This window comes from Sphingomonas abaci (genome assembly GCF_014199625.1).
In the GTDB taxonomy this organism is placed as follows: Bacteria; Pseudomonadota; Alphaproteobacteria; order Sphingomonadales; family Sphingomonadaceae; genus Sphingomonas; species Sphingomonas abaci.
Genome location: NZ_JACHNY010000009.1, coordinates 57672 through 114179 on the forward strand (window position 1 = coordinate 57672; position 56508 = coordinate 114179).

The following is a 56508-nucleotide window of genomic DNA, read 5'->3' on the forward strand; positions in this document are numbered from 1 at the left end:
CGCTGCGAACAGGTGCGCCGTCGCCCGACCGATCCCCGATGCGCCACCGGTGATGAAGATCGCCTTCATTCGCCTCTCCCTCTCTTTCCAGGGAGATTGAACCGGAACGCGGCGCAGGTCCATCACCATCCGCCACCCTCGCCACTGTCCTCAAGCCTGCTCGGCCGGGGGATCCGCGGCGGACAAAGAAAAAGGGAGGCCGGTTTGCACCGACCTCCCCAATTCCGTTCCCGCTAGGGGAAAATCGCTTACTGACCCGAACCAGCGCCCGGACCGTAGGTGATTTCCACGCGGCGGTTCTGCACTTCGCGGACGCCGTCGGCAGTCTGCACGCGCAGGTTGGTCTCGCCGAATGCCTCCGTCGAGATGACGCCATCGGGGATCGACCGCGACACCATATACGCCTTCACCGAGTCGGCGCGACGCTGAGACAGGCCGACATTGTACTTGGGCGAACCCGAGGTGTCGGTGTAGCCGGCCAGCATGACCTGCGCATTGCCGCAGGACTGATACTGGGTGACCGCGTTGTCGAGGATCGACGCCGCTTCCGGGGTGATGTCCGACTTGTTCCACTCGAAGAACACGATGAACGGACCCGGCTGGCACTGCACCACGGGAGCGGGCTCCGGCGGCGGCGGCGGCGGGGGAGGCGGCGGGGGCGGCGGCGGCGGCGGCGGCGGCGGCGGCGTCGGCGACCCGAAGTTGTAGGTCACGCCGCCCAGGATGCTGTGCGACCGGAAGCGACCGTCGAACGTGCGGTTCGAGACGTCGACCAGCTTGACGTTGTCGGCGTTGAAGAAGCGATACTTCAGCGTCGCGTCGAGATGGTCGGTCAGCGGCGCGCGGATACCGGCCAGGCCCTGCCACGCGAACACGGTGTCCGAGTCGTCGAGGAAGTTGCCGTTGTTGTTCAGCGCGTAGTTCGCCTTGACGCGCGCCACGCCGACACCGCCGCCGACGAAGCCCTGGATGCCGTCATCGTCACCGAAGTCGAGCAGGCCGTTCAGCATGAAGCTGAGCGCCGAGCTGGCGCCGCCGGCATAGTCATAAGTGCCCGCAGCGGCATTGCCACGTGCACCGGCACCGGTGAAGAAGGGCGTGGTGGTCGACGACTGGAAGCCGTCAACGGTGGCGCGGCGATAACCGACTTCGGTTTCCAGACGGAAACCGCCGAAGTCGTAACCGACCACGCCGTCCACGTCATAACCATAGTCGTGATCGACCGAAGCCGCATTGTTGAGGTTGGCGACATCGTAATCGATATCTTCAACGATCATCGCGCCGCCCTCGATGCCCACGTACCACGACTTGTCGCGGGCGAGGGCGGGAGTGGCGAGTGCGGTGGAGGCGAGTGCCAGTACGACGGCAATCTTCCGCATCATAGTCCCCTTTCCTGATTGTCACTACGGACGACGCAAACCCACTAACCGGGGGTTGGTTTCCACGCAAGCGGACAAACTTTCGGGACTGTTGCCCAATCGCCACAACTTGCCAGTGCCGTCCTCGCGGCGCGGCTCGCCGCTGGTGCTGGTCAATTCAACGCAAAAACCGTGGATTTTCAGCTATCCTGACTTTGTCGTCCGGTGTTCCAGGCGGAGTTGGCGTCACCGCGCCAGCCGCATGTGCCCCTGTCTGGGCGTTTATCGCCAGAGGGTTGGACCGACCGGCCATCCGCCGCCTCGCGAGCACCGCCGGAATGGCGCGCCGACCGGCCACCATGTCGGCGGATGGTCGTTTCGCGGATAATCCATATTGGCCCTCCGCATCTTTCCCATAGTCAAACGCGGGTTAACCGCGCGGATCGAACAATATCGTCGGAAAGGGCGGATCGCCGGGCGACGCCTGGTCGGAACGGGGCGACCGGGCCGTCATGCGATCACGCCCTGCGCCCGCAACGCCGCCAGCAGATCCGCCAGCGCCGACCGCGCCTCCGCATCGATCGTCGCGCCACCGCTGGGCGATGCCACCGCCGCCGCGGCGCGCCATCGCCCGTCGGCATAGCGGACCAGCGTCCGCGTCCCCCGGTCCCATGTCGCCATCCCCTCGACCGGCGTCACGAAGCGCCAGCCGCCATCCGTCCAGCCCGCCAGGGCGCCCGCCTGCCCCTGCCAGGCACCGGTCGGGCGGGCGCCGACGACCCAGCAGGCGCCGGTAACCGGCGCACCCGGCGGCGCATCGAGCCCGACCGCGAGCACCTCCGCCTGCACCGCCAGGTCGATCAGCGCCAGCGCCTCGTTATGCCAAATCTCTTTTTGCGCCTGCCCGGCCTCCAGCAGCGGCAGGCCCAGTCGAGTCGTCGTCGCCATCATGCCTCTCCCATCGTCAGTACCGCCGGCAGCGACTCGGTCCAGGTGCCGCGCTGCCGAACCTCCACCCGATCCCCCTCCGCCAGGTCCACCGCCACGCTGTTCGTCCCGCTGCTCAGGTCGCGCCGGTCACCATTCGCCCGGATGATCGTCACCCGCCATTCCTCGCGTTCCTCGGCCAATGGCGCATCGACCCGATCCGACCACGTCCAGCCCAGCCGGCTCCGTCGGACCCATCGCAGCACGCCCTGCCGCCAGCCCAGCCCCACCGGCGCGGGCGGACGGACCGACAGGCCGTTAATCGTCGTGCGCGCCTCCACCGGTTCCGGGTCCGCCACGCCGCTCGCCATCACCCGCACCGCCCCGCCGAGCGCCGTCATCGGCAGGTCGATCGCAACCGCCCGCTCCGGGTCGAGCATCACGAAGGCTGCGCCCGTCGTCGCCACACCCGACTCGGTACCCCGCCGGCCACGCAGCAGCCGCTCCAGCCGCCATCGCCCCGCGCCCAGCGACACCGCCCGGCCGAACTGGATCAGCTCGCCCCCGGCCCAGGCCAGGTTCGCGCCCCGGTCGAGCGCCGCGTCGTCCGCCTCGGCCAGCACCATGCCGGTACGCGCCAGCCGTACGATCATCACGCCCGCCCGGTCGATCAGGGTAGCCGGCGCCGCGAGCGGTGCGCGCTCGATCGTGCCGATCACACCCGCCGCGCCGCTGTCGCCTGCCGGCGTCCAACTCGCGCCGTCGTCGGCGCTCCACAGCAGCGCCGCCCGACGCCAGCCGGCCCCGGTGCCGCACGCCACCACCGTCACCCGCGGCCGGTCGAGCCGTCGCTCCTCCAGCGACGGCAGTTCGACGACGTGCAGCAGCGTCGCGCCGACCGCGTCGTCGGCCGCCATCGCGGCCCGGCCACTGCTCGCCGTCAGCACCTGCGGCACGAACGCGACCGGCGCCAGCGTCAGTCGCACCGCCATTCCCTCGACCAGCACGCTCAGCACCTGCCAGCGCCCCGCTTCGCCGCCCAGCGTCACCGTCATGCCCGGCCTCACCGCCAGCCCGGCGAACCCCAGCGTGACGCTGCGCCGCACGCGCTCCACGCCGGCGCGCGCGACCATCGCACCGGCCAGCGTCTTCGCCGCACCGGCGGACAGCGCCGCCGGCAACTCGACCACCTCGGCCGATGCGCCCGGCCCGCCGGCCCGCTGGACCCCCGCCTGGTAATCGCGCGCCGGGTCATAATGACGCACCGCCACCGCCAGCGCCGCCCGCCCCGGCGCGGCGATCTGCCGCCCCCGCGCCATGCCTGCCGGCCCACCCGCCGCCGTCGCCCCGGCATCGTCGAGCGCCAGCGGCGTCGCGTCCCCGCGCAGCCGCATCACCGCGCCGTCCGACGTCCATCGTCCCCCGGCGACCTGCGCCAGCACCGCCAGCACGCCCGCCACGCTGCCGCTGGCGGCGAAGCCGTCCACGGTCGACCCGTCCGCCTCCGCCCCGAACGCTCCCGCGATAGCTCGCATCGCCACCGCCCCGGCATCGGCGATCACCTCCACGCTCAGCGACGGCACCCGGTTGCCGAACTCGCCCAGCGGCAGATCCTCGAACACCAGATAGGCGCAGCCGCGATAGGCCGGCGTCGCGCCTTCCGCGCTGGCGATCAGCGGGTCCACCGCCTGATCCTCTCCCCCCAGATGCACCCGCAGGCCCGCCTTGACCTTCAGGTCGCCCGCGGCTCCGCGCACCAGCCGCCCGTCCGCCCAGATCCGGCCGATCGCCTGGATCGGCCGCCCCGACAGCAGCACCGCGAAAGAGGCGGCATAGCTGTACCGCGTCGCCGCAGGCTGGCCCTTGCCGCCGCCGGAGCGGCCCTGCGTCTCGATCAGGTCGGTCGACCAGATCACCGTCCCCGCCACCCGCATGCGCCCGAACAGCCAGGGGATGGCGCTGCCATAGGAGGAGGTCTGGACCGCCAGTTCGGTCAGTCGGGGGCCGTCGCGCCCTTTGGGAGCGAAGAGCTCGTGATCGATCCGCTGCCCGACCAGCGCCCCGATCGCGCCGCCGATCGGTCCGCCCAGCGCGGTTCCAGCCACCGTCAGCACCATCGTCGCCATCGTCCGATCCTTTCCTTATCGTCGCCAGCACCCCAGTAGCGGCCAGGGCGGCGCGCCCGGCCGCTCGACCACCCGACGCAGCCCGGCATCGGCATGGATCAGCCCCGCCCCGGTCCACACGCCCAGATGCAATTGCCCCGGCCCGGTCCGCATCAGCAGCAGATCGCCCGCCGCGGCCGCCCCCTCGACCCGGCGCAGCACCGCATCCAGGCGCGCCCGCACCGCCGCCGCATCGCCGCCGCGCAGCGGATAGCCACTCGGCGCCGCCAGCCGCAGCGCGTGCGCCGCCAGCCCCACGCAATCCAGGCCCGCGCCATCGCGTCCATGCAGCCGGAACGGCACGCCCAGCACCGCCCGCGCACGCGCCACCACCGCCTCGCCCGGCACGGCTCAGCCCCCCGGCCAGCGCGTGATCAGGTCCAGCCCCGGCAGATGCGGCTCGCCCCGGAAGTTCGCGGCATTGCCGAACCGGTCGCGACAGGTGGCGAAGCTCTTGTCGCACCCCTCGACCAGCTCGACCAACGTGTCGGCCACCACGGCGAAGGCCGGCGGCGCGATCAGGACCAGCCGCCGCCCCGCCGATTGCGCCACCGCCGTCTCCAGCCCGCCATTCGCGCCACCGAACCAGCGGACCATGCCGTTGCCGAACGCGTCCGCCACCGGCTCGTCGACATCGCTCAGCAAGGTCCGCTCGTCGATCGCCCGCACCCGCGCCCAGTGGCGCCGCAGCGCCGCGCGGCACCGCCGGTCGCCCAGCGCCGCGCGGCATTCGGGCGCGGTGGCCTCCACCGCCGGCCGGTCGAGCGCCGCCGCCGCGCCCAGCAGTTCGGCGGTGAAGCCATGATCGCCCAGCTCGACCGCGCCGATCGTCCCCTCGCCCAGCGGCACCGGCGCGCCCGCCCCGGTCCAGTCGGCGGCGAAGATCGTCACCCGTGCGCCATCCCACCGCCCAGCCAGCAGGTCGCGCGGGCTGAAGGCGTCGCCGGTCAGCGCACCCGACACGTCCATCGTGTCCGCCTCCAGCCCCACCGACCGCGTGATCGCCGATGGCACCATGCCCGGCGCGGCGCGATGGACCAGCCCGTCGATCTCCAGGTCCCGGTCATGCGCGGTCAGCCCGATCGTCACCCCGTCGCGCCGCTCGACCCGCCAGCACAAGGCGATCGTCGTCACCGCCGCGTCCAGCCAGCCCGCCGCGCTCATGGCGCCACCTCGCGCAGCTCGACCAGCGGCACCGATGCGGCGACCCCGGCCAGATAGGTGGCCCGACTGACGCTTAGCCGATCCTGGGCGAAGCGCACCGGCACGTCGAAGTCGAACGAGGCGGTCACCGCCGCCCCCGCCGCCGGCGCGGCGTCCAGCACCACCCAGCCGCCGTCGTTCAACCGGAACCCCGCCGTGCGGCCGGCCACCGCGACGCGCACGCTGTCCGCCACCGGCCGCGTGATCCGCCGCTCGGCCGCGTCGTACCGCCGCACCAGCGCGAAGCGGCGGTTCACCCCGTCCCCCGTCCCGATCGCCTCGCCCCGCCCCTGCCAGTCGAACGGATCGCGCAACCGGAACCCCCGCGCCGGCCCCAGCCGCGCACGGAAGAACGCCAGCAGCGCCGCGATATCCGCCTCGGACCGCAGGCCCGGCCCAACGTCATACTGACTGAGCGCCTCCGCCCATCCGGCGATGCGCTGCTCCGCGCCGCCCGCCGCCGTCACGATCTGGGTCGAGAAATGCGGGGTCACCTCCACGTCGCGGCCCAGGGCCAGCGGAAAGCCGACATCGTCGAACGCCTGCATCGCATCCTCCTCCAGATCGAAATGGACGAAGCCGTCGCGCATCACCTGCGGCAGCGCCCAGACGAAGGTCTCCGCCACCCCGCGCGCCCGCGCCGTCGCCGCCGCGCGCGCGATCGCCCGCCACTGCCCGCGATCCCGCGCCCGCAACACGAAGCCGGCGAGATAATGCTGCGCCCCCACCGGATAGCCCAGCCGCTCGGCCGCCGCCGCGACGCCCTGCGCGCTGGACACCGCATCGCCGGTCGCCGCCCAGTCATAATCCTCCAGCTGCAACACGTCGAAGGCGGGCCAGGCCCAGCCGACCGGCATGTTCGCGCGCTTCGCCTCGGGCGCCAGCGGATCGAGCACCGTCGGCAGATAGGTCAGCAGATGCGTGATGCACCGGCCCCCCGCCGCACCCCGCGCCGCCGCCGCCAGCGCGACGGTCGAGGCCGCCAGGCATGCCCCGGCCCGGTCCAGCGTCGCGCGCTGCGCTGCGGTCGTGATGTCGCGGATGCTCGCGATCGGCGCGGGCGCGAAGGCCGCCACCGCCGCCGCATCGTACAGGCACGGCGCGTGGCCGTCCGGCTGCACCCACCACCAGGGCTCGCCGACCTGGAAACGCGCCGGCATCCCCGCCGCCGCCGCCAGCCGCATGAACGCCGCCGCCACCTGCGCCAGCCAGTCCATCGCCCCCGCATGGGCCGGGCTCAGCAAGGTCGAGGGCGGCGACCATCCGGTCAGCGCCGGCGATCCGTCGAGGGCGCGCTGCTTCCAGTCCCCCCAGCAATGCGCGTCGAACAGCTCGTAGGACAGCGACCAGATCACCGTATAACCCAGCCGCAGGGCTGCGTCCGCCAGGGCGCGATGCCAGGCCGCGCACGCCACGTTCAGCACCCCGCCGCGGGCGCTGACGTAGAAACCGCCACTCGCGGCCTCGAGCCGGAAATAATGGCTCATGCCGACATAATGGACGATCGGCCCGCGATAGCCCAGGTGCAGCGCGTTGCGCAGCAGCCGGGCCGGGGTCAGGTGATAGCTGTCGTCATAGCCGCTCGCCAGCCGCAAGCCGTGCTCCGGCACCACCGCCGCGCCCAGCGCCAGCACTGCCCCCGGCCCCTCGCAGGCGATGTCGGTCAGCGCGACCCAGCCCTCCGCCGGCGCGGCCAGCGCCGCATCCGCGCCATCGTAGCCGGGCGGCGCCAGCGACACGAACATCCGATCGACATCCCCGGCCCAGACCGGCACCGCCTCGTCCGGCAGCAGGAACCCGCCCTCCACGCTCGCGAAATTGATCGCCACCGTCGCATCCTGGGGCGACCCGCTGGCATAGTTCCACAGCCGCACATACCAGCTTCGCGCCGCGCCCCCCGCATCGCGCCCCTCGATCGTCAGCACCGGCCCCTGCACCGCGTCCAGCGCCCTGATCCCGGCCGAGCGCCAGCGGAACCGCAACCGGCACTGGCGGAAATCCCGCGCCGTCTCGTAGCGCAGCAGCGGGTGATCGTGCCGGTCCTCCGCCTCCCAGATCAACCCGGCGAGATCGTCCCGCTTGTAGAAGACGCAGTCGACGCGCAACGCATCCGGTCTCGTCGTCGTCACCGCCGCCATCATCGGCCGCGGGAAATTGACTGTCCAGAAGCGCGGATCGAACCGCTGCATCACCTCCTCGCGCTGACCGTCCCGCGCACGCGCCAACCAATGCCCCATCGCCCCCTCCTCAGTTCGGCCCGTCCTCAGTTCAGCGCCGCCCGCACCGCCTGCGCCACCTGCCGGCTCGACTGGCGCAGCGCCGCCGCCGGCTCGCTCCGCCCCGCATGGATCGTGATCGACACCCGCACCTCGCGCGCCGCGGCGGGGGCGAGCGTCTCGATCCGCCCGGTCGCGGCCGGCACGAACAGCTCCGGTCCGCGCTCGCCCACCAGATAGCCGCGCCCCGGTGCCACCGGCCCGCCCGTCGCCCGCCCCGGCTGGCCGCCGCCCGCCGACGCCACCCCAAGGCCCGCCCCCAATCCCGTCGGCGCCAGCGTCGATGCGACGTCGCCAATCAGGCTGCGCACCGCATTTCGCAGCGCCGCCGCCGCGATCTGGTCCATCACCCTGAGCGCCGTCGCCTTTAGATCCTCGAAGCTCAGCTTGCCGGTCCGCGCCGCCTTCAGCAGCGCCTGCTCGACCAGTCCCCCGGCCCGCGCCGCGCTACCGCCCAGCCCGCTTTCCAGCGCGTCCCGCATCGACGCCACATCGCTCAGGAAGCCACGCGTGTCGGCGCGCACCGACACCATCGCCAGGTCCACCTCATCCATCTGGAAACGCCTTTCGCAACGTCGCGATCGCCGCCGCGTCAGGCGGTACCTGCCCGCCGTCCGCGCCGCGCATCGCCGCCACCACCACCGCCAGCTCGGCCGGCGTCGCCCGCCAGAAGCGGTCGGGCGACCAGCCCAGCACCGCGCCCGCGAACCCCGCCGCCCGCGCCGCCGCGCCCGCGAAGCGCGCGCTCACCGCCCCGCCAGGATCTGCCCCAGCAGTACGCGCAGCACCGGCGTCGCCGCCGCCAGACCCAGCATCGCTACCGCCTCGCCCAGCGCCATCCGATCCAGCCCCTCGGGCGGATCGCGCAGGCAGTGCCAGAACAGCGCGACCATCTCCGACAGGCACAGCTTGCCGTCCGCCGCCCGCTCGACCAGCGCGAACAGCGGCCCCAGCTCCGCTTCGGCCGCGACCAGCGCCGCGAAGCTCGGCCGCAGCACCAGCGTCGCGCCATCCACCGCCAGCGCCGCCTCGCCGCGCACGGGATTGGCCGGGCCGCTCACGACGCCACCACCGCGCCGGAGCTCTCCAGGCTCAGCGTATAGGATCGCTCGCCATTGAAATCGCCGGCATAATCGAGCCGCGTCACCAGGAAGCGGCCAGTCATGCTGTCGCCGCTCTCGAAGCTCAGCCGGTAATCGTCGATCGTGCCCGCCAGCGCGCTCGCCTTGATCCGCGCCTCCGCCGCCGATCCGGTGAACACGCCCGCGCCTGACACGCTGACGCTGCGGATGCCGGCTCCCGACAGCAACTGCCGCCACCCGCCCGAATCCTTGTTGGTCACCACCACCGCCTCGCCGTTGATCGCGAACTGCGTCGTGCGCAGCCCCGCCACCGTCGCGAAGGCGGGCGTCGCCGCCCCGTCTCCCACCTTCAACAGGAACGCGCTTCCCCGCTCGATCATGCCACCCTCCTCAATCCTGTCGCCACATCCGCGCCGCGAACTCCACCGAGCCCTGCCAGCGCCCCTCCGACCGGCCGGCCCGCGCCAGCCGACTGCGCGTCAGCCGTATCGTCACCAGCCGCCAGCCGCCGCCGATCGCCGTGCCCGCCAGCCCGGGCAGCCCCGCCTCGACCGCCGCCAGCAGCGCGCGCAGCCGCACCGGCCGCTCGCCCGCATCCTCCAGCATCACGGTCAGCCGCGCCTCGCGCCCGCTGCACCCGGCGGCGGACGCGTCCGCCAGGACCGGCTCCTCGACCACCGCATGGGGCAGGCCGCCACGCACCGGCGGCGCGTCGAACACCGCCACCCCCGCCAGTCCCGCCAACGCCTTCAGCCGCGCGACCACCGCCGCGACCAGCAGCACGCGGGCGTCGCTCCCGATCGCGCTCACAGGCCCAGCCGCCGCCACGGCCGCCACAAGGCCGCGACCGCGATCGGCACGCCGATCTCGGCATGGCGGTTCTCGAACAGGTGCACCGCCATCAGCACCAGCCCGTGCGCGATCGGCGGCGGCAGGTCGGACCAGCTCTCCGCCAGTCCGTCCGCATCCGCCCGCCGTAGCAGCCGTTGTCCACAAAATGCCTCCGCCAGCCCCAGCGCGGTCATCGCCAGCCGCAGCAGCAGCGCATCCTCGTCGTTTCCCGCCAGCCGCAGCATCTCGCGCGCCGCCGCCGCCACCGGCGCGACCAGCGCCGATGCCTCCTGTCCGTTCATCATCGCCTGTCTCCCGTCCCTCAGCTCGCCGCGATCTTCAGCAGCTTGATCGCGTTCGAATCCGCCACGCAGCCGCCGACCCGCTTGGTCGCGTAGAAGCTGACGAACGGCTTGTTCGAATAGGGATCGCGCAGGATCGCGGTCTCGTGGCGCTCGGCGATCAGATAGCCGCGCTTGAAGTTGCCGAAGGCCAGCGCCATCGCGTCCGCGCCCACGTCCGGCATGTCCTCGGCCTCGACCACTGGATAGCCGAGCAGCAGCGACGCCTGGTCCGCAGCCAGTCCCGGCTGCCACAGGAACGCGCCATTGCCGTCCTTCAGCTTGCGGATCAGCGCCAGCGTCGCCGCATTGGCGACGAAGCACGCCCCCTGGCGATAGGGTGCCTTCAGCATCTGCACCAGTTCGACCAGTCGGTCCGCCGCACCGTTGCCCAGACCGCTCGCCGATCCGGTCGCCAGATATTGCAGCGTGCCGAATGCGCGCCTGGCGTCGCCGTCGGTGCTGCTCGGTTGCGCCAGGAACCCCTTGGGCCGGTTGATGCCGCTGCCGGAGACGAAGGCGCTGCCCTCGGCGCGCGCGAACTCGGTCGCGATCTCGCTGGCCAGCCATTCCTCCACATCGAACGCGGCATCGTCGAGCATCGCCTGGCTGACGCTGGGATTGGCATAAAGTTCGCCGCTCGGCGGCACGATCTCGCGGAACACCGGCGTCGCGGTGGTCGGCCGTGCCTCGGTCTCCGCCGCCCAGCCGCTGGGCGTGCCGCCGCTCGTCACCAGCTTGCGATACCCGGCCGATCCCACCGTCACGACATGGGCGATGCCGCGGATCGGCGACAGGCCGGTCAGCACGCGGCCGATCTCCGCATCGATCTCACGCGGCACCGCATAGCCGCCCGAATCGCCGCTCACGCCCGTGAACGCCTTCATTTCCAGCGTCGCGCCCGTCCGCACGAAGCCGGCAAAGCCCGCATCGCCCTGCTGCTGCCGCGCGCCGTCCAGCGCCGGTCGAACCGTCACGTCCATGTCTATCTCCATTTCGCTTGTGGATAAATCGGGGGATTGTCCGTGCGCTTGCCCGGCAAAACCCTGTGGATAAGTTCAGTCGACGCGGTCGATCCGGGCCAGCGGCTGCATCGGCACCGGCACCAGGCTGACCTCGACCAGCCTGACGCGCAGCAATTCGCGCCATGCCCCCTGCCGCGCCACCAGCGGCCGATATCCGATCGACAGGCCGGCCAGATCGCCCCGCCGCACCGCCGCCGCCAGCGCCGCGTCCGTCACCCGCCCCGCGACGCGCAAGCCCCGCGCCTCCACCGCCAGCGTCTCGATCACGCCGACCGGATCGCCGCGATGCGCGAACAGCAGCGGCACCGGCGCCACCACCCCGAACGCCCCCGCGCGCAGCACGTCGCCGGCCCGGTCGACCCGGTCGAACAGGGCGGCATAGCCCGCGAAGGGCAGGTCCGCGCTCAGCACAGGCCGAGAAGCGCGCGCTTCTCCTCCCCGGTCAGGAACTCCGCCGCCGACACCGACGCCCATAGCCGCTCGCGCTCCTCGGCCAGCGCCGGCACCGCGTTCAGGTCGACCGTCAGCCGCGCGTCGGGAAACCAGCCGCTCAACCCTTGCGCCAGCGCGGTCAGGATCGTCTCCGCCAGCGGCACCACCGTGGAGCGCCACAGCGCGCGATTGGCTTCGCGGTAATTGGCATGGGTCGAATCGCCCGGCAGCCCGAGCAGCATCGGCGGCACCCCGAACGCCAGCGCGATCTCGCGCGCCGCCGCCGCCTTGGTGCCGGAAAAGTCCAGCTCGGCCGGCGACAGGCTCAGCGCCTGCCATTTCAGCCCGCCTTCCAGCAGCATCGGCCGCCCGGCATTGGGCGCGCCGATGAAGGCGTCCAGCTCGGCCTTCAGCCGCGCATGCTGATCGCCCGACAACGCCGATCCGTCGCCCGGCTCATAGACCAGCGCGCCCGATGGCCGCGCCGCATTGTCCAGCAGCCCCTTGCCCCAGCGGGTGGCGGCATTGTGGATCGCCACCGCCCCCGCCGCCGCGCCCAGGCAGCCCAGGCCGTAATGATCGTCCAACGGGTGGAAGGCGCGGATATGGACCAGCGCCGGCCGCACAGGATCGGCATCCAGCCGCGTCGCCACCGATCCCACCCGGTAGCGATAGGCGACCGGCCAGCCGCCCGCATCCGTCTCCACCGCCACCCGTTCGGGCCGGAGCGCATAGAGCGCCGCCACCCCGCCCGCCGGATCGCGCAGCAGCTGGACATAGGCGTTGCCATGCAGCAGCATCTGCGCCGCCACCGTCGGCAGCAGCGCCTGCCCGCCCGACCGCGCGCCGACCAGCGCCGCGATCGCCGGATCCGAGGCCGAGAGCGGCGCCGCGCCCAGCGTCTCCGCCACCAATTTCACCGCGCGCTGCGCCACCGCATTGCCCAGATAGGCGTCGCGCGCCTGCGCCTCATAGTGCCGCGGCCATTCGCCCAGGATCGGCACCCCCGACCGTGCGAAGCCGCCCGACAGCGCCGGACGCGTTTCGTCGCGCCCGGCCTTGCGACCGAACCATTTCATCGTCCGTCTCCCGCTAGATTTGCCGGACCGCGCCGGCAGAAGCTCAGATCCGCCGCACCCCCACGTGCCGCTCAGGCGCGATCATCAGCGCCCACAGGGCCCAGACCAGCGCATCGGCGCGGTCGGGCGAGCGGCCCGGCCCGTGATAGCCGTCCAGCGTCAGTCCGCAGAGCTCGTCCTCCAGGCGGGCGAACGCTCCGACATGCCAGACCCGCCCCTTCGCATAGAGGAGCGACACCGGTTCGGCTCGCGCGCCCTTGCCCTTGCTGGCATGGGCGCCGTGCAGCGGCAGCGACGCGTCGTGCAGCCGCAGCACCGTCTCCACCATGTCGCCGCCCTGGTTGCGCTCCACCACCACCCGGTCGGCGCCGTAGCGCGCGACCAGCGCCGCCACCCGCGCCGCCCAGCCGTCGGGCGACAGCCCCGCCGCGCTCGCATCTTCCAGCACCCAGGCATGACCCTCGGTGCAGCGCCCCGCCACCACCATGCCGCAGGCATCGCCCGTCCGGCTCGCCGGCGGGTCGACCCCGACCACGATCCGCACCAGCGCCGGCGCCGCCCGCACCCGCTGCTGGTCGAGCAGTGCGCGGGTCCACAGCGCGCCCTCGACATCCTCCAGCCACTCGCCGTCCAGTTCCTGCCGGCCCAGCCGCGTGCCCGCATATTGCGACTCGATATAGGTCCGGAAATCGGCCGGCAGATGCACATTGTCGCGCGTGCCGCCCCGCGATTCGATCAGGCCGGGCAGCGCCATCACCCGCCGCATCAGCCCGGTCGGGCGCGGCGTCGTCGTCACCAGCACCTGCGACCGCGCACCCAGCCGCAGGCCCATCATCAGATTGTCCCAGCATGGCTCCCCCTGCCGCCACTTGGCCAGTTCGTCGCACCAGGCGACATGATGTTCCGGCCCGCGCAACTTGTCCGGCCGCTCGCTCGAATAGACGAAGGCGCGCGCGCCGGACGCGAAGGTCAGCTCGCCCAGCGTCGAGCGCCAGACCATCGGCTCGTCCTGCCGCGCCACCGCCAGCAACCCGCTCTGCCCCTCGACCATCACCTTATGGACATCGTCCAGCGTCGCGCCGACCAGCGCGATCCGCGCATCCGGCCGGGCCCGCGCCACCGCGCTCACCCATTCGGCGCCCGCCCGCGTCTTGCCGAAGCCCCGCCCCGCCCGGATCAGCCAGACGCGCCAGTCGTCCGTCGCCGGCAACTGCCCGTCATGCGCCCAGACCGGCCATTGCTCCAGCAGCGTGCGCTGGTGCGCGACCGGCAGATCCTCCAGCAGCCGCGACCGGTCCGCCGCCGTCATCGCCGCCAGCTGCGCCACCAGCCCGCGCAGCCCCGCCACCACCGTCGTGCTCATGGCGCCGGCCTAGCGAGCGCCGCGATCCGGCGCAGCAATTCGGCCTGCACCTCGGCCGGCGACACCGTCTCGCCCGGTCCGCGACGAGCACCGTCCTTGCTCCGCGCATCCTGTCGTCGGATCAGCGCCAGCGCGATCGCCGGATCGAAACCATCCTCCGTCGCAGTGCCGCGCGCCGCCGCCAGCAGCCGCAGCTCCAGATCCTCATATCCGCCCAGGATGGCGTCCTGCCAGGCACGTCCGAACGCCGCATCGCGGTCGCGCAGGCCATAGGCCGCCTGGGGCGACGTTCCCGCCTCCGCCGCCGCCAGCCGCACGTCGCTGGTCCGGCGCAGCGCCTCCAGAAAGGCCTTGCGCCGCGTCTCGCTCATCCCCTCGCGCCGCGCCCGCCGCGCCGCCGCGCCGCGCCCCTCACCCTGTCTTCTCGAATGCATCGCGCCCCTCCGGTCCGCCTGCGCCGGACATGCGAAGGGCCGGCGCGGCCCCGGGCATCCTCTCCGATCCCCGGGGCCGCCCGGCCCGTTCACAATTCCTCAGCGTTCCCGTTATGTACCTTCGGAGCGTGACGCTGTCAACTTCAAAGTACCAGATCGGTTCGCGACTACCCGTAACTATACTAGGTTACGTAGACAAAAGAACCGATTTGCAGTGCTTTAAACCATGTACAAAGACCCCATCCCATGTCACCTGTCGCGCCAAGACAAACCAATGGAAGGCAGGGGGCAGCATGAGCATCAGCTATTACAGCCCGCCTGCACGCCCGGCCGACGAATCGGCGCGTGAAGCCGCGGTGCGACGGTCGGGCGCGATTGGTCTGCCTAACCATCCCCTGTTGCGCGCCATCGTCGAGCAGGTCTGCCGGCAATTCCACGCCAGCACATGCGCGGTGACGATCGTCTATGAAGACTGGCAATATGTGATCGTCGGCCACGGCATCGACATCGGCCCGTACAGCCGCCGCACGTCCTTCTGCGGCCATGCGATCCTGGAGCCGACCGAGGTCTTCTGCATCGCCGATGCCAGTCATGATCCGCGCTTTGCCGGCAATCCCCTGACCGACACGGATGGCGGCATCCAATTCTATGCCGGGGCGCCGATCCTCTATGACGGCCAGCCGATCGGCGTCTTGTGCGTCACCGACGAGGCTGCCCGCCCCGCCCTGACCCCGGACGAGCGCCGCCATCTCGATCGCTGCGCCCGCGCGGTCGGCGCCGCCATCGACCAGGCCGGCACGGCCCAGCCGGACCCGCTCTTCTCCTGATCGTCATTCGCGTCTAGCCTCCGGGTCATGAAGCGACTCCTGCTCCTCCCCGCCCTGCTGCTCGCCACCGCCCAGACGGCTCTACCGCCGCCGGCCCCGACGCCATCCACCGCGCCGGCTGACACCGTCGACGTCACCATCACCACCACCGCCGGCCCGATCACCGTCGCGCTCGATCGCGGCCACGCGCCGATCTCGACTGCCAATTTCCTCCGCTATGTCGATGGCAAGCGGTTCGATGGCATCGCCTTCTACCGGTCGATGAAGCTGCCCTGGAACGCCGGGCTGATCCAGGCCGGACAGCGCGACGGCAAGAAGATCTTCCCGCCGATCCGCCACGAGCCGACCACCACCACCGGCCTGTCGCATGTCGAGGGCACCATCTCCATGGCGCGGCGCGAGCCCGGCTCGGCGCAGGGCGAATGGACGATCATGATCGGCGACATGACCGGGCTGGATGCCAAGCCCGGTCCCAATCCCCCCGCCGATCCGGGCTATGCCGCCTTCGGCAAGGTCGTCGGCGGCATGGACGTGGTGAAGGCGATCTGGGCCGCCCCCACCGATCCCCAAAAGGGCGAGGGTGCGATGAAGGGCCAGTTGCTCACCGCGCCGGTCCGCATCCTTACCGTCCGCCGCGCCACGCCCTGATCGCGCCTCGTCGCACAATCGCATCGGTTTGCGTGGCATCGCGACCCGCGTTCCTCTGTACTCGATATAAGTCGTAGTCGGGACGAAGGAATATCGGGGTCGACGTGATGGACAGCGCCATTCTGATCGCCGGCCATCGCGCCATCATCGACGCGGCACGGGCGATGCTGGCGACGCTCGCCGCCGCACCGGTCGACATGGCCATGCTGGCGCGCCATCGCATGACCCTGTCACTCCGGGTCCGCGACCAGTTGCGCCACGAGGATCGCATGATCATGCCGCGGCTTAACGCGGAAAGGGCTGCGCTGCCCCCGGCGGTTCGCGACCTCCTCGATCGCCGCACCCTGATGATGCGACGCTATTCCGAACATGTCGGCCAATGGAACCTCCAGGCGGTATCGGCCGACCTTCCGACCTTCCACGCCGAAACCGCCGCGCTCGTCGCCGATGTCGTCGCGCTTCTGGCGGCGAAGGAGCGGACGCTCTTCCCCCATGTCCAGTCGCTTGCCGACCGGTCACCGACAATGGCCGGCCAGCCGGTCCCGCCGCTGCCCATCGCCTCCTGACCCATCCACGAAAAAAGACCGCCGGCGCACAGGGGCAGCGCCGGCGGTCTCGTCGTCAGGTCGTCGCGTCCCGCAAAGGGGGTGAAACAGGACGCGCCGGCCGTCAGCTCGGCATCAGGTCGTACCGGTCGGCGTTCATCACCTTGGTCCAGGCCTGGACGAAGTGGCGGACGAACATCGGCCCGGCATCGTCGCAGGCATAGACTTCGGCCAGCGCCCGCAGCTGCGAGTTGGACCCGAACACCAGATCGGTGCGCGATGCGGTCCACTTACGCTCGTGGCTGTGGCGGTCGGTGCCGACGAACTCCTGGTCGCTCTCGTCGCTGATCTGCTTCCATGCCGTGCCCATGTCGAGCAGGTTGACAAAGAAGTCGTTGGTCAGCTGTCCCGGCCGCTTCGTGAACACGCCGTGCTCGCCCGCCTTGGGATGGTTGGCGCCCAGCACGCGCAGGCCGCCGACCAGCACCGCCATCTCCGGCGCCGACAGGCCGAGCAGTTGCGCCCGGTCGATCATCAGCTCCTCGGTCGGCACGGTGAAGCGCACCTGCAGATAGTTGCGGAACGCATCGGCGCGCGGCTCCAGCACCGCGAAGCTCTCCGCATCGGTCTGCTCGGCCGACGCGTCGGTGCGGCCCGGCGTGAACGGCACCTCGATCGCATGGCCGGCCGCCTTGGCCGCCTGTTCGATGCCGACCGAGCCGCCCAGCACGATCAGGTCGGCGATCGACACCTGCTTGCCGCCGGCTTGCGCGCCGTCGAACTCGGCCTTGATCCGCTCATAGACCGACAGCACGCGGGCGAGCTGCTCGGGCTGGTTGACCTCCCAGTCCTTTTGCGGGGCCAGCCGGATGCGCGCGCCATTGGCGCCGCCGCGATGGTCCGATCCGCGCCAGGTCGAGGCGGAGGCCCAGGCGGTCGTCACCAGTTCAGCCACGCTCAGCCCTGATCCGGCGATCGCCGCTTTCAGCGTGGCGACGTCGCCCGCCTCGATCTGGGGATAGTCGGCGACCGGGATCGGGTCCTGCCACAGCAGTTCCTCTTCCGGCACTTCAGGGCCGATCAGGCGGATCTTCGGCCCCATGTCGCGGTGGGTCAGCTTGAACCAGGCGCGGGCCCAGGCATCGGCGAAATAGGCCGGGTCCGCCCGGAACTTCTGGCAGATCGCGTTGTACGCCGGGTCGACCTTCAGCGCCATGTCGGCGGTCGACATCATCGTCGGCACCTTCTTGCTCGGCGTATGCGCGGCCGGGGCGAGCGTATCCTCGGGGTTGCCGACCGGCTGCCACTGGTGCGCGCCGGCCGGGCTGCGGACCAGCTCATACTCATGGTCGAACAGCATGTCGAAATAGGTCATGTCCCAGGTCGTCGGCGTCGGCGTCCACGCCCCCTCCAGGCCGGAGGTGATGGTATGGTCACCCATCCCGCTCTCATGCGTGCTGGTCCAGCCCAGCCCCTGCGCGGCGATGTCCGCGCCCTCCGGCTCGCGGCCGACCAGGCTGGGATCGCCCGCGCCGTGCGCCTTGCCGAAGGTATGGCCGCCGGCGGTCAGCGCCACCGTCTCCTCGTCGTTCATGCCCATCCGCGCGAAGGTCTCGCGCATGTCGCGCGCCGACCCCTGCGGCATCGGACAGCCGCCCGGACCCTCCGGGTTGACGTAGATCAGGCCGTGCTGGATCGCCGCGAGCGGGTTCTCCAGCGCCAGGCCGGCCTCCTCGTCGATGCGGGTCTGGCCCAGCCATTCCTCCTCGGTGCCCCAGTAGACGTCCTTCTCCGGCTCGAACACGTCCTCGCGGCCGCCGCTGAAGCCGAAGGTTGGGCCGCCCATCGATTCGATCGCGACGTTGCCAGCCAGGATGAACAGGTCGGCCCAGCTCAGCTGACGACCGTATTTCTGCTTGATCGGCCACAACAGGCGCCGCGCCTTGTCGAGATTGCCGTTGTCGGGCCAGGAATTGAGCGGCGCGAACCGCTGCTGCCCGGCCGACGAGCCGCCGCGCCCGTCGCCGGTGCGGTACGTGCCGGCCGAATGCCAGGCCATGCGGATGAAGAAGGGGCCGTAATGGCCGTAATCGGCCGGCCACCAGGGCTGGCTGTCGGTCATCAGCGCGGTCAGGTCGGCCTTGAGCTGGTCATAGTCCAAGCTCAGGAACTCGCTGCGATAATCGAAGTCGTCACCCATCGGATTGCCGCTGACGCCCTTCTGGTGAAGGATGTCGATCGACAGCGCCTCGGGCCACCAGTCGCGCGCCGTGCGGCCCAGCAGCGTGCGCATCGCGGCCGGCTGCTTCTTGGGATCGTTGATCGGGCTGCCTTCGGTGATGGCGTCCATGTCCTGCTCCTCTCGTGGCGGCTCCGGCGCATCATGGGCGACCGGGGCGGAATGGCGTCACGCTACTCCAGCGCGACGAACGTCGGAAACCTGAAATCCTTGGTCCTGTGATCGATTGCGACGATCAACGATCGGCCGCGTCGCCGGATGCGCCATCCGCCGCCCGCCGGCCACGATCGGTCGCGATCGGAAACCACAAGGTCGCCCGCGTGCCGCCGGAGACCGCCAGCGTCAGGCGTCCGCCATGCCGCTCCATGATCCGCGTCACGATCGCCAGCCCCAGCCCGGCGCTGTCTGACCGCGCATGGTCGGCCCGCCAGTAGCGCGCCTGCGCGTCGCCCAAGTCGGCGCAGGCGATGCCGGGGCCGTCGTCCGCCACCTCGACCACCGCGCCGCCCGCCGCCTCGCGCACCGACACCGTGATGGTGCAGCCGGGCGGCGTATGCTTGGCGGCGTTGCCGATCAGATTGGCGATCGCCAGGTCGATCAGGGTCGCATTTCCGCGGACGCGCGGCCCGCCGTCATAGCCGGCCAAGTCCTCGGTCCCCGCGAATGCCAGGTGATGGCCGCCGTTGATCACCGCCGGGGCCAACCGCACCATGGTCGCCGCCGCCGCCGGCTCCAGGTCCAGGGCCGCCCAGGGCAGCACGTCGCCATCGTCCAGCGTCGCCAGGTCGCGCAACTGGGCGACGACATGGCTCAACCGCTCGACCTGCACCGCGCAGCGCTGGCGCAAGACCGGATCGGGCAGCGCATCCAGTTCCAGCGCCAGCGTCTGGAGCGGCGTGCGCAATTCGTGGACGACGTTGCCGACGAATTCGGACTGGCGGAAGAACGCGCGCCGCACCCGCTCGACCAGGCCGTTGGCGGCGGCGACCAGCGGCCGCACCTCGGTCGGCAATCCCTCGATCGCGATTGGCACGGTCCGGGACGAGGCATCGATCGCCTCCGCCTCGGCCGAGGCGCGGCGGAAGGAATGGACGGTGCGCCGCATCGCCAGCCCGCTCAGCACCGGCAGCAGCAGCAGCACCGGCATGACCAGGCCCAGGCGGAGCAGGAAGGCGCGTTCGATATCGTCGACGATCACGCCGGGCTGCGAGCGGTCCTGCGCCACCATCGCCTGCAAGGGGCGCCCCCCGACCCGCACGGGCCGGGCATAGAGTGCGAAATCCTCCGCGCCGACGAACCGGGGCCGTGCGCTCGGCCCGGCGATCCGCCGCCACGGCACCCCGGCGGCGTAGCGGCTCGCCAGCCGCACGCCGCCGGCGGCGTCCGCCACCACGAAGGCGCGGCCGTCATAGGCGGTGGCATAGCCCGGCTCCAATTCGGCCGGATGATCGATCGCCAGCCGCTCGCCCACCCAGTGCAGCCGCCGCGCGATCATGTCCGCCTCGCGCCGCAGCGCGCCCCGCTCCTCGCGCGCGGTGGCGGCGTGCAGCGCCGACATCAGCAGCACCGGCAGCAGCACCGCGACCAAGGTCACCGCCAGCACCTCGCCCAGCAGGATGCGCCGCGACAGCGATCGCGGCGCGAACAGGCTCATGCGATCCGCGCCAGATAGCCGATGCCGCGGATCGTCTCGATCCGCACCGCCGCGCCCGCCGCCTCCAGCTTGCGGCGCAGCCGGTGGACATAGACCTCGATCGCATTCGCCCCGCCGCCATCGCCCATCAGGCCGAACAGCTGGTCCTCCACCGCCGCCTTCGCCACCACCCGCCCGATCCGGCGGAACAGCAGCGCCGCCAGCTCCGTCTCGCGCGCCGACAGCGGCACGAGGCGATCCGCCACGACCAGCTCGCGCCGCGCCGTGTCGAACCGGCCATTGCCCAGCGCGATCTCGTTGCCGGCCAGCGCGTCCTTGCGCCGCGTCACCGCGCGCAGCCGCGCGACCAGTTCGTCCATGTCGAACGGCTTGGGCAGGTAATCGTCGGCGCCCGCGTCCAGCCCGGCGATGCGCGCCCGGGTGTCGCCGCGCGCCGTCACGACGATCACCGGCACCGCCACGCCTTTCCCGCGCCACGTCCGCAGCAGGGCCAGCCCGTCGCCATCGGGCAGTCCCAGATCCAGCAGCACCGCGCCATAATGCGCCGCCGCCAGCATCGCCGCCGCGTCCTCGGCCTGCGCGGCATGATCGGTGGCGAAGCCGTGACGGCTCAGCGCCTGCGCCAGCGCGGCGGCCAGAGCGCGATCGTCCTCGACAAGCAGCAGGCGCACGGCACGGGTCCGATCCGGTCGTAAGGTTCGTGTAAGCCAGGATGCCTAGCCGCCGACCTTCCTCGCCGCAAGCAGAGGCCAAGGCCGCATCATGTCCACCGAACACGCCTCCCCGCCGCTCCCCACCGTCCTTCGGCTTGACCGCCGTGCGCAGCTGCGCTGGCTGCTGATCGGCGGCGGCGCGTTCCTCTTGATCTGGCTGGCGATGACCCTGGTCCGCGCGCTCACCACGCCGACGCCGCCGGTCGACCACCCGCTGCCGCCGGGCACCTTCCGCGCGACGCCCGACCAGCTCGCCCAGATGAAGCTGCTGACCGTGGGCGAGGCGGGCGCGGGCGCGCCGCTCGACGCGACCGGCACGATCGCCGTCGATGGCGAGCACAGCGCTCCGGTCACCCTGCCCTTCTCCGGTCGCATCGTGCAGGTGCTGGTCGAGGCCGGGCAGAACGTGCGGCGTGGCCAGCCGCTGCTGCGCGTCGCGTCGAACGACTATGCCGATGCGCGCAATGCCCTGACCAGCGCGCGCACCCAGGCCGAATCCGCTGAGGCCCAGCTGCGCATCGCCGAGGACAATGCGAAGCGCCAGCAGGCCATCTACGCCACCGCCGGTGGCGCGCTGAAGGATTATCGCCAGGCCGCCAGCGACCTGGTCGTGGCGCGCGCCGCCGTCGCCGCCGCGCAAGGCGCGGTCCGCACCGCGCAGGACCGGCTGGCGCTGTTCGGCCGCGCCGCCGGCGGCGGCGGCAACGGGGCGGCGATCGTGACCTACACCGCGCCGGTGGCGGGCACCGTCGTCGCGCGCGATGTCGCCCCCGGCGAGTTCGTCGGCGCGGGCGGCGACAAGCCGCTGCTGACCATCGCCGATCTGTCGCGCGTTTGGCTGGTCGCGCAACTGCCCGAGCGCGACGCGGCGGGCGTCCATGTCGGCGACGCCGTCACCGTCACCACCCCCGCCTATCCCGGCCGCCGCTTCGCCGCGGTGATCGACAATGTCGCGGTCGCGCTCGACCCCGTCACCCATCGCCTGGCGGTGCGCGCCACGGTCCGCAACCCGGATGGCGCGCTGAAGCCGGAGATGTTCGCCAGCTTCGCGATCCGCCGCGCCGCCGCCGCCGGGCCGGAGGGCGTCCGCGTCCCCTCCGACGCGGTGATCCACGAGGGCGACGGCGCGCGCGTCTGGGTGGCCGGCGCGAACGGACTGCTCCATGCGCGAACCGTCACCGTCGCCGACAGCGACGATGGCTGGGACCGCGTCACCGCCGGACTGAAGCCGGGCGAGCGGATCGTCACCGCGGGCGCGCTGTTCGTCAACGAGGCCGGGCTGAACGGCGGGACCGGCGCATGAACGGGCTGATCGCCACCGCGCTGCGCCAGCGCGTGCTGATGCTGATGCTGCTCGCCGGCATGATCCTGGCGGGCGGCGTCGCCTTCGCGAACCTCAACATCGAGGCCTATCCCGATCCCGTGCCGCCGATGGTCGAGGTGCTGACCCAGTCCAACGGCATCTCCGCCGAGGAGATGGAGCGCGGCGTCACCATCCCGATCGAACAGGCGGTGGCGGGCATTCCCGACCTGAAGGCGGTGCGCACCATCTCGCTGTTCGGCCTGTCCGACGTGCGTATCCAGTTCAGCTACAATGTCGGCTTCCGCGAGGCGGAGCAGCGCGTGCTCGGCCGCCTGTCGCAGCTCGGCCCCCTGCCGAACAACGCGCAGCCGACCATCTCGCCCACCAGCCCGATCGGCGAGATCTTCCGCTACCGGATCAAGGCGCCGGCCGGCTATTCGGTGATGGACCTGAAGACGCTGCAGGACTGGGTGCTGCAACGCCGGTTCAAGCGCATCCCGGGCGTCGCCGACGTGACCGGCTGGGGCGGCAAGCTGCGCACCTATGAGGTGGTGGTCGACAATGACCGGCTGCTGGCGCACGGCGTCACGCTCGGTCAGGTGCTGGCCGCGATCGGCAAGAGCGACGGCAATGTCGGCGCGCAGACGATCAATTTCGGATCGCAGGCGGCGATCGTGCGCGGCGTGGGGCTGATCCAGTCGACCGACGCGATCCGCCACGTGCTGGTCGGCACCAATGCCGGCAACCCGGTGCTGCTGAGCGACGTCGCGACCATCCGGATCGGCAACGAACCGCGCCTGGGCATCGCCGGGGTGGGCCCGGACGACGACATCGTCATGGGCATCGTGCTGATGCAGCGCGGCGCGCAGTCGATGCCGACGATCGAACAGGTGAAGAAGGAGGTCGCCACGATCAACGCCGGCGGCGTGCTGCCGCCCGGCGTCACCCTGCAGCCGATCTACGACCGGTCCGACCTGATCGACGTGACGACGCACACGGTGCTGCACAATCTGGTCGAGGGGATCGTGCTGATCTTCCTCCTCCAGTGGCTGTTCCTGGGCAATCTGCGCTCGGCGATCATCGTCGCCAAGACCATCCCGTTCGCGCTCGCCTTCGCGGTGCTGATCCTGACGATCCAGGGCGAATCCGCCAATCTGCTCTCGGTCGGCGCGCTCGATTTCGGGCTGGTCGTCGATGCCAGCGTCATCATGGTCGAGAACATCTTCCGCCACATGGTGATGCGCTCCGCCGCGATCGACAGCGGCCGCACCCACGCCAACCATGCCAGCCGCTTCTCCGCGATCCTGCACGCGGGGTCGGAGGTCAGTCGCGGCATCGCCTTCGCCGCCGCGATCATCATCGCCAGCTTCCTGCCGCTGTTCACGCTGACCGGCGTCGAGGGCCATATCTTCGGCCCGATGGCCAAGACCTATGCCTATGCGATCGCGGGCGGCCTGATCGCCACCTTCACCGTGTCGCCGGTGCTGTCGGCGCTGCTCCTGCCCGACAAACTGGACGAGGTGGAGACCTGGATCGTCCGCAAGCTGCGCGCCCTCTACCGCCCGGCCGCCGCCTTCGCGCTCGGCAACCGGATGCTGACGCTCGGCGGCACCGCGCTGCTGATGGTCGCCGCGCTGGTCGCGGTGCATGGCCTGGGCGTCGAGTTCCTGCCGCATCTGGAGGAGGGCAATCTCTACATCCGCGCCTCGCTGCCCGCCTCGGTCTCGCTGGAGGCGGGGCAGCCGACGGTGAACGGCATCCGCCGCATCATCGCCAGCTATCCCGAGGTGCAGCGCGTCATCTCGACGCACGGCCGGCCCGATGACGGCACCGATGCCACCGGCTTCTTCAACGCCGAATTCTACACGCCGCTGAAGCCCGCCGACGAGTGGCCGCGCGGCGTCACCAAGGACACGCTGACCCGTGAGCTGCAGGACCGGCTCCAGAAACGCTATCCCGGCGTCGAGTTCGAATTCTCCCAATATATCCAGGACAATGTCGAGGAAGCCTCGTCGGGCGTGAAGGGCGCCAATTCGGTCAAGGTGTTCGGCCCCGACCTCGCCACGCTGGAAGCGCTGGCCGGCCGCATCCAGGCGGAGATGGCCAAGGTGCGCGGCATCACCGACCTGGGCGTGTCCGACTCGCTCGGCCAGCCGACCGTGCGGATCGACGTCGATCGCGCCGCCGCCGCGCGCTACGGCCTGACCCCCGACGACATCAACACCACGGTCGCCGCAGCGATCGGCGGGCAGAGCCCCGGCGACCTGTACGAGACCGGCACCGACCGCCACTTCCCGATCGTCGTGCGGCTGCGGCCCAATGAGCGCGACAGCCTGGAATCGATCCGCCGCATCACCATCGGCGCGCCGGCGCCGGGCGGCAACGGGATCGTCCAGGTGCCCTTGTCCGAGGTCGCCAGGGTGCGCCTCACCTCGGGCGCGTCCTTCGTCTATCGCGAGCATCAGGAACGCTACATCCCGATCAAATTCAGCGTGCGCGACCGCGACCTGGGCGGCGCGGTCGGCGAGGCCCAGGCCCGCGTCGCCAAGGCCGTGCCGCTGCCCGCCGGCTATCACCTGGAATGGGCGGGCGAGCTCGGCAACCTGACCAGCGCGGTCGACCGGCTGGAGATCGTCGTGCCGATCAGCCTGGGGCTGATCCTGATCCTGCTCTATGCCAATTTCTCCTCGGTCACCGACACGCTGATGGCGTTCAGCGTGATCCCGATGGCGATCGTCGGCGGCGTGCTGGCGCTGGCGCTGACCGGCACGCCGTTCAGCATCTCCGCCGCGATCGGCTTCGTCGCCTTGTTCGGCATCGCGGTGATGGACGGCATCCTCATGGTCACGACCTTCAACCAGGCGCTGGACGGCGGCCTGGCGCGGGCGGAGGCGCTCGCCACCACGGTCGACACCGCGCTCCGCCCGGTGGTGATGACCTGCGCCGCCGCCGCGATCGGCCTGCTGCCCGCCGCCGTCTCGACCGGCATCGGCAGCCAGGTGCAGAAGCCGCTGGCGCTGGTCGTGGTCGGCGGCATGGCGCTCGCCCCCGTGCTGATCCTCCTGGTGATGCCGGTGCTGATCGACCGGTTCTCGCGCCATGTCTCGCCCGAGGAGCGCGGGCCGCACGGCCATGCCCTGCCCCATCATCCCGTCCAGCCCGGGGAGCAGCCGGCATGATCCGTTCGCCTCGTGTCCTCGCCATGCTGCTCGGCACGGCCCTGTCCGGTTGCTCGGCCGGGCCGCAGCACCCCAGGGTCGACCTGCCGCTGCCGCCACCGGTCGCCGCCGCCACCCTCCCCGCCACCGCCGGCCCGACGCAGCGGATCATGCCCGGCCGCCCCGCTCCGGCGGATTGGTGGACCCGCTTCGGCAGCCCCCGACTGGACGCGCTCGTGGCCCGCGCGCTCGCCGCCAATACCGATCTCGCGGCGGCGGAGGCGACGTTGCGCCAGGCCCGCGAACAGCGCGGCGTCGTGCGCGGCGCCGCCGGGCCGCAGGTCGATGCCGGCTATCAGGTGGAACGGGCGCGGGTGTCCAATGCGCTGTCCTCGCCGCTCGCGGACGTCACCGACACGCTCTACACGCTCCACACCAGCCAGTTGTCCGTCACCTATCCGCTGGACCTGTTCGGCGGGCAGCGCAGCCGCATCCGCTCCGCCGCCGCCGCCACCGCGGTCGCCGCCGCCCGGCTCGACGCGGCGCGGACCAGCGTCGTCGCCAATCTGGCGCTGGCGGTGATCGAACAGGCCGCGCTCCAGGCGCAGGTCACCGCCGCCGAGGATGCGATCCGTTCCAACCGCGACATCCTCGACCTGCTCCGCCGTCGTCAGGCATTGGGCGATATCGGCGCGGCGGACGTCGCGGCGCAGGCGAGCGCGCTCGCCACGACCGAAGCGGTGCTGCCGCCGCTCCAGCGCCAGGCGCAGCACCAGCGCGCGCTGATCGCGACGCTGACCGGCACCGCCCCAGGCGCCACCACGCTCGACCTGCCGAGCCTCGCCGAACTGCATTTGCCGACCGACCTGCCGGTCGCGCTGCCCGCCGATCTGGTCGCCGCCCGGCCCGACGTGCGCGCCGCCGCCGCGCAGATGGAGGGGGCGGCCGCCGATCTCGGCACCGCCATCGCCGCGCGGCTGCCGTCCATCACCCTGTCGGGCAATGCCGGCGGCTCGGCCGAGCGGTTCGCGCGGATGTTCGCGACCGGCAACCCCTTCTACGCGCTGATCGGCGGCCTGACCGCGCCGATCTTCCACGCCGGCGCGCTGCGCCACCAGCAACGGGCGGCCGAGGCCGCGCTCGACCTCGCCAAGGCGCAATATCGCGGCGCGGCGCTGCAGGCGTTCGTCGATGTCGACGATGCGCTCGCCGGGCTGCGCAGCGACGCCGTCGCGCTGGACGCCGCGACCCGCGCCCGCGACGCCGCCAACCAGTCGCTGGGCTTCACCCGCCGCCAGCTCCAGCTCGGCGGCGTCGGCACATTGGCGCTCCTGGGCGCCAGCGCCGCCTCTGCCCAGGCCGCCTCGACCCGCATCCAGGCGGAGGCGGCGCGGCTCGCCGACACGGTGGCGCTGTTCCAGGCGGTCGGCGGCACCATCCCCGACCCCGCCCCCTCCTCCGCAGCGGAGACCCGCCCATGACCGGCTTCCACGCGCCCCCCAGCGACCGGCTGGTCCTCGCCCCCTCGGGCCTGCGCGCCATCGCCGTGGCGCGCACGATCGACGTGCGCGTCTTCCTCGACCCCGCCGCGCCGGTCACCGCCATCGCCCGACCGCTCGCCCGGCGATTGCCCGGCATGCCCCCGGCGCCGGACAGCGGCACGACCGCGCTGCCCCGCCCGCTCCTGATCCGCTTCGTCCGCCCCTATGCGGACATCCGTCGCGCCCGCTTCGTCGCGGCGCTGCCGGACGATGCGCTGCTCGATCTCGGCCGCGACGTGCTCGGCACCGTCACCGTCCGCCTCGACCTGAAGGCCGGCCAAATCCGCCGCCTCGACCCGGACGCCGCCGCGCGCCTCGCCGATCACGCCACCCGCATTCCGGTGACCCTGCGCGACGATGGACTGACGATGCCGGGCCAGCTCGACGGGCAGGCGGTCACCATCACCTTCGACACCGCCCCCCGCGACCAGCCGCCGCCGCCCGCGACCGTGCCAGTGACCATCGCCGGCCAGACCCTGTCGGCCCGCCGCGGGGCCGACGGCCATGTGTCGATCGGCTGGGACGCGTTCGCCGACCGCCGGCTGGTGCTTGACCTGCCGCATGGCGCGATCTGGCTGGACTGATCCCGGTCAGTCCCTCCGCCCGCCGACGCTGGTGCAGGTTAGCGACGCGACCGCCCGATCGGCGCAGATTGCCGGCGATCAACCATCGGAAGGATCGTCATGGCCAAGAAGAGCGCCATCAACAAGAATGAGCGTCGCAAGCGCATGGTCGCACGCTACGCCCCGAAATTCGCGAAGCTCAAGGCGCAGGCGGCCGATGAGAGCCTGTCGGACACCGACCGGCTGCTCGCCCGGCTGAGAATGGCGGAATTGCCCCGCAACGCCAATCCGACGCGCGTGCGCAACCGCTGCGAGCTGACCGGGCGGCCGCGCGCCTATCACCGCCGCTTCCGCCTGGCGCGCGTGATGCTGCGCGACCTGGCCGTGCGCGGGCTGATCCCCGGCGTGGTCAAGTCGAGCTGGTAGGCGCTTTCCCCGCCCCTATCGCGCGTACGACGAAAAAGGGGCGGTGGACGCCGCGTCGCGCCCACCGCCCCTTCCCGCAAGCCCGCCCCGCCGGAGCGGCCCGCCCGGCCTTTACTTGCCGAATTCCAGCGCCGCCTTGCGCTTCGGCGTCTGGTCGACCGGCTGGCCGGCATATTCGCGGATGCCCCAGGCACCGCCCGCCCCGGCCATGCCGGTGGCGCTGTACAGCGTCATCACATCGTTCACCTGGTTCTTCCAGGTGCTGATATAGGTCTTGTACATGTCGTACATCGCCGCCGAGCGGTTGATGTCCTGCACGCGCGCCGCGCCACCGCTGGCGAAGTCGACGACATGCTGCCCGGCTTCATAGGTGATCAGCCGCTTGCCATATTGCTTGGCGGTGTCCTGGTTCGCCGTGATATCCTTCAGCGACTGGGCCAGTCCGGCGCGCAGCGAGGCCTGCCGGTCCACCAGGCTGCGGAGCTTCGCGGCATCATTGTCATAGTTGAAATAGGGCGCGATGGCCATCGCATCGACATTGGCGGCGACATCCGGATAGCTCAGCACCTGCTGGCCGACCCAGGGATTGCTGCTCTGCGACCCGATGACGCGCACCAGCTGGCCCGGCCGGTCGGCGAACACCTTGCCCCAGATCTTCATCGCCCAGACCGTCTTCTGCGAATAGCGCTTCAGATTGGCGATGAAGCCGTTGGTGTCCAGCCCGGCCGACAGCCCTTCGGACTGGATCTGGTGCGCCAGCGGGAAGGCATAGTTCCAGTTCTCGTTGCCGATCTCGACATAGACCCGCCGGTTCGCCCCCAGATTGTCATGCACCAGCTTGGCCATGCGGGTGACGTAATCCTCGTCCGCATTCCACGGGATGGTGAACCAGGGATCGGCCGCCACCGTATTGGCGAGCAGGACCATGTTCTCCAACGCCACGCCACGCTTGTGGTCGCCCTGATTGACGCCGTTCGGCAACGTCCGCTCCGCCCAGGTGATCTTGGCGGGATTGGTATTGGTCGCCGACCAGTCCAGGAAGCGCAGCACGCTATAGGGCTTCAGGCTGTCGATCAGCTGCGAGGCGAACATCTGGTCGCGCGGCGCACTCTTCTCGCGGCAGTCGAGATTGCGCACGGGATCGCTCTCCGGCGCGCCGGACACATTGACCCAGTTGCGCGTGTTGCCCTCCGGCGGCGGTCCGGCGGGCCAGTCGAAGGTCAGGACATGGTCGCCCCGGACCAGGTTCTTGCGAGACCCGCCGATATTGACGTCGCCCGTTCCGGCCCAGGTGCAACGGATCGCAACGCTCTCGCCGTTGAACACCTGCGAGGGCGGCGTCATCACATAGGCATAGCTCTTATTCGCCGGGACTTGCTTGGGCATTCCCAAGGTGTCCAGCTGCGTCGCCGACAGTTCCTGCCAGCCATTGTTGGTGTCCACCCAGATATGGCCGGAGACCAGGTTCATGAAGGTGTATTCGTTGGAATAATAATCGACCGGGGCCACGTTGATGCCCAGTCCGAACCCCTTGGCGGCCGGCGTCGGCGTCGGCGTGGGGGTCGGCGTCGGGGTCGCCTTGGGCACGCCTTTCAGCACGAAGATCGTGGGAGTGGACGAGTCGAGCGACCCCTTGCCGGTCACCACGCCGGCCGACCCTACGGCCGCCACCGCGGTCGCGCCGGCCACCAGCGCCGCCGATGGCGTAGTCGCGACGGACTTCACGGCGGCAATCATCTTAGCAATCGAAGTACCAGTCATGGACTACTCCAGTCAAAGCAATGGCGTCAGTTGAGAAAGCCTTTACTTCCTCTACCTTGCATATTTTCTAAATATAGCTTGCTGATCGACACCCGATTAAAGATCAGAGATACCGATGATTTAACGATATGGGGCGATCAATTTTTCTCGACGGATTTAGAAGCTGCTGTAACGGCTTGATATGACAAGCAACAGACGCGGTTCCACCTATCGACCGAATTCGAGGGCGGCTCGCCGCTTCGGCGTCTGGTCGATCGGTTGTCCGGCATATTCACGCATGCCCCAAGCGCCGCCGCCGCCGGCCGGACCGGTGGCGCTGTACAGCACCATCAGGTCGTCCGATCGCGCCTTCCAGCCTTCGATATAGCTCTTGTACAAATCGTACATCGCTGCGGACCGATTGACCTCCTGCACGCGTACGCCGCCGCCGGTGGCCATGTCGACAACGTGCTGCCCGCCTTCATAGGTGATCAGCCGCTTGCCATATTTCTGCGCCGTCGACTTGTTGTCGGCGACAGCGCGCAGCGTGATATCCAGTCCGGCCTTGAGCGAGGCCAGACGATCGCTGAGCGAGCCCGTCGAATCGGTGTCCTTGGCCAGGTTGAAATAGGGCGCGATGGCGAGCGCATCAACATTGGCGGCGACATCCGGGTAGCTCAACACCTGCTGCCCGACCCAGGGATTGGCGCTCTGCGCGGAGGCGACACGGACCAGTTGTCCCGGCCGGTCCGCGAACACCCTGGCCCAGATCTTCATCGCCCAAACCGTCTTCTGCGAGTAGCGCTTCAGATTGGCGATGAAACCGTTGGTGTCGAGTCCGGCCGCCAGTCCTTCGGCCTGGATCTGGTGCGCCAGCGGGAAGGCGTAGTTCCAGTTCTCATTGCCCAATTCGACATAGACGCGCCGGTTCGAGGCCAGCGAGTCGTGGACCAGTTGCGCCATGCGCGTGACATAATCCTCGTCCGCATTCCACGGAATGGTGAACCACGGATCGGAACCGACCTGATTGGCGAGCGCGACCATATATTCCAGCGCGACGCCGCGCGGGCGATCCGCCTGGTTGATCCCGTTCGGCAACGAGCGGTCCGCCCAGGTCACCGAGTCGGGGTTCTGGTTGGCGGGCGACCAGTCGAGGAAGCGTATCACCGAAAACGGCTTCAGGCTTTCCAGCAGCTGGTTGGAGAAGATCTGGTCGCGCGGCGCACCCTGCTCCCGGCAGTCGAGATTGCGCACCGGATCGGTCGCGCTGACATTCGACAGGCTCATCCAGTTGCGGCTGTTGCCCTCCGGCGCCGGCGCGGCCGTCCAGTCGAAGGTCAGGACATGGTCGCCGCGCACCAGATTTTTGCGATAGCCGCCGATGTCGACACTGCCGGTCCCCGTCCAGGTGCAGCGAACGGCCACCGTCTGCCCGTTGAACACCTGCGACGGCGGCGTCATGACCCGGGCGTAGCTTTTGCCCGCAGCCATCTGCTTGATCATGCCCAGCGAGTCGATCTCGCTGGCCGCCACCGCTTGCCAGCCGGTGGCGGTATCGACCCAGGTGTGACCGGTCAGCAGGTTCATGAACGTATATTCGTTCGAGAAATAGTCGACCGACGACACGTTCACGCCCAGCCCGAACCCGGCCACGGACGGCGCGGGCGTCGGTGTCGGCGTCGGCGTCGGCGTCGGCGTCGGCGTCGGAGAAGGCGTCGGCGTCGGAGCAGGCGTCGGCGTGGGCGTCGGCGCAGGCGTCGGGCTGGGCGAAGGAGTCGGGGCGGGAACGACGGTCACGCCCGACGATGCCGTCCCGACATCGCCGCCACCGCTTCCGCCACCACCGCCACAGGCCGACAGCAACACCGCCCCCGACAGGGCCGTGAGCGTCAAATGGACGCGTCGATTCTTCCGGCGCAGCACCACGGCCGCGCCACCGCGCAAGTAACTGATCATGCCGTTAAGTTCCCCGACCACTCTATGAAGGCCGAAGTAAGTGAAAAGGGTTGCAGGTCGATTAACGCAACCAACCGAAAAAGTTTGGTTTACAGCCGCTTAGCCAAGACGTGGCTCAGCGTCGATAAGTGGTGGAACTCAGCCAATATTGACTTCTCATTAACCACATTCCGCAGCAGGAAACCATAGTCTTGCGGAGATCGTTACGGGATCGCGTTGACCGCGGGACGGCCGGCCATTGCTTTTGATTACAGATCGCCGGCAGGAAACAGCTGTACGGCATCGCTACCGCCGCCGGCCTGCCCCGACGGCTTGTCACGGCGGTCGCCACCGCGCCGCCTGTCCGGATGCTGAGAATCCGGTGCATCGGCCTTCGAGGCCGTGGCCGCCGGACAAAAAAAAGGGGGCAGCCAAGCCACCCCCTCGTTAACCCTTCAGCGTCGAGTCGCGACGATTACTCGGAGGCGGCGTCCGCCGGCTTGCGGCCGCGCTTCGCGGCAGCCGGCGCGTCGGACGACGTGCGCGCACCGGGCTTACGACCCAGACCGATCTTCTTCGCCATGGCGCGACGGCTTTCCGAGTAGTTCTCGGCCACCATCGGATAATCCGGCTTCAGGCCATAACGTTCGCGATATTCCTGCGGGGTCAGGCCATTGGTCGCTAGATGACGGCGCAAGGTCTTGTAGGGCTTGCCGTCGATCATGGAGATGATGTGATCCTTCGACGCCAGCGACTTCCGCGCGCTGACCGCCGGGATATACTCGCCCTGGGGCTCGGCGGCCGTCGTGACGACGCCGGTGCCCAGCAACGCCGACACGGTTTCATGCATCTTGCCGAGGAAAGCCGGCACATCTTCGGCCGAGGTGCGGGTATTGGGATTGCCCAACCACGCAATAGTCAGTTCCGTGGCCAGCTCGACGGCATTGTTGTCGGTCGTATCGTCTACCATGGTCGCTCCTTTTCTTCGCCAGCCCTAGCGCCCCGTTACTGGCCGTCAACATCCGAAATGAACATTTTTGAGATGTAGATCAAAGCTGATCCCGTTTGATCCACCGCATCCATGATGTCGCACAACCGACGGTAAACTTTTCAGGTCGCCAGGGGTTTCCACCCCAGAAACGATCGACCCCAATCCGTGGAGCAATGCCGGTGAATACAACGGAATCCCTGTCCCACCTCGAACGACTGCAACTCGGGCTGGTGGAGATGCAGCAAGCCGCGATCCGTTCGGGCAAGCGCATGATCTTGGTGCTCGAGGGGCGCGACGGGGCCGGCAAGGACGGCACCATCAAGCGGCTCACCGAACATCTATCGACCCGCGCGACCCGCGTCGTCGCGCTGCCCAAGCCGACCGAACGCGAACGGTCGCAATGGTATTTCCAGCGCTATGTGCAACATCTTCCCGCAGCGGGCGAGTTGGTGATCTTCAACCGGTCCTGGTACAATCGCGCCGGGGTCGAGGTGGTGATGGACTTCTCCACCCGCGACGAACAGGCGGAGTTCCTGCGCGACGCGCCGGATTTCGAGCGGATGCTGGTCGAAAGCGGGATCGGCCTGCTCAAGGTTTGGCTCGACATCACCAAGGAGGAGCAGCGCAAGCGACTCGAGTCGCGGCGGACCAACCCGCTGAAGCGCCTGAAGGTGTCGGACATGGATGCGGTGGCGCAGGACCGCTGGTCCGATTATTCAGCGGCGCGCGACACCATGTTGCTGCGCACCCATACGCCGCTGGCGCCCTGGTTCTGCGTGCGCGCCGACGACAAGCCCGCCGCGCGCAAGGCGATCATGAAGCACGTGCTGCATCATTTCGCCGATCCCGGCATCGCCCGCACGGTCAAGCGCCCGGACCCGGAACGCCTCTTCCCGTTCGAGGCGGCGGCGATCACCGATGGCCGGCTGGCCCCCTGACGAAGCGGGCGCGGCCGTACTTGGGGTTAGGATGCGGTGACCTCCGGGTCACCGCACCGGTCCGACCTCAGCCGCAGCGAACGTTGCCCGCGCCCATCTTCGTCACCTTGCACTGCGCGCCGCCCTGGATGGTCACGTCGCCCGCGCCCAGGATCGTCACATCGGCGCTGCGCGTCACCGTCGCGGCGATATCGCCGGAGCCAGCGATGGTGATGTCCGCCGATTCGCTGCGCAGCGGCTGCGCCCGCACCTTGCCCGACCCGCCGATCGACACCTCCATCTCGCGCGCGGTGCCCGCCGCCGCGATATCGCCCGAGCCGCCGATGGCGAACTCCACCTTGCGGACGTTCAGCCCCCGGACGTCCAGCGTGCCCGAGCCGCCGATATTGCCCTCGAACCGCTCGCCCTCCACCCGGTCGATGGTGATCGTGCCGGAGCCGCCGATATCGGCCCCCTGGATGCGCGGCATGGTGACGGTAAAATGCACCTTGCCGCTCTTGCCCCAGGTGACGCCCCGCTGCCGCGACAGCTTCAGCGTGTCGCCATCGCGCGAGACCTTCAGCTTGTCGAGCGCATCGGGCGAACCGGTCGCGGTCACCGAGAATGCGGGACCGACCCGCACATCGACATCGCCCGCCGCCGCGAGCGCGACAGTGGTGAACCCCTCCACCGCATAGGTGCGGCGATCGCCACTGCCGGTGCCGGGGATGGCCGCCTCGTCCGTGTCCGGCTTGTCGCTCCAGTTCATTGAGCAGGCCGCGACCGGCATGGCCAGAATGGCGAGGGCGATGGCGGCATGACGGCGGCGAATCATCGGATGGTCTCCCCTGTGTGTATTGTTTTGATAATACACATGCCACACGACTGGCAACCGTCTTGCTGGCCATGCGGCATGGCGGCCAGTCCCCCGATGGCGGGAGCCGCGCTCCCGAATTCAGGGCCATGCGGGACAACCGCTTCACGGACACCGGTACCTGGGGCTGCCGCCGGTGCGGGAGCACGGCGCGACAGCGTGCAAGGGCGGCGCCACGAGAAAGGGGCGGCCCGTCGCCGGACCGCCCCCGTTCACCCGTCGACCGGACCGCCCGATCAGGCCGCCGGCTTCTCCTTGTTGTAGATCGCGGCGGCGGCGCGCAGGATGTCGAGGATCTTCTCCAGCGCCTTGGGCTCGTCGACCTGCTCCATCGCGGCCAGCTCGCGCGCCAGCCGGCTCGCGGCGGCTTCGAAGATCTGGCGCTCGGAATAGCTCTGCTCGGGCTGGTCGTCGGCGCGGAACAGGTCACGCACCACCTCGGCGATCGAGGCCAGGTCGCCCGAGTTGATCTTCGCCTCATATTCCTGGGCGCGGCGCGACCACATGGTGCGCTTCACCTTGGGCTTGCCCTTCAGCGTCTCCATCGCCTCGCGCATCGTCTTGTCCGACGACAGCTTGCGCATTCCGACACTTTCCGCCTTATTGGTCGGCACGCGGAGCGTCATACGCTCCTTCTCGAAGCGCAGGACATAGAGTTCGAGGCTGGTGCCCGCGATTTCCTGTTTCTGCAGCTCGATCACCCGGCCCACGCCGTGCTTGGGATAGACAACATAATCGCCGACGTCGAAGAACAGCGCCTTGGCAGCCATATAGGGCCTTTCATCGAATCGGGCGTCCGGCCATAGGGTCGGCGGACAGCCCTGAACTTGAGTGCGGACAGGCGGGCGGCAGAAAGCGCCCGTCGCTGGCGGTCTTAACACAACGGCAAGAAAAATGCCAGCCTTTCGTCCGCTTCGGACGGGGTTGGCTCAGCGCGTCGCCGCCGGATCGTGCCGCGCGAGGAAGCCGCGGAGCATCGCCAGCGTCTCCGCGGGACGATCGGCGAACAAGGAATGCGCCGCACCCGGCACCACGCCATAGTCCGCGCCCGGCACCCGCTCCGCGAACAGCGCGGCGGTGGCGGGCCGCGCCTCGTCATATTGCCCGACCAGGAACAGGGTGCGCGCGCCGTCCAGCCGGCCGAGCAGCGGCTCGCCATCATACTCGCGCAAGCTGCCGGTCGCGGAGAACTCGCTCCGGCCCCACATCGTCGCGTAGAGGCGCGCGTCGAAGCCCCGCCCCGGCCGTTCGCGCGCGCCGGCGGCCATCGCCGGCGACGCGGCCTCGCGCCGGTTGAACCGCGCATAGAATTGCGCCGTCGCCGCGTCGCAGGCGGCGCTGGCGGGCGGCGCGGACGTCTCGCAGGCGGCCAGCACGCCGCGCGTCGCAGGGGGCAGGGTCGCGCGGAGCGCATCGGCATCGGCGATCCAGCGGCGCGTCGAAATGAGCGGGCTGGCCAGCACCAGCCCGGCCAGCGGGTCCGCCGCCGCCCGCATGTGCCGCGCGCCATATTCCAGCGCGATCGTGCCGCCCCAGCTATGCCCGCAGACATGCCAGCGGCGCACGCCCAAGCCGATCCGCACCGCCTCCAGTTCGTCCACGAAACGCGTCACCGTCCAGTTGGCCGGATCCTGCGGCCAGTCCGAGCGGCCGCTGTCGAGCTGGTCGTAGAGGATGACCGCGCGCGTATCGGCCAGCGCCAGCGCCGGCAGATAGCTGTTATGCGTACCGCCCGGCCCGCCATGCACGATCACCAGCGGCGGGCGCGATCCCTTCAGGTCGCCGTTGACGCGGACATAGACGCGCCCGCCCGGCACCGTCAGCATCGCCTCGCGCGTGGGCGCGGGGTAGGAGGCCGTCCGGGCGAGCCCGTGCCCGGCCCCGCCGGCGCCCAGGCCGGTCACGACCAGGGTGCCCAGCACGGCCCGGCGGCTGAGCGTCATCGCGCGTCTATCCGACATCACAAGTGCGGGGCGGCGCTTCGCCCCCTGGCGGCGTTCCGGACTCCCGCCGCCAAACCACCGATCAATCCCCTGCGCCGGGCTCCGGCGAGAAGAACTGGTCGTACTTGTCCGCCACGCCCTTCATCGCGTCGGCGTCCGGCGGCGTCTGGTCCAGCTTGCGCGTGACGTTGGGCCATTGGGCGGAGAAGGTGGCGTTCAGTTCCAACCACTTCTCCAGCCCGTTCTCGGTATCGGGCAGGATCGCCTCGGCCGGGCATTCGGGCTCGCACACGCCGCAGTCGATGCATTCCGACGGGTTGATGACGAGCATGTTCTCGCCCTCGTAGAAGCAATCCACCGGACAGACTTCGACACAGTCCATGTACTTGCAGCGGATGCACGCGTCGGTGACGACGTAGGTCATTGGGAAAAACTCCGGGTCCGTCCTGCGGCCGGCCTGTCACGCCGGACCTGGTTGCAAGCGGCGGCTGCTAGGACGCGAGGCGGGTCCGCGTCAATCAAGCTCGTCTTGCTGCGACACGTTAGCAGCTTCGCGCGGGTCCGGCGAGCCGCCCGATGTTAACTCCGTATAACTCTCACGCGCTTCCGCCGGCGGGCCGCGCCGGCCCGGCAGGGCGTCGATCCGCACCACCCGGACCTGACCATAGGCCGCGAAGGTCAGGATATTGCCCGGCCGGACCGGGCAATGCGCGCGGTCGATGGTGCGGCCATCGATCCGCATCCGCCCGGTTTCCGCCATCGCCTGCGCGGCGCTGCGCGTCTTGGCGAGCCGCGCCCACCACAGGAAGCGGTCGACCCGCATCGCGGTCCCGACGCCCTTGTCACCCATGGCCGAACAGCCCCGACAGGCCGGCGAAGGCGTTGCCCGGATCACTCGTGACCGGCCTGGCCAAAGGTCGGGCCGGCGGCCGCCCCCGCCAGACCCAGCGTCCGGCTTCGCCCTTCAGCCCCTGGAAGCCGAGTTCGGCCATCAGCCGCGCCAGCGTCGGCGGCTCAAGTCCCATCGAGGTGGCGAGCGCGGGATCGGGCGCGAACGGCTTGCGGCCCTGGCGCGCGTCGTGCGCGGCGCGCGCGATCCGCTCGACGAGGTCGATCCGCACCGCCTGCGCACCCAGCGGCCGGAAACCGCTGTCCAGCGTCGCGCCGGCCGTGCCGCGCGGCAGCACCGTCGCACCGTCCGGCGGCAGGGGCGAGGCGGGACCGCGCACTGCCAGAAGCGCGCGTCGCAGCGCCGCCGCCGCCGGCTTCAACAGGCGCGGGTCGAACAGGTCGAGCGCGCCGACCGTGATGCCGAGCTTGCGCAGCCGCCGCCGTTCCTCCGGCGTCAGCGCATCGAGCGACAGGCGCAAAGGCCAGCGGGGCACGAGGCCTCCCGCCGCCTCCACCGCCGCCGTCACCGCACGAAAGGCGGAGGTCGCGGCGGGATCGCGCATCGCCTCGCCCAATGCCGCCAGCACCGGCGCACGACGTGCGACCTGCGCGATCAGCCAGCGCTCCAGCCGCGCCGCCACGCCGTCGCGCGTCCCCTTGTCGAGACAGTCGAGATCGCGGTCCAGCCGGATGCGCGGCCGGGCCAGCGTCGCGCCCGGCTCCAGCCGCGCGACGCGATGCCAGCCGCCCTCGCCCTGCCAGGCGATGGCGATGCCCCGGTCGTCGTCGAGCCCCCCTTCGTCCAGCCGGAAATCCGTGTCCGCCGCCGCGACCAATGCGGCCGCGCGCCGGCCCCGCTCGCTGCCCAGCCGCTTCTCCGCCGCCGCCAGCAACAGCCGCTTGTCGCCCGCCCGCGCGCCCGGCTCGACCGAGAAGCGGAAGCCGTCGAGCCGGCCGATCGGATGATCCTCGACCAGCACCTCGCCCTCCGGCCCGATCGTCACCGGCAGCGCTCCCGCATCCGCGCCGATCCGCCGGATGAGGGCGGTGGTGCGCTTGTCGACGAACCGCTGGGTCAGGCTGGCATGCAGGCCGTCGGACAGCCGCTCCTCGATCTCGCGGGCGCGGCCCGCCCAGTGCCGGGGATCGGCCAGCCAGTCGGGCCGCTGCGCAATATAGGCCCAGCTGCGGATCGCCGACAGCCGCCCGGCCAGCGTCTCGACATCGCCGGCCACCGTATCCAGCCGCGCGATCTCGTCGGCGAACCATTGGTGCGGCACATGTCCCCGCCCCTCGCTCAGGTGGCGGAACACCCGCTCCACGAAGCGGGCATGGGGATCGAGGCCCAGCTTGCGGAAATCGGGGATCTGGCATGCCGCCCACAGCCGCCGCACGCCGGCGACGCCGCGGGCCCGGTCCCGCACCCAGGCCTCTTCCGACAAACGCTTGAGGACCGCCAGGTCGACCGATTGCGGCGCGGCGCGGAGCGGCAGGTCGGCCGGCGGGCGCCGCTCCAGGTCGGCGACCAGCGATTCGATGCTCGACAGATCGGGATCGCCCTCGCGCCAGTAGAGGCCCTCGATGTTCGGAAAGCGATGCTCCTCGATCGCCAGCACCTCCTCGGGCAGGAAGGCGCCCGGCCCCTCCTCGCTGACCGCGCCGAACGTGCCGTCGCGCTGGTGCCGCCCGGCGCGGCCGGCGATCTGCGCCATCTCCGCCACGGTCAGCCGCCGCTGCCGCCGCCCGTCGAACTTGTTGAGCGAGGCGAAGGCGACATGGCTGACATCCATGTTCAGCCCCATGCCGATCGCATCGGTGGCGACCAGATAATCCACCTCGCCCGCCTGGAACATCGCCACCTGGGCGTTGCGGGTGCGCGGCGACAGCGCCCCCATCACCACCGCCGCGCCGCCGCGCAGCCGCCGCAGCATCTCCGCGACCGCATAGACCTCCTCGGCGCTGAACGCGACGATCGCCGACCGCTTGGGCAGGCGGCTGATCTTCTTCGCGCCGGCATAGCTCAACGTCGAGAAGCGCGGCCGGCCGACGATCTCCGCCTTGGGGACCAGCGCCTTGACCATCGGGCGCAGCGCCTCCGAGCCCAGGATCATCGTCTCCTCGCGCCCCCGCATATGCATCAGCCGGTCGGTGAAGATATGGCCGCGCTCCGGGTCGGCGCCCAGCTGCGCCTCGTCCAGCGCGACGAAGGCGGCCTCGTGCCCCGGCATTGATTCGGCGGTGCAGAGGAACCAGCGGGCGTTGGGCGGGACGATCTTCTCCTCGCCGGTCACCAGCGCCACCTGGTCCGCGCCCTTGATCGCGACCACCCGGTCATAGACCTCGCGCGCCAAGAGGCGCAGCGGGAAGCCGATGATGCCGCTGCTATGCGCGCACATCCGCTCGATCGCGAGATGAGTCTTGCCCGTGTTGGTGGGCCCGAGAACGGCGGTCACGCTGCCGGAGACGCGGCTGGTCATCGACCGTACATCGGGTGTTCCGCGGCCATGCGCAATGACAATCCGGGAGCTATCCGTCGCCGGGGCGAACATCCCGCCGCCGCCACGCCTCGTCGCAGCGAACCGGCTGGTTCATTTGACTTTAGGGACTTCGCCCCACAGTCGAAGGCGACAGCGCGCCGGGGGCTCGGCGGCGATACCGAAGGCGACGTGCGTGTTCCTGAAGGCGGACAGAGAGCTGGAGCTGGCCGGTGGCGGCGCGGGCGGGCTGCGCCTGCGCTCGCCGGTGCCGCGCCCCCTGGCCGGCCGCGCCGCCGGGTTCGACTGGACGCCCGATCTCGGCGCCCGCATCGGCAGCCGCGCCTGGTGGCGGGGCCTCGCCACCTGCACCGCGCTGTGCGCCGCGACTTGGACGCTGTCGCCCGGCCTTGATCGACCGCTGCCCGGCGACGGCCCCGTGCCGCTCGCCGCTCCGGCCGCCGATCAGGCGCGCGCCCAGGCGATCGCGCCGCTCGCGCTCGGCGCCGACACCGGCCACCGCATGGCCGCCAACGACCTGGTCCGCCCGCTCGCCACCGCGCCGGAGCGCCCCAGCATCGAACTGGGCGTGACCCTGGGCGACGGCGACGGTTTCCAGCGCGCGCTGACCCGCGCCGGGGTCGGCCGCCGCGACGCGGAGGCGGCGGCGCGGCTGGTGGCGGAGGCGACGCCCCTGGATGCCATCCCCTCGGGCACGCGCATCGCCCTGACGCTCGGCCGTCGCCCGACGCGCACCGTCGCGCGCCCGCTCGACCGGCTGTCCCTGCGCGCCCGCTTCGACCTGGCGATGACGCTGCGCCGGGCAGGCGACACGCTGATCGCGGAGCGGCAGGTGATCGCCGTCGACCGCACGCCGCTGCGCCTGCAGGGGCTGGTCGGCGCCAGCCTCTATCGCTCGGCCCGCGCCGCCGGCGCGCCGGCCGGGGTGGTGGAGGCCTATATCAAGGCGCTCGCCACCCGCCTGTCGGTCGGCCGCGACCTGGGCAGCGCCGACCGGTTCGACCTGGTCATCGCGCGCGAACGCGCCGCCACCGGCGAGACGCGGCTCGGCGATCTCCTCTATGCCGGGATCGACCAGGGCCGCCGCGCGGTGCGCCTGGTCCACTGGACCGCGCCCGGCGATGCGGAGGCCGGCTGGTTCGACGCCGCCGGCCAGGCGGAGCGGCGCGGCTTCATGGGGATGCCGGTCGCCGGCCGGGTGACGAGCAGCTTCGGGATGCGGATGCATCCGCTGCTCGGGTTCTTGCGGATGCACAAGGGGCTGGACATCGCCGCCCCGTACGGCGCGCCCATCTATGCGGTGCTCGATGGCCGCGTGGCCAGCGCCGGGCGCAACGCCGGCTATGGCAATTTCGTCAAGCTCGGCCATGCCGGCGGCCTCGCCAGCGGCTATGGCCATATGAGCCGCATCGCGGTGCGGCCGGGGATGCCGGTCCGCCAGGGCCAGGTGATCGGCTATATCGGCTCGACCGGACTGTCGACCGGCCCGCACCTGCACTGGGAGATGTGGCGCAACGGCCAGTCGATCAACCCGCGTAGCCTGAGCTTCATCCAAGTCGCGCGCCTGTCGGGCGAGGACCTGCGCGCCTTCCGCCGCCAGGTCGCGGCGCTGATGGCGGTGCGACCGGGGGAATAGCTCCGCTCTGCGCATCGTCGCGCGAGCCTGCCCGCCTCGATGGACGACCGGTTCGATCCGGCCTTGCCGTGAGCTTCGACGGCCCGCGCTGCGCACGTCCTGACGATATTCGAGCAAAGTTTTGAATTTGCAGCATTTTCTATAATTACAGTTTATTACGCTGTCAATTCATGATGTCGTCGCAACATGGATTGCATCCACTTGCCCTGACTTGTACCATATTGGTATCGGCAAGGTGCGTCCCTGTTGAGGACTATTCCTCAACTGCCAGTCCGGGGGAGGTAATAGCCGAATACAGCCCGCCCCCTGCGGCCTGCGCATGGAACTCCCGAACAGATCATCATCCATCAGGATGAGGCTGGCCGATATCTTGGTGCAAAAGGGGGATTTATGAAACTTTTGAAGGCCTTGCTGGGTACGAGCTGCGCGACCGCCGCATTGGTCGCCGCGCCCGCCCCGGCACAAACGCCGGACCCGGCGACCGCGATCGGCGATCCGGTCGCCTCCGCCAAGCTGGCCGCCGCCAGCGATGACGACACGCCGCGCGACAATCGCGACGAGATCGTCGTGACCGGCACGCGCATCGTCCGCCCCAACGTCACCTCGGCCGCGCCGATCACCACCGTCACCTCGGCTGAGATCGCGGCGCAGGGCGCAACGACGATCGAGGAGGTGATGAATCGCCTGCCGCAGGTCCAGGCCAATGCCGAACAGAATTACGCCGACTCGAGCGGCCGTCAGCGCATCAAGCTGCGCAGCCTGGGCTTCGAACGCACGCTCACGCTGGTCGACGGCCTGCGCCTCGGCATCCAGAACGGCATGGACGTCAGCATCATCCCGAACGCGCTGGTGGAGCGGATCGACGTGCTCACCGGCGGCGCCTCGTCAGTCTACGGATCCGATGCGGTGGCGGGCGTCGTCAACTTCATCCTGAAGAAGGATTTCGACGGCATCAATCTGAGCGGCATTTACAGCTTCTACAACCATGACAATCGCGCCAACCCCGTCACCGACGCGGCGAGCGCGGCGTTTTTCCCGTTTCCGCTCGGCCGGACCAACGACGGCGGACGCGCCGATCTGACGCTGACGGCCGGCAAGACCCTGTTCGGCGGCGCGCTGAACGTCAGCGGGTTCGTGAACTATCGCCAGTCCAACCAGGTCTCGCTCGGCGACCGGTCCTATTCGGCCTGCGAAGTGTCGCAGGCCATTGCGACGGGTGCGCTCAACTGCACGCGCAGCACCTATACCCAGGTCGGCACGATCGTGCCGGGCGGGGTCGGCGTCGGCAGCACGTTGGTCAACAATCCCGATGGTTCCGGCACCTTCGTTCCCTATAATTCGGGCCCGAACACAGCGGCCAATCCGTTCGACGACATCGCGTTCCAGCGCAACTTCAAGCGCGTCAATGCCGGCGGCTTCGTGACAGCGAACCTGTCGAGCGACATCGAACTCTATGGCTCCGGCCTCTATTACCGCGATCGGTCGTTCAACACGCTGCCCAACCGCGTCTACTCCTACACGGCGTACGGCTCCACACCGTTCCAGACCAATTGCGACAACCCTTTCCTGTCGGCATCGCAGCGGACGACCTTATGCGGCGCGAAGACGAGTGGACTGGTGCCGCTCGACGTCCGCTAACGCTTCGATGGCCTGCCGCTGGTCGAGAACCGGTTCAACAACGAAGGCGTTCGGATCACCGGCGGCCTGCGCGGCAAGGTGCTGGACGAGGCGTGGAACTACGACATCGCCGGAGTCTTCTCGCGCACCAAGGGCACGACGATCTACCCGGCGCAGCCCGATTTCGATCGCGTCAACCGATCGCTCCGGGCAGTGAACGTCAACGGCACGCCGACCTGCACCGCGGTGATCGACGGTACTGATCGCGCCTGCGTGCCCTTCAACGCCTTCCGGCCATTCAACACAAACGCGGCCCTCAACGACTATCTGTTCACCAGCGTCGACGGAACCCAGTCGAGCACCGGCCAGATGCGGCAGGTGCTGTCGGTCCTGAGCGGCGACCTGGGCAAGTACGGGATCACCTCTCCGCTCGCCGAACAGGGCGTGGCGGTCGCGTTCGGCAGCGAGTTCCGGGCCGAACGCTATGTCGAGACGGCGGACGCGCAGTTTCGCGAAACCAACGGCGGCACGGACAACCGCTACACGCAGAACGTCTTCGAGGTGAACACCGAACTCCAGGCGCCGCTGATCCAGAAGCGGCGCTTCGCGGAATTGCTCCAGCTCAATGGCGGCTATCGCGTGTCCAAGTACAACCGGCTGGAAGGACGCTTCAACACCTGGAAGATCGAAGGGTTGTGGGCCCCGGTCCTCGACCTCACGCTCCGCGCCTCGTTCAACAAGGCGCAGCGTGCGCCGACCGTGACCCAGGCGGCGTCGGCGGCGAACATCCTCTATACGACCATCGGATCGCGCAACGATCCCTGCGCCTCGCGACCGGATCCCAATTCCTCCGACCCCAACCGGCGTCTGGCGCCGACGGCGACGCTCGATCAGTGCCGCCGGACCGGCCTGCCCGACACCCTGTACGGCAGTGCGGCGCTGAGCTGCCCCGACCAGCTCTGCACGATCCGCAACGGCGGGTTCCAGCTGACGCCGGAGACGGCCTATACGAAGACGTTCGGCGCGATCCTGCAACCGCGCTTCGTGCCGGGCCTGGTGGTGTCGGTCGACCGGTTCGTCATCGACCTCAACAACTCGATCAACTATTTCGCGGCCAACGATTTCCTGAATGGCTGCCTGACCACCGGCCTGGACTATTATTGCCGCGGCATCGTGCGCAATCCCGGCAGCTTCACGCTCTACAGTCCGGCGGCGGGCAATCCGGCGACCGGCTGGATCGCGCAGGGCACCAGCAACGGCTATCGGTCGCGGTCGCATGGCTGGGACTTCCAGGGGCAGTATAGTCTCGGCCTCGGTGGCGCGGGCCTGGTCGACATGACGTTCAACGGAACCCTCATGACCTATGTCGGAGGGCAGGACTCCCCGATCGTCCCGCCGCGCAATTGCGTCGGCTATTACGGCCCCGGTTGTGGAGAGAGCATGCCGAAATGGTCGCATGGCCTGCGCACCACCTGGTCCACGCCCGACAAGGTCGCGAGCGTGTCGCTCAACTGGCGGCACATCTCCGCCATGACGATCGCGTACAATGCCCCCGCCAGCACCGGCGTGCCTGCCGATCCCAGCCAGTTCCGCAAGTTCTACGCCGGTATTCCCACCTATGATTATTTCGACCTGTCGACCAGTTTCGATATCGCGAAGCGGTTCACCCTGCGCTTCTCGGTCAACAACCTGTTCGACCGCGATCCCCCACTGATCCCGGATTCGCGACAGACCCTCGGCCTGCTGCGCAGCAACACGCTGTTCCGCTACGATCTGCTCGGTCGGCAGATCGTCATGGGGGTGTCCACCCGCTTCTGACGGGCATTGACCCTTTCGGTCCGTCGGCGATCCGACGGGCCGAAAGGCCGACACGCCTTGCGGTCATTGCTGCCAACCTCCTGGAATCCTTCATCCGCCATACAGCCGGCCAGGCGTATATCGGGCGGCATGATCCCCCTGCCGGGCACGCATCCGCATTTCTATGCCATCGCCTTCGCATGCGTCGTCGTGCTGCTGGTGGCGCGGCGCATCCCGGGCCTGCGCGCCCTGATCTCGCTGGCGAGCTGGGCGGCGATCCTGATGCTGATGGTCGTCGTGGTGGGGCAACGCCAGACCTTCGACCCCTATGTCGCCCGGGCGTTGCAGGCCCTGCACCTGGAGGACCAGCGCGTCGAGGGCGGCGAGACCCGCATCCGCATGAGCCCCGACGGCCATTTCTGGATCCGCGCGCATATCGGCGGGATCGAGCAGCGGATGCTGGTCGACAGCGGCGCGACCGTCACCGCGCTGTCGGCGCGCACCGCCGCCGCCGCCGACCTGGCGGTGGGCGACGGTATCGTGCCGGTGCTGCTGACCACCGCCAACGGCACGATCCGCGCGCAATCGGCGACGGTGGGCGAGATGCGGCTGGGCAATATCGTCGCGCGCGACCTGCCGGTGGTGGTCTCCCCCGCCTTTGGCGACGTCAACGTCGTCGGCATGAACTTCCTGTCGCGGCTGAAATCCTGGCGAGTCGAGGACAATGTGCTGATCCTGGTGCCGCATCATCCGCAGGACACGGCCTGACCGCTCCCCCCTGTTGCTCTCCCCTGTCCTCCGCGACCGAAAACTGGCAGACCCGCCGGCCGAACCACCCCCTTTCGACCGACGCGAGCCCGATCCATGTCCATCCATTCCGCCCGCCTCTCCGCCTTGCGCGACGAACTCCAGCGCCGGGGGCTGGACGGCTTCGTCGTGCCGCTGACCGACGAGCATATGAGCGAATATGTCGGCGGCTACGCACAGCGCCTCGCCTGGCTGACCGGGTTCGAGGGCTCGGCCGGCAGCGCGGTGGTCCTCGCCGGCGAGGCGGCGATCTTCACCGATGGCCGCTACACCATCCAGGTGCGCGAGCAGGTCTCGGGCGACGACTGGGCCTATGTCGGCGTCCCCGCCACCTCGGTCGCCGCCTGGCTGGCCGATCACGCGCCCGCCGGCGGCCGGATCGGCTACGACCCCTGGCTGCACACCCGCGTCTGGGTGACGGAGGTCGAGGCGGCGCTCGCCGGCACGGGCGCGGTGCTGGTGCCGGTCGAGACCAACCCGATCGATGCGATCTGGACCGACCAGCCCGCCCCCTCGCCCGCGCGGCTGGCGGTCCAGGACGAGCGCCACGCGGGCGTCGGCTCTGCCGCCAAGCGCGCCGAGATCGGTGACTGGCTGGCGGCGCGCGACGCCGACGCGGTGGTGCTGGCCGCGCTCGACTCGATCGCCTGGACGCTCAACATCCGCGGTGGCGATGTCGACCACACGCCGGTCGCGCTCGCCTATGCGATCGTCCATGCCGATGGCGCGACCGACCTGTTCGTCGCGCCGGAGAAGCTGACCGAGGCGGTGCGCCAGCATCTGGGCAACTCGGTCCGCCTCCATCCGCGCGACGGCTTCGCAGCGGCGCTGGGCGGCTTTGCGGGCCGGACCGTGGTCGCCGACCCCAATGGCGCGGTCGCCGCCATCTTCGATGCCTTGGAGGCGGGCGGCGCGCGCGTGCTGCCGCTCCGCGATCCCGTCATCCTGGCCAAGGCGATCAAGAACCCGGTCGAGGTCGCCGGCCACCGCGCCGCCTCCGCGCGGGACGGCGTGGCGCTCACCCGGTTCCTCCACTGGGTCGCGACCGCGGCGCAGGACGGGTCGCAGACCGAATTGTCCGCCGCCGCGCGCCTGCTCGCCTTCCGCCAGGAAACGGGGCTGCTGCTCGACACGAGCTTCTCGACCATCTCCGCCACCGGCGCACATGGCGCGATCCCGCATTACCACGTCACCGCAGAGTCGGACGCGCGGATCGAACCGGGCCAGCTCTTTCTGATCGACTCGGGCGGGCAATATGCCGACGGCACCACGGATGTGACGCGAGTGATGCCGATCGGCGCGCCGACGGCGGAGATGCGCGACCGCTTCACCCGCGTGCTGAAGGGGCATATCGCCATCGCCACCGCCATCTTCCCCGACGGCACGATGGGCGGCCAGATCGATGCCTTCGCCCGCCGTCCGCTGTGGGAGGCGGGGCTCGACTTCGCGCATGGCACCGGCCACGGCATCGGCGCCTATCTGGCGGTGCACGAGGGGCCGCAGCGGATCGCCGCGCCCAACTACCCCGGCGGCCAGGCGCTGGAGCCCCTGCGCGAGGGGATGCTGCTGTCCAACGAGCCGGGTTATTACAAGGCGGGCGAATATGGCATCCGCATCGAGAATCTGGTCCGCATCGAACGGCGCGCGATCGCGGGCGGCGATCCCGACCGAATCATGCTGGGGTTCGAGACGCTGACCTTCGCGCCCATCGAGCGCGATCTGATCGATCCGGCCCTATTGACGCCTGCCGAGCTTTCATGGCTCAATGCCTATCACGCCAAGGTGACGGAGATCATCGGCCCACAACTCGATGGAGAGGTGAAGGCATGGCTTTTGGGAAAATGCTCGCCCGTCGGCTGATCCAGGTGACGGCCGTCCTCGCGATTGGATGCGGCGCGTCGTTCGCGGCCTGGCAGGCCGCGGGCGTCGCCACCTATGCGGCGGGGTCGCTGGTCCGACGCTGATCGCCGGCGTCGTCCCCGTCCGCCTGCTCGCCCGCCGGCCGCACGGCGGCGGTGGCGTGTTCGCCACGCGCCTGTTCCTTCCGGCGCTTCAGATTGGCGCGCAATTGCGCCGCCAGCCGCGCGGCCCGATCGTCCTTGGTCATGTTTCTCGTCTAACCTCGAGCGGAATGGCTTGACAATGGCCGCCAGAACCGCTTTAGGCGCGCCTCACCCGAACGGGTCGAGTGCTGCCGTAGCTCAGTGGTAGAGCGCATCCTTGGTAAGGCTGAGGTCGTGAGTTCAATCCTCACCGGCAGCACCATTTTCCCTCTGTGATCATCCCCCCTTGCGGGGTTCCCGGACACGCCTCGCGCGGCTGATCAGCCCGCAGTCCGACCTGCTGTCGGAACGCTCCTCTACCGGCGCTGTGGCCCGCATGGGCGGGGTTTGCCGACCGATAGGATGAAGGGAGCCCGTCGTCGGCCAGTTGCGTCTGTGACGGGCGGTCGCGGGTCGCCACGGCGTGCAGCGTGGCGGCTAAGGGCCGCATGGTCGCGCAAGACCGGCGACCTCGTGGTTCCGCCGACCGGGGACGCGGAGCGTCGACCCGTGCATGATGGCGGAACAGGGACCGGCATGGCGGTCGACGCCATCCTCCCCGTGTCGGGTCCGGGAGCGGCAAGGCCGCGCCCCATCCCCAGCGATGATGCGGCCGGGATCAGCCCGGCCGCACCGCTTCGCCGATGTTATTCGTCGCCGGCCTCGTCCGCGCGGCTGCTCTTGCGGCCCAGGCCGATCGTCTTGGCCATGGCGCTGCGGCTCTCGCTGTACGCGGGCGCGACCATCGGATAGTCGGGGCGCAAGCCATAGCGCTGACGATATTCGTCCGGGGTCAGGCCGTGCGTCGCGAGATGGCGCCGGAGCGTCTTGTACGGCTTGCCATCGATCATCGAGATGATGAACTCGCGCGAAGCCAGCGACTTGCGGGCGCTGACTGCCGGCATATGCTCCTGGCCGGACGATTCCGCGACGGGTTCGGCCGGCGCGGCCAGCCGCGACACCGCCTCATGCATCGCCTGCAGGAAGGCCGGGACATCGTCCGGCGTCGTGCGGGTGTTGGGGTTGCCCAGCCAGGCGATGGTCAGCTCGGTGGCCAGCTCGACGGCGTTCAGTTCATCACTCATGCATTCATACTCATGTTGTCGTCGCAAAAAGTCTTGAGCGCGATCAGAGGCTGATATTGCGCTTCTTCATTTCCGCCAAGGCCAATTGACCAAGCACCGAGTCCGGCTTGGACCGAAAAATATCGGCGAAATCGAGTAGATCCTCATCGGCCAGATCGACCACCGAAGTCTCGATCGCCGCGAGTTGCGCTGTGGCGCGCTCACGGCTGGTGTTCAGCCGCTTCATCCGTGTCTTCAACATGGGAGCCACCCTAACAGGCATGGACGGTGCGGCAAGAGTGGAAGCCCCTCCAAGCGCTTGCGCGGCCGATTTCAGCGAAACCGGGTCGCGGTCGGTCCGGACCGGTGGACGAATCCGAAATAGGCGGCGCCGGCAGCGAGCAGCGCGTGGAGCCAGATGTCGTTTCCATAGATAGGCACCAGGCCGAAGGTCGTCGCGGTCGCCGGGACCAGGCCCAGGAGCGTCAGCAGCGCATAGATCAGCGCCACGCCGCGCGCATAGGCGATCGATCCCGCCACGCTGCGCGCCGCGAGCACGCCCCACAGCCCGAAGGCCAGATGCACCAGGTTATGGAGGACATTTACCGGGAACAGGCCCAGCGCCAAGCGCGACGCGGCGGTGACCGTCAGGCCCGGATGCATATGCGCCGGCGACAGGCCCGGCACGAACCCTGCGGCGCCCGCCAGCAGGAAGACCGCGCCATAGAGCATGGCGAAATGACGCACCGACATAGAGGCCTCCGTTTCCGTCCCGCCCCAGCGCCGAAGCGTCGGCAAGGTTCCCCGTTTTGATCCAGGCTGGCAGCATGGATGAACCCAGCCGGGCCGGAGTGCCAGACACCAGGGAGCCGCGCCCCCGTCGATGGGGGCGCGGTCGGCCGTCCGCTTACCGCTCGTGGAAGGAGCGCGTCGTCGCCTCGGTCAGCGGCTCCAGCAGGTAATCGAGCGCGGTCCGCGGGCGCAGCTTCACCGTCACCTGCACCGGCACGCCCGGATGCACGCCGGTATCGCCGCCCCGCGCCCGGCGCAGCAGGGCGAGCTGGCTGTCGGGTACGACGATCTCGGCGGTGAAATAGCTCGCCCCGCTCGCCTCGTCGCGCAGGCTGTCGGCGGAAACGGTGCGGATGCGGCCGGTCAGGATCGGCAGGTCGCGCTGGTGGAGCGACAGGAACTTCACCTCCGCTTCGCGGCCGGCACGGACGCCGTCGATGTCGTCGGGCGCGAAATGCGCGGTGACGATCAGCGGCACATGGTCGGGCACGATCTCCAGGATCGGCTGGCCTGGCGTCACCACCGCGCCCGGCGAGAAGAGGTGCAGGTTGACCACCCGGCCGCTGACCGGCGCGCGCACCAGGGTGCGCTCCACCTGGTCCCGCGCCGCCGCCAGCCGGGGGAGCGCGTCGTTCAGCTTGAACTGCGTGTCGCGTAACTGCTGCGCGGCATCGTCGGTCAATTTGCGCGCGGTCTCGGCCACCTGCTGCTCGGTACCGGCGATCTGCTCGCGCATGGCGGCGGTGCGGGCGGCATAATCGGCGTTGCTGCCGTCCAGCTCCGCGATCGAGCGTTCCAGCGCGCGGACGCTGTTGCGCGACACCACCCCCTGCTCCGCCAGCCGCCGCGTGCTGTCGAGCTGCGCCCGCAGCGAGGCGCGCTGGACCGAGGTCGCATCGACCTGCGCCGCATAGCCGCGCGCCTGTTCGGCGACCTGGTCCTCCTGCTTGCGGAGCACGCCGCGCGTGGCGCCGAGCAGCGCTTGGCGCGCCCGCACCTGCGCCAGTTGCAGCCGCTCCGCGCGTTCGATCAACGGTCGGTCGGCGGCCGAGGCGTTGGCGAAATCGGCGGGCCAGCGGATTGGCCGCCCCTCCAGCTCCGCTTCCAGCCGGGCACGCTGCGCCTGGAGGTCGATCACCGTCGCCGCCAGCGCCCGCTCGGTCGCCACCGCCTCGGCAGCGGACAGGCGCAGCAGCACCTGCCCGGCCTTCACCTGCTGCCCGTCATGGACCAGCACCGCCTCGACATTGCCGCCGGCGCGGTTCTGCACCAGCTGGCGGTTGCCGGCGACGGTCACCTGCCCCTGTCCGAAGGCGGCGGCGTCGAGCCGAGTCAGCGCCGCCCAGCCCCCCAGCACCACGAAGAACAGGAAGGCGGTGATGCCACCGAGCAGCAGCGCGCGCCGCGGCGAATCGTCCAGCACGGGCACTGCCGATCCGGGGGCCATTTGCGGGGCCATCGGGGGAGCGGACAGCGTCGCCGCGGTCATGCCCGTGCCTCCCCAGCCGCGCTGGTCGGACCCGATCCGGCAAGGGGCGACAGGCTGGTGACGACCCCGCCGGGAACACCGCCGCCGCCGCCGGCCTGTGGCCGGGCATTGACCGCCTCGATCGCGCCGTCGCGAAGCAGCAGCATCCGGTCGGCGACCTGCAGCAGGCTGTTGCGATGGGTCGAGACGATGATCGTCGTCCCCTGTGCGCGCAGGGCCGCCAGCGTCTTCATCAGCATCGCCTCGCCATTCACATCGAGATGGGCATTGGGTTCGTCGAGCAGCAGCAGCGACGGCCGGCCGAACAGCGCGCGCGCCAGCGACACGAGCTGGCGCTGCCCGGCGGACAGGCCGCCCGCCTCGCGGATCGTCAGCATCGTGTCATAGCCTTGCGGGAAACGCTGGATCGTCTCGTGCGCGCCGGCGCGTTGCGCGGCATCGACCACCATCGCGTCCAGCTCCGCCCCCCCGCCCAGGTATACGGCGGCGAAGCGCGAAATGTTGGTCTTCACCGTCGCCGGGAACAGCGACGGGCTCTGCGGCATATAGCCGACCGCACGGCCCAGCGCCTCGCGGTCCCAGTCGGTCAGGCTGGCGCCATCGATCCGCACCTCGCCGCTGTCGGGGGCGAGCGCGCCGGCCATGACCCGCAGCAGCGTCGACTTGCCGGCGCCGCTGGGGCCGACCAGCGCGACGATCTCGCCCGGCTTGGCGGTGAAGTCGATGTCGTGCAACAGCATCCGGTCGCTGCCGGGCGCCTGGACGCTGACGCCGCTCAGGCTGAGATGCCCCTTGGGCGTCGGCAGCGCGGTGCGCGGCGCGGTGTCGTCGGGCCGGCGCAGGAACTCGGACAGGCCGGCATAGGCGCCGCGCGCGGCCAGCACGTTCTTCCACGATCCCAGGATCTGCTCGACCGGAGCCAGGGCGCGCCCGACCAGCAACGAGGCGGCGAAGATCGATCCCATCGAGATGCTCTGCCGCACCGCCAGCCATGCGCCGAGCCCCAGCGCCAGCGACTGGAAGAGCTGGCGCAGGAACTTGGTCACCGCCAGATAGCCGCCCGAGGTGGCGGCGAGCCGGGCCTGGCGATCCACCAGGTCGGCGCGGTCCCGCAGCTGCACCTGCACCACCGCCTGGCGCATGCCCAGCGCGCGGGCGACCTCGGCGGTCTGGATGGCATAATCCTGGATGCGGGACTGGATGCCGGCGCGCGCCTGCGCCTCGGCCGCGCCGCGCTTGGTCGCCTGTTCGCTGGTGATCGCGATGCCGGCGAGCAGCAGCGAGGCGAACAGCGCGAACCCGCCCAGCGCCGGATGCAGCAGGAAGCAGACGAAGATATAGACGGGCGCCCAGGGGGCGTCGAACAAGGCCAGGATCGCCGGACCGGTCATCACCCCGCGCAGCGTGTCGAGGTTGCGGATCGCGGCGGCGCGTTCGCCCGGGCTGGCGGTGGTCGCGCCCAGGATGCGGTGCAGGATCGGCTCGGCCGCGCGCTTCTCCAGCCGGATGCTGGCGCGCAGCAGCAGGCGCATGCGCGCCAGGTCGAGCAGCGACAGCACCAGCAGCGCCACGGTCAGGATGACGATCAGCGCATAGAGCGTCATCGTGCCCCGCGTCGGCACCACCCGGTCATAGACCTGGAGCATGAAGATCGTCGGAGCGAGATAGAGCAGGTTGAGCAGGCCGCTGAAGATCGCGGCATAGACCAGGTGCTGGCGCGCCGCGCCCAGGGCGGTGTCGACCGGATGGCTACGGCCGAAGGGGTGATTCATGGTGCGTGTCTGATCCAAAAGCGGGCCGCCAGGGGGGACCGGAGGCGACGCGCGCCGCCCCCGGCCGAAATCCGCCGATCAGGCGTAGCGGACGGTGACCTGCGTCCGGCGACGGCGCAACGCACCGCCGACCAGTGCCATGCCCAGGATCGCCAGCGCCCAGGTCGAGGGTTCGGGGATGGCGGATGCGACCTGCGCAACGGTCAGGGTGTAGGAGCCGGTGCCGTTATTGCCGGTGAAGGCGAAGGCCCCGGTCTTCCAGGTCGGCGTCCAGGCCGGGCCGGTATAGGTGCCGGTGTAGAGCTGCGCGCCATTGGCCAGGATCGCGAGCGGATCCTGGACCGACACGTCATTGTCCCAGATCGTCAGGCCGCCGCCATTGCCCGCCGAGAAGAAGTCCAGATAGGCGATATCGCCGACCGAGCCTGGGAAGGTGCCGGCGACATCGGCGATGCTGAAGCCCTGATTGGAGGCCGAGACCAATTCCGCCGTGTCGGACAGGATCCAGCTGGCGCTATAATCGCCGGTGACCGTGAAGCGGAAATCGGCGGCCGAGGCGGCGGCAGGGCAGGCGACCGCAGCGAAAGCGGCGGCGGCGGCGAGCGTCAGATTGTACTTCATGGCTTTCTCCTCCTGTTGATTCAAAGACTAGCGATCAGACCGGCCCTCGACCGGAAAGGGCAGGGCGCGCGCCAGCGTGGCGCCCTCGCCAGCCGCGGCGGGCAAGGCGGGGGCGAAGCGGACGTCGGTGCCGGCGGCGGGCACCGGCGCGGGTCGCGAATGGCCGCTCGACACTTGGAGCCGGTCGAAGGCGCGGACGATCGGCACGAACGGCCCGACCTGCGCGGCCTTTTGCCGACGCAGGTTCTCGGCGGCGTCGTAGCGGGGCGCGGCGGGGGTCAGCGCGGCGGCATCGAGCCGGCCGAGTTGCGCCAGCAGCAGCGCCTGCCCGGTGTAGAGGCCGAAGCGCGCATTGGCGAGCAGCACCTGCGCGTTGAGCAGCCGCTGTTCGGAATCGATGAGCTCGAAATTGGAACGGAACCCCTCGGCGAAGCCGCGCCGCACGCCGTCGAGCGCGACGCGGGCGGCAGCCACCGCCGCCTCGCCGCTGGCGATCTGGCGCTGCGCGGTCACCGTCTGGTTCCAGGCGTTGAGCAGCCCGGCGGCGACCGAGCGCCGCGTGTCCTCGACCTGGTACGCCGCCGATTGCTGGGTCGCGATCGCGGCGCGGACGCGCGATCCGATCACGCCCTGGCCCAGGATCGGCATCGTCACCGTGATCCCGCCCGACAGGGTGCGGCCCAGGTCGCGGGTCTGGAAGCCCAGCGGATTGACATAGCCATAGCTGCCCTGCGCGCTGATCGTCGGATTGCGTTCGGCCCGTTCGGCGGCGATGCGGTGGCGGCTGGCCTGTTCGGTCAGCACCGCCTGCCACAGCAGCGGGCTGTCCTGCGCGGCGGCGTGATAGGCGGCATCAATCGACGTGGGTAGGCCGGGCAACGGCGGCGGCGCGGCAAGTGTGCCGGGATTGCGCCCGACCAACGCCGCGAAGCGCGACCGGCTCTGCTCCAGGCTGGCCTGAGTCTGGGCCAGCGCGGCGCGGATGATCAGCAGCTGCGCCTCGGCCTGGGCGATGTCGGTCTTGGTCAGGTCGCCTTCGGCCTCGCGCGCCCGGGCCTGCGCCACCTGGCGCTCATAGGAGGCGACGGAGCGCGCCTGGATTTCGGCGAGCGCGTCGTCGCGCCGCACCGCCATATAGGCATCGACCACTTGGTAGAGGATCTCGTTCTCCGCCTGGCGGAGCCGTTCGCGGCCGGCGAGCACATCGGCCTCGGCGGCGGAAAGCTGCGCGGCGGTGCGCCCGCCGCTGCTCAGCAACTGCCCGACCGACAGCGACGTGCCCATCGATCGCTGCTCGAACCGTGCGAATCCGGTATCGATCGCGCTGCGCTGGAGCCGGTCATTATAGCCGATCGTCGCGGTCAGGCCGGCGCTCAGCCGATAGGGGGCACCGGCTTGGATCACGCTTTCGTCCAGCGCGCGAAGCTCGGCACGCTGCGCCTGGAGCTGGGGGTTGTTGCGATAGGCGTCGGCGATCGCATCGACCAGCGTCTCGGCACGAACCGGCGCGGTCGCACAGAGCAGGATCGACACGGCGCCAACGAAACGAAGCAAGGATCATTCTCCAGATCAAGGGAAGGACGCGCGCCCCGGCGCTGTCCGTCGTCGACTATTCGCGATATATTCAGATGCTATTGGCGGACCCCCGTATCATCAACCAGGTTTTTATCCTGGATTATCCTTTTAAGTTCTCGAAACGGGACATATGTCGCGCGGACGTACTCGGGCCCCGAGGTCCGGGCGGTCGATCCTGCCACCCGGACCCGTATTGCTCAGGCGAAGAGCTGGACGCCGCCGCTCATCGAGCCGGCCATGCTGTCGTAGAGGTAGAAGCCGCTATCGAACGCATGGGTGACGCCCGTCGCATCATGCGCGCTCGATGGGGCGGCATTGTCGTTCGCCGTGCCGCTCGACGCCGCCACGATCTGGTCGACCAGCCCGGCGGCGGTGGCGGCAGGGGTGGCGGCCGATTCCAGCACCACCTTGCCGGCGGTCGCGGCCGCCTCGGCGACATAGGCATACCAGTAATAGCCGTCCTTCTGGCCCAGCGACTGGAGCGTCGCCCCTGCCTCGTCGGTCAGCAGCACCGTGCTGCCGCTGGCGGTGCCGTCGAGCAGCAGCGTGGCGTTGGCGCCGACCGTCAGCGTGCCGTCGCTGCCGACGCCCTTCAATGCCTTCGACGTCTCGATGATGTCGCCCAGCGACCAGTCGAGGATGGTGTCCTTGCCGCTGCGCGCGTCGAACACGAACCGGTCACGGCCGGCGCCGCCGAACAGCGTGTCGTTGCCCATGCCCCCGTTCAGCACGTCGTTGCCGCGCATGCCGTACAGCGCATTGTCGTAGCGGTTGCCGATCAGCACGTCGTTGCCGTCGCCGGTCACCGCATTCTCGATCACGCTGGTGCGACCGATGGTGAAGGCCGTCTGGCCGCCGAAGCTGGTCGACTGGCCGGCGACCAGCGACAGGGCCACGTCCTTCGACACCGCCGCCGCATTGATCCAGTCGGTGCCGCCATCGGTGTCGCTCAGCACCCGCCGGCCCGCCTCGCCATCGATCGCGGCCATGGTGAAGAACTCGTTCGTGTAGCTGTACACGTCGTCGGTCGTCGGGGCCGCCCCGTACAGGTCCATCTTCAGGCTGTGGACGGTCAGGTCGGCGGTGGCGATCGCCGGCCTGCCGTCGCGATCGGTCGCCGTGGCATAGGTGGCGAACTCCAGGGTCCACGTCCCCTTGCTGAGCACGCCCTGGAAGTTGGCCAGCCCGAAGGTGAATTCCTGCGCGCCGCCGACACTGGTCCAGTTGCCGGGCACGGACGTGAACATTTCCGTACCGTCGGGCGCGATCAGCCCCAGTTGCGTGATCGCCATGGCGGAGGTGTAGACCAGCGGGGCGCGGCCGTGATCAGCGTCCTCGACCTTCAGCGTGCAGGTGAACCGCAGCGTCAGGTCGACA

53 protein-coding genes and 1 tRNA gene (2 of these 54 running past the window's edge) are annotated in these 56508 nt (G+C 70.1%); 15 read left to right on the forward strand and 39 right to left on the reverse strand.

Going from position 1 to position 56508, the window contains the following annotated elements; genetic code table 11:
• The 18 genes from GGQ96_RS17135 to GGQ96_RS17220 form a co-directional block, all read right to left on the reverse strand.
• On the reverse strand, positions 1–69 hold the beginning of the coding sequence (locus tag GGQ96_RS17135) for an SDR family oxidoreductase (RefSeq protein ID WP_184116656.1). 711 nt of this gene lie to the left of the window's left edge; the window shows 69 of its 780 coding nt (coding positions 1–69); its start codon is at positions 67–69; its stop codon lies off the left edge, out of view.
• A gap of 179 nt (positions 70–248) precedes the next feature.
• A complete protein-coding gene (locus tag GGQ96_RS17140) occupies positions 249–1379 on the reverse strand; it encodes an OmpA family protein (RefSeq protein WP_184116657.1) in 1131 nt (376 codons plus the stop codon).
• A 489-nt stretch (positions 1380–1868) separates the two neighbouring features.
• Positions 1869–2309: a DUF2793 domain-containing protein gene (locus GGQ96_RS17145; RefSeq protein WP_184116658.1), complete on the reverse strand. Its 441-nt coding sequence runs from the start codon at positions 2307–2309 to the stop codon at positions 1869–1871.
• Positions 2306–4411, reverse strand: coding sequence for a phage tail protein (locus tag GGQ96_RS17150; protein ID WP_184116659.1), 2106 nt, complete (start codon positions 4409–4411; stop codon positions 2306–2308). The genes GGQ96_RS17145 and GGQ96_RS17150 overlap by 4 nt, the downstream gene beginning before the upstream one ends.
• 15 nt (positions 4412–4426) lie before the next feature.
• Positions 4427–4798, reverse strand: a complete 372-nt coding sequence (locus GGQ96_RS17155; protein ID WP_184116660.1) for an NlpC/P60 family protein — start codon at positions 4796–4798, stop codon at positions 4427–4429.
• 3 nt (positions 4799–4801) lie between these two features.
• The gene (locus tag GGQ96_RS17160; RefSeq protein ID WP_184116661.1) at positions 4802–5614 is read right to left on the reverse strand and encodes a DUF2163 domain-containing protein; all 813 of its coding nucleotides are present in this window, start codon (positions 5612–5614) and stop codon (positions 4802–4804) included.
• Complete coding sequence (locus GGQ96_RS17165; protein WP_184116662.1) at positions 5611–7890, reverse strand: DUF2460 domain-containing protein; 2280 nt, start codon at positions 7888–7890, stop codon at positions 5611–5613. Before GGQ96_RS17165 ends, GGQ96_RS17160 begins: the two co-directional genes overlap by 4 nt.
• A 26-nt stretch (positions 7891–7916) precedes the next feature.
• On the reverse strand, positions 7917–8483 hold the full coding sequence (locus GGQ96_RS17170; RefSeq protein WP_184116663.1) for a phage tail tape measure family protein: 567 nt from the start codon (positions 8481–8483) through the stop codon (positions 7917–7919).
• A complete protein-coding gene (locus GGQ96_RS17175; protein ID WP_184116664.1) occupies positions 8476–8679 on the reverse strand; it encodes a phage tail assembly chaperone in 204 nt (67 codons plus the stop codon). The genes GGQ96_RS17170 and GGQ96_RS17175 overlap by 8 nt, the downstream gene beginning before the upstream one ends.
• Complete coding sequence (locus GGQ96_RS17180; RefSeq protein WP_184116665.1) at positions 8676–8990, reverse strand: GTA-gp10 family protein; 315 nt, start codon at positions 8988–8990, stop codon at positions 8676–8678. The genes GGQ96_RS17175 and GGQ96_RS17180 overlap by 4 nt, the downstream gene beginning before the upstream one ends.
• Positions 8987–9391: a phage major tail protein, TP901-1 family gene (locus GGQ96_RS17185; RefSeq protein WP_184116666.1), complete on the reverse strand. Its 405-nt coding sequence runs from the start codon at positions 9389–9391 to the stop codon at positions 8987–8989. The genes GGQ96_RS17180 and GGQ96_RS17185 overlap by 4 nt, the downstream gene beginning before the upstream one ends.
• 10 nt (positions 9392–9401) lie before the next feature.
• Positions 9402–9821: a DUF3168 domain-containing protein gene (locus GGQ96_RS17190; protein ID WP_343059101.1), complete on the reverse strand. Its 420-nt coding sequence runs from the start codon at positions 9819–9821 to the stop codon at positions 9402–9404.
• A complete protein-coding gene (locus GGQ96_RS17195) occupies positions 9818–10147 on the reverse strand; it encodes a head-tail connector protein (protein WP_184116667.1) in 330 nt (109 codons plus the stop codon). Before GGQ96_RS17195 ends, GGQ96_RS17190 begins: the two co-directional genes overlap by 4 nt.
• 17 nt (positions 10148–10164) lie before the next feature.
• Positions 10165–11166: a phage major capsid protein gene (locus tag GGQ96_RS17200; RefSeq protein WP_184116668.1), complete on the reverse strand. Its 1002-nt coding sequence runs from the start codon at positions 11164–11166 to the stop codon at positions 10165–10167.
• Between the two features lie 75 nt (positions 11167–11241).
• The gene (locus GGQ96_RS17205; protein WP_425506712.1) at positions 11242–11619 is read right to left on the reverse strand and encodes an HK97 family phage prohead protease; all 378 of its coding nucleotides are present in this window, start codon (positions 11617–11619) and stop codon (positions 11242–11244) included.
• Positions 11613–12719, reverse strand: coding sequence for a phage portal protein (locus tag GGQ96_RS17210; RefSeq protein WP_184116670.1), 1107 nt, complete (start codon positions 12717–12719; stop codon positions 11613–11615). The genes GGQ96_RS17205 and GGQ96_RS17210 overlap by 7 nt, the downstream gene beginning before the upstream one ends.
• A gap of 43 nt (positions 12720–12762) precedes the next feature.
• The gene (locus GGQ96_RS17215; protein ID WP_184116671.1) at positions 12763–14082 is read right to left on the reverse strand and encodes a DNA-packaging protein; all 1320 of its coding nucleotides are present in this window, start codon (positions 14080–14082) and stop codon (positions 12763–12765) included.
• The gene (locus GGQ96_RS17220) at positions 14079–14516 is read right to left on the reverse strand and encodes a hypothetical protein (RefSeq protein ID WP_184116672.1); all 438 of its coding nucleotides are present in this window, start codon (positions 14514–14516) and stop codon (positions 14079–14081) included. The genes GGQ96_RS17215 and GGQ96_RS17220 overlap by 4 nt, the downstream gene beginning before the upstream one ends.
• 293 nt (positions 14517–14809) lie before the next feature.
• On the opposite strand from GGQ96_RS17220, the gene GGQ96_RS17225 reads away from it, so the two are divergent.
• From GGQ96_RS17225 to GGQ96_RS17235, 3 genes are all read left to right on the forward strand, one after another.
• Entirely contained in the window at positions 14810–15343 is a 534-nt protein-coding gene (locus GGQ96_RS17225; RefSeq protein ID WP_184116673.1) for a GAF domain-containing protein, read from the forward strand.
• 27 nt (positions 15344–15370) lie between these two features.
• Positions 15371–15991 carry a peptidylprolyl isomerase gene (locus tag GGQ96_RS17230; protein ID WP_184116674.1) on the forward strand — a complete coding sequence of 207 codons (621 nt, stop codon included), beginning with the start codon at positions 15371–15373 and terminating at the stop codon, positions 15989–15991.
• A 107-nt stretch (positions 15992–16098) separates the two neighbouring features.
• Positions 16099–16557 (forward strand): hypothetical protein, encoded by a 459-nt coding sequence (locus GGQ96_RS17235; protein WP_184116675.1) that lies wholly within the window; start codon positions 16099–16101, stop codon positions 16555–16557.
• A 103-nt stretch (positions 16558–16660) separates the two neighbouring features.
• On the opposite strand, the gene katG is transcribed toward GGQ96_RS17235, so the two are convergent.
• From katG to GGQ96_RS17250, 3 genes are all read right to left on the reverse strand, one after another.
• The gene (katG, locus tag GGQ96_RS17240) at positions 16661–18886 is read right to left on the reverse strand and encodes a catalase/peroxidase HPI (RefSeq protein WP_184116676.1); all 2226 of its coding nucleotides are present in this window, start codon (positions 18884–18886) and stop codon (positions 16661–16663) included.
• A 124-nt stretch (positions 18887–19010) separates the two neighbouring features.
• Positions 19011–20429 (reverse strand): sensor histidine kinase, encoded by a 1419-nt coding sequence (locus GGQ96_RS17245; protein WP_184116677.1) that lies wholly within the window; start codon positions 20427–20429, stop codon positions 19011–19013.
• Complete coding sequence (locus tag GGQ96_RS17250; RefSeq protein WP_184116678.1) at positions 20426–21100, reverse strand: response regulator; 675 nt, start codon at positions 21098–21100, stop codon at positions 20426–20428. Before GGQ96_RS17250 ends, GGQ96_RS17245 begins: the two co-directional genes overlap by 4 nt.
• 91 nt (positions 21101–21191) lie before the next feature.
• On the opposite strand from GGQ96_RS17250, the gene GGQ96_RS17255 reads away from it, so the two are divergent.
• The 5 genes from GGQ96_RS17255 to rpsN all read left to right on the forward strand — a co-directional run bounded on the left by GGQ96_RS17255 (position 21192) and on the right by rpsN (position 28133).
• A complete protein-coding gene (locus tag GGQ96_RS17255) occupies positions 21192–22445 on the forward strand; it encodes an efflux RND transporter periplasmic adaptor subunit (protein WP_184116679.1) in 1254 nt (417 codons plus the stop codon).
• A complete protein-coding gene (locus GGQ96_RS17260; protein ID WP_184116680.1) occupies positions 22442–25624 on the forward strand; it encodes an efflux RND transporter permease subunit in 3183 nt (1060 codons plus the stop codon). The genes GGQ96_RS17255 and GGQ96_RS17260 overlap by 4 nt, the downstream gene beginning before the upstream one ends.
• Positions 25621–27084 carry an efflux transporter outer membrane subunit gene (locus GGQ96_RS17265; protein WP_184116681.1) on the forward strand — a complete coding sequence of 488 codons (1464 nt, stop codon included), beginning with the start codon at positions 25621–25623 and terminating at the stop codon, positions 27082–27084. Before GGQ96_RS17260 ends, GGQ96_RS17265 begins: the two co-directional genes overlap by 4 nt.
• The gene (locus GGQ96_RS17270; RefSeq protein WP_184116682.1) at positions 27081–27728 is read left to right on the forward strand and encodes a hypothetical protein; all 648 of its coding nucleotides are present in this window, start codon (positions 27081–27083) and stop codon (positions 27726–27728) included. Before GGQ96_RS17265 ends, GGQ96_RS17270 begins: the two co-directional genes overlap by 4 nt.
• A gap of 99 nt (positions 27729–27827) precedes the next feature.
• Entirely contained in the window at positions 27828–28133 is a 306-nt protein-coding gene (gene rpsN, locus GGQ96_RS17275) for a 30S ribosomal protein S14 (RefSeq protein WP_184116683.1), read from the forward strand.
• Positions 28134–28244: 111 nt separating this feature from the next.
• On the opposite strand, the gene GGQ96_RS17280 is transcribed toward rpsN, so the two are convergent.
• The 3 genes from GGQ96_RS17280 to GGQ96_RS17290 form a co-directional block, all read right to left on the reverse strand.
• Positions 28245–29894 carry a hypothetical protein gene (locus tag GGQ96_RS17280; RefSeq protein ID WP_184116684.1) on the reverse strand — a complete coding sequence of 550 codons (1650 nt, stop codon included), beginning with the start codon at positions 29892–29894 and terminating at the stop codon, positions 28245–28247.
• Positions 29895–30101: 207 nt separating this feature from the next.
• Positions 30102–31829 (reverse strand): hypothetical protein, encoded by a 1728-nt coding sequence (locus GGQ96_RS17285; RefSeq protein ID WP_184116685.1) that lies wholly within the window; start codon positions 31827–31829, stop codon positions 30102–30104.
• A gap of 454 nt (positions 31830–32283) precedes the next feature.
• Positions 32284–32778 (reverse strand): Ros/MucR family transcriptional regulator, encoded by a 495-nt coding sequence (locus GGQ96_RS17290; protein ID WP_184116686.1) that lies wholly within the window; start codon positions 32776–32778, stop codon positions 32284–32286.
• A gap of 194 nt (positions 32779–32972) precedes the next feature.
• On the opposite strand from GGQ96_RS17290, the gene ppk2 reads away from it, so the two are divergent.
• Entirely contained in the window at positions 32973–33737 is a 765-nt protein-coding gene (gene ppk2, locus GGQ96_RS17295; RefSeq protein WP_184116687.1) for a polyphosphate kinase 2, read from the forward strand.
• Positions 33738–33804: 67 nt separating this feature from the next.
• Here the strand turns inward: ppk2 and GGQ96_RS17300 are convergent, their stop codons facing one another.
• From GGQ96_RS17300 to GGQ96_RS17325, 6 genes are all read right to left on the reverse strand, one after another.
• Entirely contained in the window at positions 33805–34551 is a 747-nt protein-coding gene (locus tag GGQ96_RS17300; protein WP_184116688.1) for a head GIN domain-containing protein, read from the reverse strand.
• A 275-nt stretch (positions 34552–34826) separates the two neighbouring features.
• Positions 34827–35360, reverse strand: a complete 534-nt coding sequence (locus GGQ96_RS17305) for a CarD family transcriptional regulator (protein ID WP_125996202.1) — start codon at positions 35358–35360, stop codon at positions 34827–34829.
• A gap of 159 nt (positions 35361–35519) precedes the next feature.
• Positions 35520–36533 carry a proline iminopeptidase-family hydrolase gene (locus tag GGQ96_RS17310; RefSeq protein WP_184116689.1) on the reverse strand — a complete coding sequence of 338 codons (1014 nt, stop codon included), beginning with the start codon at positions 36531–36533 and terminating at the stop codon, positions 35520–35522.
• Positions 36534–36615: 82 nt separating this feature from the next.
• Positions 36616–36957, reverse strand: a complete 342-nt coding sequence (fdxA, locus tag GGQ96_RS17315) for a ferredoxin FdxA (RefSeq protein WP_125996203.1) — start codon at positions 36955–36957, stop codon at positions 36616–36618.
• 90 nt (positions 36958–37047) lie between these two features.
• A complete protein-coding gene (locus GGQ96_RS17320) occupies positions 37048–37383 on the reverse strand; it encodes an RNA-binding S4 domain-containing protein (protein ID WP_184116690.1) in 336 nt (111 codons plus the stop codon).
• Positions 37376–39901, reverse strand: a complete 2526-nt coding sequence (locus GGQ96_RS17325; RefSeq protein ID WP_184116691.1) for a helicase-related protein — start codon at positions 39899–39901, stop codon at positions 37376–37378. Before GGQ96_RS17325 ends, GGQ96_RS17320 begins: the two co-directional genes overlap by 8 nt.
• A 193-nt stretch (positions 39902–40094) precedes the next feature.
• On the opposite strand from GGQ96_RS17325, the gene GGQ96_RS17330 reads away from it, so the two are divergent.
• From GGQ96_RS17330 to GGQ96_RS17345, 5 genes are all read left to right on the forward strand, one after another.
• Positions 40095–41555 carry a peptidoglycan DD-metalloendopeptidase family protein gene (locus tag GGQ96_RS17330; protein ID WP_184116692.1) on the forward strand — a complete coding sequence of 487 codons (1461 nt, stop codon included), beginning with the start codon at positions 40095–40097 and terminating at the stop codon, positions 41553–41555.
• Between the two features lie 390 nt (positions 41556–41945).
• Entirely contained in the window at positions 41946–43193 is a 1248-nt protein-coding gene (locus tag GGQ96_RS21525; RefSeq protein ID WP_246360690.1) for a TonB-dependent receptor plug domain-containing protein, read from the forward strand.
• A gap of 78 nt (positions 43194–43271) precedes the next feature.
• Positions 43272–44990, forward strand: coding sequence for a TonB-dependent receptor domain-containing protein (locus GGQ96_RS21530; RefSeq protein ID WP_343059103.1), 1719 nt, complete (start codon positions 43272–43274; stop codon positions 44988–44990).
• Between the two features lie 129 nt (positions 44991–45119).
• Positions 45120–45737, forward strand: coding sequence for a retropepsin-like aspartic protease family protein (locus tag GGQ96_RS17340; RefSeq protein ID WP_184116693.1), 618 nt, complete (start codon positions 45120–45122; stop codon positions 45735–45737).
• Between the two features lie 96 nt (positions 45738–45833).
• Positions 45834–47636 carry an aminopeptidase P family protein gene (locus GGQ96_RS17345; RefSeq protein WP_184116694.1) on the forward strand — a complete coding sequence of 601 codons (1803 nt, stop codon included), beginning with the start codon at positions 45834–45836 and terminating at the stop codon, positions 47634–47636.
• Between the two features lie 73 nt (positions 47637–47709).
• Here the strand turns inward: GGQ96_RS17345 and GGQ96_RS17350 are convergent, their stop codons facing one another.
• Positions 47710–47883 (reverse strand): hypothetical protein, encoded by a 174-nt coding sequence (locus tag GGQ96_RS17350; RefSeq protein ID WP_184116695.1) that lies wholly within the window; start codon positions 47881–47883, stop codon positions 47710–47712.
• 83 nt (positions 47884–47966) lie between these two features.
• Here GGQ96_RS17350 and GGQ96_RS17355 point away from each other — a divergent pair.
• Positions 47967–48041: transfer RNA gene (locus GGQ96_RS17355), tRNA-Thr, on the forward strand.
• 424 nt (positions 48042–48465) lie between these two features.
• Here GGQ96_RS17355 and GGQ96_RS17360 read toward each other — a convergent pair.
• The 8 genes from GGQ96_RS17360 to GGQ96_RS17395 form a co-directional block, all read right to left on the reverse strand.
• On the reverse strand, positions 48466–48903 hold the full coding sequence (locus GGQ96_RS17360; protein ID WP_184116696.1) for a Ros/MucR family transcriptional regulator: 438 nt from the start codon (positions 48901–48903) through the stop codon (positions 48466–48468).
• Positions 48904–48946: 43 nt separating this feature from the next.
• Complete coding sequence (locus GGQ96_RS17365) at positions 48947–49129, reverse strand: hypothetical protein (protein WP_184116697.1); 183 nt, start codon at positions 49127–49129, stop codon at positions 48947–48949.
• An 86-nt stretch (positions 49130–49215) separates the two neighbouring features.
• The gene (locus tag GGQ96_RS17370; RefSeq protein WP_184116698.1) at positions 49216–49635 is read right to left on the reverse strand and encodes a DUF4383 domain-containing protein; all 420 of its coding nucleotides are present in this window, start codon (positions 49633–49635) and stop codon (positions 49216–49218) included.
• A 154-nt stretch (positions 49636–49789) separates the two neighbouring features.
• A complete protein-coding gene (locus tag GGQ96_RS17375) occupies positions 49790–51163 on the reverse strand; it encodes an HlyD family type I secretion periplasmic adaptor subunit (protein ID WP_184116699.1) in 1374 nt (457 codons plus the stop codon).
• Positions 51160–52935, reverse strand: coding sequence for a type I secretion system permease/ATPase (locus GGQ96_RS17380; RefSeq protein ID WP_184116700.1), 1776 nt, complete (start codon positions 52933–52935; stop codon positions 51160–51162). Before GGQ96_RS17380 ends, GGQ96_RS17375 begins: the two co-directional genes overlap by 4 nt.
• A 78-nt stretch (positions 52936–53013) precedes the next feature.
• Entirely contained in the window at positions 53014–53556 is a 543-nt protein-coding gene (locus tag GGQ96_RS17385; protein WP_184116701.1) for a PEPxxWA-CTERM sorting domain-containing protein, read from the reverse strand.
• A gap of 27 nt (positions 53557–53583) precedes the next feature.
• Positions 53584–55110: a TolC family outer membrane protein gene (locus GGQ96_RS17390; protein ID WP_184116702.1), complete on the reverse strand. Its 1527-nt coding sequence runs from the start codon at positions 55108–55110 to the stop codon at positions 53584–53586.
• Between the two features lie 218 nt (positions 55111–55328).
• Positions 55329–56508: the final stretch of a S8 family serine peptidase gene (locus GGQ96_RS17395; protein ID WP_184116703.1), read on the reverse strand. 1439 nt of this gene lie beyond the right edge of the window; 1180 of the gene's 2619 nt are visible here — the last part of the coding sequence; its start codon lies beyond the right edge, outside the window; its stop codon occupies positions 55329–55331.

Excerpts from the sequence above, each read along its gene's own strand:
- GGQ96_RS17310 (WP_184116689.1), bottom strand. The coding sequence starts at position 36,533 with ATGACGCTCAGCCGCCGGGCCGTGCTGGGCACCCTGGTCGTGACCGGC.
- GGQ96_RS17225 (WP_184116673.1), top strand. The coding sequence starts at position 14,810 with ATGAGCATCAGCTATTACAGCCCGCCTGCACGCCCGGCCGACGAATCG.
- GGQ96_RS17215 (WP_184116671.1), bottom strand. The coding sequence starts at position 14,082 with ATGAGCACGACGGTGGTGGCGGGGCTGCGCGGGCTGGTGGCGCAGCTG.
- GGQ96_RS17325 (WP_184116691.1), bottom strand. The coding sequence starts at position 39,901 with ATGACCAGCCGCGTCTCCGGCAGCGTGACCGCCGTTCTCGGGCCCACC.
- GGQ96_RS17150 (WP_184116659.1), bottom strand. The coding sequence starts at position 4,411 with ATGGCGACGATGGTGCTGACGGTGGCTGGAACCGCGCTGGGCGGACCG.
- GGQ96_RS21525 (WP_246360690.1), top strand. The coding sequence starts at position 41,946 with ATGAAACTTTTGAAGGCCTTGCTGGGTACGAGCTGCGCGACCGCCGCA.
- GGQ96_RS17210 (WP_184116670.1), bottom strand. The coding sequence starts at position 12,719 with ATGAAATGGTTCGGTCGCAAGGCCGGGCGCGACGAAACGCGTCCGGCG.
- GGQ96_RS17145 (WP_184116658.1), bottom strand. The coding sequence starts at position 2,309 with ATGATGGCGACGACGACTCGACTGGGCCTGCCGCTGCTGGAGGCCGGG.
- GGQ96_RS17340 (WP_184116693.1), top strand. The coding sequence starts at position 45,120 with ATGATCCCCCTGCCGGGCACGCATCCGCATTTCTATGCCATCGCCTTC.
- GGQ96_RS17230 (WP_184116674.1), top strand. The coding sequence starts at position 15,371 with ATGAAGCGACTCCTGCTCCTCCCCGCCCTGCTGCTCGCCACCGCCCAG.
- GGQ96_RS17380 (WP_184116700.1), bottom strand. The coding sequence starts at position 52,935 with ATGAATCACCCCTTCGGCCGTAGCCATCCGGTCGACACCGCCCTGGGC.
- GGQ96_RS17185 (WP_184116666.1), bottom strand. The coding sequence starts at position 9,391 with ATGATCGAGCGGGGAAGCGCGTTCCTGTTGAAGGTGGGAGACGGGGCG.
- GGQ96_RS17280 (WP_184116684.1), bottom strand. The coding sequence starts at position 29,894 with ATGACTGGTACTTCGATTGCTAAGATGATTGCCGCCGTGAAGTCCGTC.
- fdxA (WP_125996203.1), bottom strand. The coding sequence starts at position 36,957 with ATGACCTACGTCGTCACCGACGCGTGCATCCGCTGCAAGTACATGGAC.
- GGQ96_RS17375 (WP_184116699.1), bottom strand. The coding sequence starts at position 51,163 with ATGACCGCGGCGACGCTGTCCGCTCCCCCGATGGCCCCGCAAATGGCC.
- GGQ96_RS17290 (WP_184116686.1), bottom strand. The coding sequence starts at position 32,778 with ATGGTAGACGATACGACCGACAACAATGCCGTCGAGCTGGCCACGGAA.
- GGQ96_RS17160 (WP_184116661.1), bottom strand. The coding sequence starts at position 5,614 with ATGAGCGCGGCGGGCTGGCTGGACGCGGCGGTGACGACGATCGCCTTG.
- GGQ96_RS17165 (WP_184116662.1), bottom strand. The coding sequence starts at position 7,890 with ATGGGGCATTGGTTGGCGCGTGCGCGGGACGGTCAGCGCGAGGAGGTG.
- rpsN (WP_184116683.1), top strand. The coding sequence starts at position 27,828 with ATGGCCAAGAAGAGCGCCATCAACAAGAATGAGCGTCGCAAGCGCATG.
- GGQ96_RS17255 (WP_184116679.1), top strand. The coding sequence starts at position 21,192 with ATGTCCACCGAACACGCCTCCCCGCCGCTCCCCACCGTCCTTCGGCTT.
- GGQ96_RS17370 (WP_184116698.1), bottom strand. The coding sequence starts at position 49,635 with ATGTCGGTGCGTCATTTCGCCATGCTCTATGGCGCGGTCTTCCTGCTG.
- GGQ96_RS17305 (WP_125996202.1), bottom strand. The coding sequence starts at position 35,360 with ATGGCTGCCAAGGCGCTGTTCTTCGACGTCGGCGATTATGTTGTCTAT.
- katG (WP_184116676.1), bottom strand. The coding sequence starts at position 18,886 with ATGGACGCCATCACCGAAGGCAGCCCGATCAACGATCCCAAGAAGCAG.
- GGQ96_RS17265 (WP_184116681.1), top strand. The coding sequence starts at position 25,621 with ATGATCCGTTCGCCTCGTGTCCTCGCCATGCTGCTCGGCACGGCCCTG.
- GGQ96_RS17350 (WP_184116695.1), bottom strand. The coding sequence starts at position 47,883 with ATGACCAAGGACGATCGGGCCGCGCGGCTGGCGGCGCAATTGCGCGCC.
- GGQ96_RS17300 (WP_184116688.1), bottom strand. The coding sequence starts at position 34,551 with ATGATTCGCCGCCGTCATGCCGCCATCGCCCTCGCCATTCTGGCCATG.
- GGQ96_RS17200 (WP_184116668.1), bottom strand. The coding sequence starts at position 11,166 with ATGGACGTGACGGTTCGACCGGCGCTGGACGGCGCGCGGCAGCAGCAG.
- GGQ96_RS17285 (WP_184116685.1), bottom strand. The coding sequence starts at position 31,829 with ATGATCAGTTACTTGCGCGGTGGCGCGGCCGTGGTGCTGCGCCGGAAG.
- GGQ96_RS17245 (WP_184116677.1), bottom strand. The coding sequence starts at position 20,429 with ATGAGCCTGTTCGCGCCGCGATCGCTGTCGCGGCGCATCCTGCTGGGC.
- GGQ96_RS17235 (WP_184116675.1), top strand. The coding sequence starts at position 16,099 with ATGGACAGCGCCATTCTGATCGCCGGCCATCGCGCCATCATCGACGCG.
- GGQ96_RS17345 (WP_184116694.1), top strand. The coding sequence starts at position 45,834 with ATGTCCATCCATTCCGCCCGCCTCTCCGCCTTGCGCGACGAACTCCAG.
- GGQ96_RS17140 (WP_184116657.1), bottom strand. The coding sequence starts at position 1,379 with ATGCGGAAGATTGCCGTCGTACTGGCACTCGCCTCCACCGCACTCGCC.
- GGQ96_RS17320 (WP_184116690.1), bottom strand. The coding sequence starts at position 37,383 with ATGGGTGACAAGGGCGTCGGGACCGCGATGCGGGTCGACCGCTTCCTG.
- ppk2 (WP_184116687.1), top strand. The coding sequence starts at position 32,973 with ATGCCGGTGAATACAACGGAATCCCTGTCCCACCTCGAACGACTGCAA.
- GGQ96_RS17365 (WP_184116697.1), bottom strand. The coding sequence starts at position 49,129 with ATGAAGCGGCTGAACACCAGCCGTGAGCGCGCCACAGCGCAACTCGCG.
- GGQ96_RS17360 (WP_184116696.1), bottom strand. The coding sequence starts at position 48,903 with ATGAGTGATGAACTGAACGCCGTCGAGCTGGCCACCGAGCTGACCATC.
- GGQ96_RS17170 (WP_184116663.1), bottom strand. The coding sequence starts at position 8,483 with ATGGATGAGGTGGACCTGGCGATGGTGTCGGTGCGCGCCGACACGCGT.
- GGQ96_RS17385 (WP_184116701.1), bottom strand. The coding sequence starts at position 53,556 with ATGAAGTACAATCTGACGCTCGCCGCCGCCGCCGCTTTCGCTGCGGTC.
- GGQ96_RS17220 (WP_184116672.1), bottom strand. The coding sequence starts at position 14,516 with ATGCATTCGAGAAGACAGGGTGAGGGGCGCGGCGCGGCGGCGCGGCGG.
- GGQ96_RS17260 (WP_184116680.1), top strand. The coding sequence starts at position 22,442 with ATGAACGGGCTGATCGCCACCGCGCTGCGCCAGCGCGTGCTGATGCTG.
- GGQ96_RS17195 (WP_184116667.1), bottom strand. The coding sequence starts at position 10,147 with ATGATGAACGGACAGGAGGCATCGGCGCTGGTCGCGCCGGTGGCGGCG.
- GGQ96_RS17270 (WP_184116682.1), top strand. The coding sequence starts at position 27,081 with ATGACCGGCTTCCACGCGCCCCCCAGCGACCGGCTGGTCCTCGCCCCC.